Source organism: Chitinophaga terrae (ex Kim and Jung 2007), assembly GCF_900107795.1.
Lineage (GTDB): Bacteria > Bacteroidota > Bacteroidia > Chitinophagales > Chitinophagaceae > Chitinophaga > Chitinophaga terrae.
The window spans coordinates 57,672-105,014 of record NZ_FNRL01000025.1; the positions used below are offsets into that span (position 1 = coordinate 57,672).

A 47,343-nucleotide genomic window follows, 5' to 3' on the forward strand; every position below is an offset into this window, starting at 1 on the left:
GCGCAGGCCCGATGGGCGCGACTGGGACGGCATCATGCACGTAAGTGCCACGCTGCCTCAGAAAGCATTTGTATTGCTGTATAATCCTACAACCCAGGCAATTACAAGAAACATAGATCTGCCGATGTATTATACAGGAGCTGAGAAGGAGATAAAGATCAGGGAGAAAGATGGGCCTTTGAAAAAATACCAGTTGGACCGGCAGTACACCGCACATATTAAAATAACTATACCGGCAGCAGGTTATACCTGGTTGGTAGCAGAATAATTAATCATCATTTTATCAAATCAAATTCATCTATGAAAAAATTGACACTGTTGTTTATGCTATGCCTGTTAGGAGTGATACAGGGAAAGGCGCAGAAAAAGATATTCAATGAAACGGAGGAGCAGAAAGAACAACGTTTAGCGTGGTGGCTGAACGATAGGTTCGGGATGTTTATCCACTGGGGTTTATATTCCATGCCTGCCCGCCATGAATGGATAAAGAACTATGAAAGGATGTCGGACGCTGATTACCAGAAGTATTTTGATCTGTACAATCCAGACCTGTATAATCCAAGAGAATGGGCCCGCCAGGCGAAAGCTGCGGGAATGAAGTATGCGGTGATCACTACCAAGCACCATGAAGGTTTTTGTTTGTTTGATTCAAAATATACTGATTACAAAGCAACCAATACGCCGATAAAAAAAGACCTGATCAAGGAATTCGTGGAAGCATTCAGGGCGGAAGGATTGAAGGTTGGATTCTATTATTCGCTGATCGACTGGCATCATCCTGATTTTACCATTGATCGCGTTCACCCGCAAAGAGTTAGCGATCCTTCCAAATACGCGGAGCTGAATAAAGGACGGGATATGAACAAATACCGCGAATACCTGAAAAACCAGCTTAAAGAACTCCTGACAAACTATGGCAAGATCGATATCCTTTGGACGGACTTCTCTTATCCCGGCGAGTATGGAAAAGGAAAGGACGATTGGAATTCGCTGGAGCTGATCAAAATGATCAGGAAGCTGCAACCAGGAATTTTGATCAACGATCGTCTGGACCTGGGCGAGTATGATGACGGAGGTGATTTTGTTACTCCTGAACAGTATAAAGTAGCTGAATGGCCAACCCGCAATGGTAAAAAGGTACATTGGGAAACCTGCCAGACATTTTCCGGATCCTGGGGGTATCACAGGGACGAAAATACCTGGAAGGATAACAAACAATTGCTGGTATTGCTGATAGAAACAGTAAGTAAAGGCGGCAACCTGCTGCTGAATGTTGGGCCAACCAGCCGTGGATTGTTCGATTACCGGGCTACTCAACGTCTTCACGATATGGGAGAATGGATGCAGGTGAACAGCAGGTCTATTTATGGTTGTACCCAGGCGCCGGAAGATATTAAGACGCCTGATAACAGTTTACTTACCTATAATCCTACTACCAAACGTTTGTATGTGCACCTGCTGGACTATCCATTACAGCGCTTTGAGCTGCCTGGATTAAAAGGCAAAGTAAAATATGCACAATTCCTTCACGATGGAAGTGAAATCAAAATGAAAGATGGCGACAAAGGATCATTAGCCCTGGAGTTACCTGTAATTAAACCTAATGTTGAAATACCGGTGATCGAACTTGTGCTGCAGTAGACCTGTAGACGAATAATTTAGAGATCGAAGCAGGCTTAAAAAGAACATGTACTTTTTAGGCCTGCTTCGATCTTTTTTATAGCCCCTTATTAACTTTTATGGTTTGAGTAAAACTTCCGCCGGAAATTGTTATATTTAGACTACAGTTTGGGACGAGATTAAGTTATAAAGAATAGTTCATTATTATTTAATGTACGGCACGCTAACTCGGAAAAATAATTCTCAGTATCTTACCGGAAGAATATGTTTCGTGAGTATCAACCAGTCATTGAATGTACAAATAGCATATTCCCGTTGTGAGGGATTATGAAGCAAAGAGAGATACAAAAGAGATATCAGGAAAAGGGAAATCAATAATATATAGATTAGTTTAATTTATCGAAAAGAGGTTAATTGCCAACCTTTAAATAATTGATTGATAGGTTATTATTCCGCTGCTGATCAAGCAAGAGCCTAAGAGTAATCACGTTATATAGTGTTTTATTTCTCATGTAAAACACGTTGTTTTGTAACAGTTATTGAAAAACCATATACGTATCCGATTGACTGCTGCGGGTAATTGTTTCAAATTTGTTTCGGGTATGGAAACCGTGTAATCTTTCCATTTATTAATTATCAACCATACCAGCTTCCGGGATTGCAGTTTTCAAAATGGAGGATTTCATATGAATATACATAACCCAAAAAGAAAATTATGAAAAAAGTGCGGCCTTTAAATCCTGTGGGGGTGGCTGACGTGCATGGATTAGGAGTAACAGAATTGCACAGCGAATCATCAGAATTGTTACAACAATTAGCTAAAGATATCTGCAACCTGGTTTTTATGGATATAGAGATACCTGGATTGACAGCGATAGAAGCCGCTAGTATAGTAAAAGCCGCTTACCCGGATATAAATGTGTTATTGCTAACATTAAACGAGAATGAACCGCAGGTGACACAAATTCCCGCTGCAAATAAGGAGTATGTTCCGGAACATGTTCCTCCTGTTACATTATCTGAGTTTATTGCACAGGTATATGAAACAGCGCTACAATCAAATCTTGTAGCTGTTAATAAAGTGCTGGCATTTTTCAGAAAAGAAAAATCTGCAGCCAACCAGGACCCTTACGGTTTATCGCCCAGGGAGAAAGAGATCCTGCGTTGCCTGGTAAATGGCGATACATACAAGCAGATAGCTGATGTCTGTCATATCAGTGTGGGGACTGTACGTTCTCATATCATGAATATATATCGTAAGCTCGATGTAAATTCCCGCTCCAATGCTATAGTCAAGGCAATGAAAGAACAGCTGGTTTGATGTAACCCCGGATTTTTCCCCTTCGCCTATCTATACTGTTGTAGTGTCTTTTCCCTTATTCATGCGACGTCTCCCAGTGCTGTCCTATCATTTGCTTCCATGCGAAAATTTAATTTTTGCTGTAACGCCTGCTGCTTTATATGTATATTAACGCAGCAAAGCCGATATAAAATTCATCGCTGGCTTTGATCATGCTATCGTTATGAAAATGATAAGATCGTGTAGCTGTAACCGTGGATCAGCAATTCTATTTCCAGTGGTCGTGGTCTTCCTATGCCTTACCATCAACAGCAATGCTTCAACGCCCGAAGATTCCCTGCTCAAACTCTGGTACCGGCAACCGGCCACGCAATGGGTAGAAGCGCTGCCCGTGGGAAATGGCCGGATAGGAGCCATGATCTATGGCGGTACTCAACAGGAAGAACTGCAGTTGAACGAAGGCTTCCTGTGGTCGGGTACGCCGCGGGAAGGTAATAATCCTGCTGCCGCTAACATGTTGCCCGGGATACGTCAGTTGCTGTTCAATGAACAATTTAAAGCTGCCGATTCTGTTGCCAGGAAAATGATGGGAACCTACAGCGCCCGCTACCTGACATTGGGCAGCTTATTCATTGCCAATCAATTGTTAGGAACGCCTACCTCTTATAAGCGATCCCTTGATCTCAACAGCGGGATTGCCCGCACTACGTTCACGGTCGATGGAGTAACCTACGAAAGGGAGATATTTTGCAGCTATCCCGACCAACTGCTGGTGATACGGCTAACCGCCAGTAACGGTACTTTGAACTTTTCTACCCGCTTCAATAATGCGATGCCCGGCGCCAGAACTGCTGTAACTAACCAGCACTGGATGTTGAAAGGGCGATGCCCCGAATATGTAGCTGCACGTGCTTCTGAACCCAGGCAGATCACGTACGGCAACAAAGGGATCAAATACGAAGTGCATATCCGGGCCAGCGTTGATAAAGGCAACCTAACTGCTGATACTTCCGGTTTTCATATCAGCAATGCAACAGAAGCCATACTGCTTCTTTCTGTAGGTACCAGCTTCGATAACGGGATGCCGGAGGGCAAAGATGAGCACCTGGCAGCCCTTGGCCCCTTACAGGCGAAGGACGATTACAGCATTTTAAAAACCAGGCACCTGCAGGATTATTCTTCCTTGTTCAACAGGGTAAGCCTGTCGCTGGGCGTCGATGCATCTGCTTTACAACCAACGGACCAACGCCTGAAAGCATATACCTTGGCCGGCGGAAATATTGATCCGCAGCTAACCACGCTTTTATACCAATATGGCAGGTACCTGATGATTGCCGGTTCCCGGAAGGGCGGTCCGGCAATGACACTGCAAGGGCTCTGGAATCGCGAAATGCAGCCGCCATGGGGCTCTAACTACACCATCAATATCAATACAGAAATGAATTATTGGCCTGCGGAATCGGCCAATTTATCTGAATGCGTTACGCCGTTATTCGATCTCCTGACGCGACTGGCAAAGAACGGCCAGGCAACAGCCCGGGTGAATTACGGCGCAAAAGGATGGGTAGCGCATCATAACACAGATATATGGGCCATGACAAATCCCGCGGGCGGGATAGATTTCAATGATCCCAGGGGGAACCCAACCTGGGCGATCTGGCCTATGGGCGGGGCCTGGCTGAGCAGGCATCTGTGGGAACATTATCGTTATACGGGTGATAAGGCGTTGCTTGCCAGCCACTATAAAATACTTAAAGGCGCCTGTGATTTCATGCTTGATTGGTTAATAAAAGACAAAGACGGGTACTTGGTTACAAGCCCTTCTACCAGTCCTGAGAATAATTTCAGGATAAATGGCAAAAAAGAAGGTTCCGTGAGCATTGCCTCAACTATGGATCTTTCCATCATCCGCGACCTGTTCAGCAACACGATGCAGGCAGCGGAGGTATTGAATACCGACGCAGTTTACGTTGCCCGCCTGAAGAAAGTATTGAACAAACTATACCCTTTTCATGCAGGGCGTTATGGGCAGTTGCAGGAATGGTACCAGGACTGGGATGAGGCAGATGATTCACACCGTCATGTTTCCCATCTTTATGGGTTATACCCCGGTACCTTTATAGGACCGAGAACCGACACCGTATTATCGGCTGCGGCTAAACGCAGTTTGCTGTTGAGGGGAGATGGGGGTACTGGTTGGTCTAAAGCCTGGAAAGTGAATTGGTGGGCCAGGCTGGAGGATGGCGACCATGCCTGGAAAATGCTGAACCAGCAGCTTTTCCTGGCCGGAAGCCAGGAGGTTAGCGTGGCCGATCATAGCGGTGGTTCCTATCCGAACCTGATGGATGCGCATCCGCCATTCCAGATCGATGGCAATTTCGGGGTAACTGCCGGGATCACTGAGATGTTGCTGCAAAGCCATAACGATGCGATCAGCCTGTTACCGGCCTTGCCGGGATCGTGGGCTGCGGGCGAAGTAAAAGGGCTGAAAGCCCGGGGCGGATTTGAGGTCGATATCCGATGGAAAGAACATAGGTTAGCTGCCGCAACGATCACCTCTGCATTAGGCGGCAACTGCCGGGTGCGTTCAGCTATTCCATTGTTGATCAATGGAAAACATATCCCGCCAGCGAAAGGAGCAAATAAAAGCCCGTTTTTCAGGTTGCCGGCAACCAGGGCATTTACAAAAATAAAAGATGCCTCCAAACTGCCGGAACTGGGACTGAAGCCCGTTTTTGACTATGATATTCCTACGGCGACAGGGGAGCGGATACGGCTGGAACCAGCTCCCGGTGCGGTTTTATAAAGTTTAAAATTTTTTAATATAAGGGAAGGGGAAATCCGGCCTAAAATGCGTAACTTGGTAAGTAACTATACACTATGTTTAAACTTTAGAGAAATGAGTTGGATGAATGATTTGTATGTTATTTACCAAAAGCTGGATGCCAACAGATGTGAAGAGGTAAAAAACAATATTTTAAAAGCCCAGATTGATGGCTGCGCAGACGGAAAAGCCTACTTCCTCGTACTGCAACAATTGGTTCATATTAAAACAGGTAAGGCGCCTGTTTACGAATTGATCAAAGGTGAAATTGAAAGCTTTATTCACCATAGCCGGGAACAATATCTTAACTAACGTTTGAGTTCTGCGATTAATTTCTGTGCTTTGATATAATTGGGAGCGCCGGGAGGTATTTTTAATAACCATTCCAGGCATTCCTGCTTGCGTCCTTCCTTCAGGTAGCTTAAGGCAAGATAAAAGGCTGCATCAAATTTAAGGTCGTTGCTGGTGTTATATACTACCTGCAGGTCTTTTCGTGCGGGGGCTTGCTGGTCAAGATCTATCAACGCCACACTACGGTAGAACCGTGCATATACGTTACCCGGATTTTTAGCCAGCGACTCATTCAGTAGCACTACTGCCTGTCTGAAATGGCCGTGGTTAAACTGGTAGATGGCAGTTTCGGGTAACCGGAGGCTGTCTACATCGGGTATCTGCATTTCTGTGGATGCAAACTGCCGGTAAATGTTTTTCCTCCAGGGGCTTACGTACAGCATCACTGCAATGGTAGCAGCAATCAACGCAACCAGTATTACATATCTTAAGATCGGGATGCCTGAATTATCTTTCAGGGTATACCAGGCGTTCCTGTGCATGTATAACAGATGTTGCAATTCGTCCCTGTCGGTATCTGGGCAGATCCGCTGGGCCAGCAACTGCCTGATATAGTTAAAGCGTTTAACCTGCTGGCCCAGTAATGGAGAGGTTTGAAGCCTGGCAGTAAATGCCTGCCGCTCAGCTTCTGTCAATTGCCCGTTCAAAAATCTGTCGGCATCCAGCAGATCGGTATCGGAAAGACTGGTAGCTTTCAGCTTGATATCTATGTCCCTGAACAGGCTCCTGTAACAGTCGGTTCTTCTTTCGGGCAGCTCGGTAACAGGAACATTGGTTTCCGCAGCCACATCTTCTTGCAGGCAATTCTCAACCAACGACCATCTCAGTATTTCCTTACATTCGTCAGACAGTGTCAGGTAATGCTGGTAAGCTATTCTCCTTTTCTCTCCCTCCTTCAATACATCTTCCACATCCTGTATATCATCCCGGCTGATGGTTGATAGTTCATCTGCTTCCAGGCCGGGTATGCGTTGTCCCCTGCGCTCCAGCTCCTGTTCCCAGGTTCTTTTGCACAGCAGTTGCAGAAATGGCTCAAAATCTGTGATTTTTAAAGGATGACGACGGGCGAAGTAGTAAATATCCATCAGCGATTCTTCAAAAATATAAGCCGCATCTTTGACAGTTCCGCTTTTCTGAAGAATAGACCGTTTCTCCTTGGAGGCAAACCTATGGTAGATCTGTTCTATTACAGCTGGGTTATGTTGAAGCAATCCCTCAATATATTCCTGGTCGTTATTCATTGGTTCAGGTGACATATAGATCGATTTTGCCTTGTTCGTCTGGAATAAAAATATTAAACCTTCCGCAAGTTGCCTAATTATTTATTCGTTCTCCCATTGCTATTTACAAAGGGAATGCCGTTAAAGTTGAGTATCTTGCTATGATTACCGCCAACGATTTTGTATAGAAAAGAAATATGTATCAACCGGAACCGGGGATAATAGAGCTGATATCTCAGTTTATTGAATCGCCGCACGATCCTGCATTGCGGGAACGGGTAGACGAACTGTGTGCCGCTGATCCGGATATTGCTGCATATACAGAAAGCCGGTTATTGGATTGGTTGCAAAAAGGAAGTGCTGTTGTTGCTGTGCCTACTGCCCCTGTAGCCCCTGTTGCCCAATCTGCCACCGAATCGAAACAAAAACTGGTCTGGGCAGCTGTATTAACAGCTGTCATTGCAGTGGGGCTGGCCATCTATTTTATGCTGCGCACCGGAACGCAGCTGCAGGTCTACAGGAATACCGGCAAACAATGTGTTACAATTCCCCTCATTAAGCCCAATAGCATCACTCTCAATAAAGGCGCTACGGTTGCCTACAATGATAAGCTAAAGGGGGATCCCGCGGTGAAGATGCTGGGAGGTGATATGTATATAGAAGTTGACAGGCCCCGTCCACTCACGATCCAGTTGGATGAGCAGACTGTCATGCTTACTAAAAAAGGTGCTTTTAACATTCACAAAAGTGCTGGCATAATACAGGTAGTGACAATAAAGGGATCAGCAACTGTTATCCAGGACGAGGTCAAGGAATGGCCTCTTAAACCTAAAATGCAGGTAAAACGGCAACCCCATCAGCAGATCATTCAAAGCAGCGTTAAAAGTTTGTCGGCATTGGCCTGGAAAACAGGAGTACTCAACTTTAAGGATATTCCTTTGTCTGAGGTGCTGGATGGTATTAATAGTTATCATAATGTCGATATTATCATACCTCCTTCCGCATCCCGTTTGAACAAAAGAATGATTACAGCAGATTTTACCGGTCTTTCGCTCACCGAGGTGATCAACCACCTGAGAAAAATATTGAAACTGCCCGTTGTGAAGGAGCGGCCTGGCAAGTTCTATATAACTCTTAAATAATGATCTTAAGATAGGTTCAACCCAACGGTAATGCTTTTCAGCAATGCTTTCAGGTGTTTCATTTCCTCTTCGCCTATGATAGCGGCATAGAAATCTGTTACCTCATCTACCACCTCGTAAACGGTGATCATGAATTTCTTTCCTTTATCCGTCAGGAAGATCAGGCTGGCGCGGTTGTCTGTATCATGTTTGCGGCTGCTGATATAATTGCCTGCTTCCAGGTTTTTTACCACTTTACTCATAGCCTGCTTGCTGATACGTGCTTTCCTGGCCAAATCGTTGTTGATAGTGCCGTGCGAATCAATGTTCACCAGCAATACCATATCGCCCAATTTGAAATCATTGTATCCACGTTCGCGGATCTTCTGAAGAATGCGGAGATCAATGTCCTTTTTGAATTGATTGATAAGACGGGCCAGACTATTAGACCTTTCGGCCATATACGCCTCGTACTTTGCGTCAATAGTTGCGCTCATTATGTTTGTAGGTTTAGTATATAAACGGATCCAATGTGACAATCCGATTGCAATGCTACAAAAAAGCTGCGAAATTTTGATGATTTCCTGTGGATGTTTCGCGCAGAGGCGCAAAATTTCACGCAAAGGAACAAAGAAGCAAAGACGCAAAGATTGTTTGATCGAAGCGAATATTAAGAAGCAAAGGAGTAAAGACTACTTTTGGGTAATCTTTACTCCTTTGCTTCCTTATTTAAAAAAACTTTGCGTCTTTGCTTCTTTGTTCCTTTGCGTGAAACTTCGCGCCTCTGCGCGAAAGAGCAGTGTCATTTGTACACGTAATCAGCCATTACGGTATTGGTTCAAATACATTTTCTGCCCGGGTGTAGCATCTCAGTCCGACGATGGTATTGCTTATCCCCACCTTAACTCGTTGTACGGACCTGATACTGGTAGTAGTCAGTCAATCAGAGCCTAAAGCCCCCGCTATACCCATTTCCAATCCCCTCAGCTCTGCCAGCCCGCGTAAACGGCCAATGGCGCTATAACCCGGATTGGTAAATTTATTCAGATCGTCTAACATCTGGTGACCATGATCCGGGCGCATTGGAATAGAAACATTGCGTCGTTTCATCGTCAGTAAAATATTCTTTACTACTGCAAACATGTTCACATCTCCCTCCAGGTGATTGGCTTCATAGAAGTTGCCCTGTGCATCTCTTTCTGTACTTCTCAGGTGCAGGAAATGTATATGGTCGCCCAGGCGTTCGATCATGCCTGGCAGGTCGTTATCCGGCCTAACGCCGTAAGACCCGGTGCAGAAGCACAGGCCATTGGATGTATATGGCGCTGCTACCAGCAACTCCCTCGCATCCTGTTCAGTGCTTACCACTCTTGGCAGCCCGAAAATAGGGAACGGAGGATCGTCCGGATGGATAGCCAGCTTTACGCCTACTTCCTCTGCCACAGGGGCAATCTGTTGCAGGAAGTAAAAGAGGTGCAACTTAAGCTGGGTCGCATCTATTCCTTTATATTTATCCAAAGCTTCCTGGAACTTTTGAAGCGTGAAGCTTTCTTCAGATCCCGGTAATCCCGCAATAATGTTCTTCTGAATAAGCGCTTTTTCTTCTTCAGCCATACCATCAAAGCGTTCTTTCGCCCTGGCTATTTCATCTTCTGTATAATCCTTTTCCGCGTTCGGCCTTTTCAGCATAAACAGGTCAAAGGCTACCAATGCCGCTTTTTCAAAGCGTAAAGCTTTGGAGCCGTCAGCTACCGTATAGGAAAGGTCTGTACGGGTCCAGTCGAGAACCGGCATGAAATTATACGTGACTACACGTATATCACAGGCCGCAAGATTCCTTAAAGTCTGCTGGTAATTTTGAATATATTCCTTGAAACGGCCACGTTGCGTTTTAATGTCTTCGTGTACAGGTACACTTTCCACAACCGACCAGGTAAGGCCTGCCGCTTCTATGATCGCTTTTCTTTTTAATATCTCCTCCTTCGTCCAAACCATTCCATTGGGTACATGGTGTAATGCTGTAACGATGCCTGTTGCGCCGGCCTGTTTAATATCCGACAAGCTAACAGGATCATTAGGGCCGTACCAACGCCATGTCTGTTCCATTCTCAGCATAATGCATATACGTTTAGTAAATCCTGAATTTACGGGTTAGAAACCCCAAAAATATAATCTATTGACACATATACAAACTTTGATTTCAAATTTTAAGGCTGCGGGGCTGTCAGCAGTACGATCATCAGGTCCATTACATTGGTAGTAGTGGGCCCTGTAACCAGTAACCCGCCTGCTTTTGAGAAGAATGTCCAGGCGTCGTGGTTCCGGAGATAATCAACAGCATTTATACCCGCTTCCTGCGCCCTGCTGAACGTAGAGGCATCTACGATAGCCCCTGCTGCATTGGTTGGGCCGTCGCTTCCATCTGTACCTCCGCTGAGGACAATGATGTTAGGATTGTTGCCGGCCAGGATGCCAGCCTTTAACGCTAATTGCTGGTTACGCCCACCTGTTCCATTCCCGGTTACCACTACCGTTGTTTCACCTCCCGCCAGCAAACAGGCGGGCAAAGGCCCTTTATAGGCCTTGGCGGTCTCTATCAGCCATGCGGCAACATCTTCCACGTTTCCTGTAACGGTGTTAGACAGCAGAACAGGATGATAACCCAGGCGAATGGCGCTGGCTTCTGCCGCAGCTAACGCAATGCTATTGGTGCCTGCAAGATAGTTATGCACGTGTGCCAGCTCCTGGCTTCCGGGTTTTGGAGTTTCCGGTATCTTACCTGCTGCCCCGTTTTGCAACCACTGAAGTAAAGCTGCGGGGATTTTGTCGCCCAGCCGGTACCGCCGGATGATCTCCAGGCTTTCGGCGAAGGTAGAAGGATCGGCTACTGTAGGCCCGGAGCCGATTATGCTCAGGTCGTCGCCTACTACATCGCTTAACGCCAACGTACATACGGTGGCAGGAGCCAGCAATCTTGCCAGTTGTCCTCCTTTGACAGCTGAAAGATGCTTCCTTACAATATTCATCTCCCGGATATCGGCCCCACTTTTCAGCAGCACTTCAAAGAGTTGCTGTACTTCTTCCAGCGAACTGCCGGGCGGAACATCGGCAAGCAACGCTGAAGCGCCGCCAGATAACAGGAGGAGCACAATATCGCGGGCGCCGACCTGCTTTGCGATCGCCTGCATTTTAACGGTAGCGGCTACACTGTTCTGATCGGGAACCGGGTGCCCGGCTTCCATTTGTTCCAGGTATTTTAATGGAACGGTGTGGCCGGTCTTGGTAACAATAAATCCTTGTATGGGGAACGAAGGCGTGAGTATTTGTTCTGCTTCCCTGGCCATGGCAGACGATGCCTTGCCTGCGCCTAATATCCATATCCGCGAGCCTGGCAATACCGGGTAGGTTGCTCCGGCAATAACAATACTTTGCCGATCCGGGGAAACAGTGATGTTGTTTTGCATGAGCTGTGCCGGGTGCACAGCTGCTACAGCGTCCAGGAATATCCTCTCTATATCTGAGATCATATTTTCAATGCTGCCTGAGATTACTGGTTTGCTTTACGCTGGCGTTTTTTCTCCATCTTGGCTTCCAGTTGCTCTTTCTTGTTCATTTCCCAATCATTCCATTTTTTAAACTGGGAAGCGGTGAGCACATTTTTAAAACGCTGACTACGTTCAGAATCAAGCGCTTTGAACTGGGTCATTCTTTCTTTTTTGCTGAGAGAAGTATTCTTTGTTACTGCATCCATGCGGCGCACAATATCCAGGTTGATAGCAAATATCTGCTTCTCCTGGTCTTTATTGAGGGCCAGTTTGTGAGCTATTTTGTCTGTGATTTTGTCGGCCCGGCCTTCAACAGTCCATCGTCCTCTCTCCACGGTGCTATCCTTCTGCGCATGGGCAGTTAAAACTAAGGTGCAAAAACAAGTTGCCAGGCAAAGTAATCGGGCAGCTTTAAACTTCATAGTCAGCATGTCAGTGAATTTAAACAAACTTAGGTGTAATCCAGATTCAAATTATCCCTTTTTCGTGTGAATCCAAAAACCTATTTACCATTCATAAAAAAATTGGCTTTTTGTTAAAAACAGCTTCAATGATTTGTTACTTTAGCCTATCAACTAAATCTGGACCCTCTAAATTAGAGACTTACATGAAAAAAGCTTCTGAGAAACCCGTGAAAGCCCTGCTGTCACGGTGTCTGGCCTATGCTATGAACCGGCGCCGCAGTAAACTGTTAGTGTTGGGACTATTAGCCTCGGCTACTTACGCCCAAGCCCAGGAAACCTTCCCCGTCAATGGGATAGCCGATCCGAGGGAAAAATGTTTCGCCTTTACCCATGCTACAATTGTTAAAGACCCGCAAACGGTATTGAACAATGCTACGTTGGTGATCAGGGATGGAAAGATCGTAGATGTTGGCCCTGCCGCCGCTATACCTAAAGATGCTGTGGTATTGGACTGTAAAGGAAAATACATTTACCCGTCGTTCGTTGATGCATTTAGCAGCTACGGACTTGCCGAACCCAAAAAAGGGGCTTCCGCATGGAATGCGCCCCCTCAGTTCCTATCCAACACGAAAGGGGCATATGGCTGGAACCAGGCCATTAAAAGTGAAGTGAACGCAGTTGATATCTTTGCTGTGGACGACGCTAAAGCTACTCCATTAAGGGAAGCCGGTTTTGGTACTGTACTCACCCAGCAGCAGGATGGTGTTGCCCGTGGTACTGCAGCTTTGGTTACATTGGCCGACGAAAGAGAAAATAAAGTGATCATACGCGAAAGAGCGGCAGCCGGCTACTCTTTCAATAAAGGAAGTTCCACCCAGAACTACCCCAACTCGCTGATGGGAGCTATCGCCCTTTTACGGCAAACATACCTGGATGCACAATGGTATAAGAACCAGGGCAGTAAAGAAGGGGTAAACCTGAGCCTGCAGGCATGGAATAATAACCAGCAGCTTCCCCAGATCTTTGAGGTAAGCGACAAGTGGGATGCACTGAGAGCAGATAAGATAGGAGATGAATTTGGTGTTCAGTACATCATTAAAGCAGGCGGCAACGAATACCAGCGTATTAACGAGATGGCAGCTACAAAAGCAACCTTCATCCTGCCGCTTAACTTCCCCGGCGCCCTGGATGTGGAAGATCCTAACGATGCCCGGTTAGTTTCCCTGGCCAGTATGAAGCATTGGGAAATGGCGCCATCACAACCAGCGGTCTTTGAAAAAGCCAATATTCCTTTTTGCCTTACCGCCGCAGAATTGTCAGATACCCGGCAGTTCCTGGCCAACGTACGCAAGGCTATCGAATACGGACTGTCTCCCGCCAAAGCGTTGGAAGCGTTAACTAAAACGCCGGCTACCCTCATTAAATCCTACGACCAGGTAGGAAGTCTGGACGCCGGTAAACTGGCTAACTTCCTCATTACATCCGGACCCATCTTCGAAGAAAAAACTATCCTGTATCAAAACTGGGTACAAGGTCATAAATACACGATAAAGGCTGATGGATGGAACGACGTTCGGGGGCAATACACCGTTTCGGTAACGCCTGGCGCAACATTCAATGTTGAAGTAAAAGGTAGTCCTGCCTCGCCTTCCATTGCCGTGATACAGGCAGATACCCTGGCAGGAAAGATAGACATTGATGGCAAACTGGTTACCCTTTCCCTGCCCCTGGCAAAAAATGCCAAAAGCAATCTGCGTCTTAGCGGGATGTTGGGAACCGGCGATTGGACAGGAACCGGCGTTGATACCAGCGGCAACCCTGTTAAATGGACCGCTAAATTCGTGAAAACATTACCTGAAAAGGCAGAAAACAAAAAATCAGCGACCCCGGTTTTAGGTGCGTTGTATTATCCATTCAATGGTTATGGTTGGGAGAAATTGCCTCAGCAACAGGATCTCCTTATCAAAAACGCTACGGTATGGACTAACGAAAAAGACGGCATACTGCAGCAAACGGATGTATTGATCCGCAACGGCAAGATCGCACAGATAGGTAAAAATTTATCCGGCGGCAATGCCAGGGTAATTGACGGAACAGGCAAACATTTGTCTGCCGGGATAATCGACGAACACTCGCATATTGCCATCAGTGCGGGTGTAAATGAGTCGTCGCAATCTGTAACTGCCGAAGTAAGGATTGCAGATGTAATAAATCCAGATGATGTTAATATTTACAGGCAGCTCAGCGGCGGCGTTACAGCGTCGCATCTGTTGCACGGAAGCGCTAACGCGATCGGCGGACAATCGCAATTGATCAAATTGCGTTGGGGACAATCGGCCGAAGGCCTGAAAGTTACCAACTGGGATCCGTTTATCAAATTCGCGCTGGGGGAAAATGTGAAGCAATCCAACTGGGGCGACCGCAATACTGTTCGCTTCCCTCAAACCAGGATGGGAGTGGAGCAGGTGTATGTAGATGCGTTCACACGGGCCAGGGAATACGAGAAGAAAGGTCCTAACAGGCGCAGAGACCTGGAATTGGATGCGTTAAGTGAAATACTGAACCACAAGCGGTTCATCACCTGTCACTCTTATGTACAGAGTGAAATTAACATGTTAATGCATGTAGCAGACAGTTTCCATTTCAGGGTAAATACATTTACACATATACTAGAAGGGTATAAGGTAGCTGATAAGATGAAAGCGCATGGCGCAGGCGCCGGTACGTTTGCCGACTGGTGGGCATACAAAATGGAGGTACAGGATGCAATTCCTTACAATGCGGCGATCATGCAAAAAGTGGGGGTGGTTACAGCTATCAACTCTGATGATGCGGAGATGGCCCGCCGTTTAAACCAGGAAGCAGCTAAAACAGTGAAATATGGAGGTTTGAGCGAGGAGGATGCGTTGAAGCTGGTGACCTTGAATCCAGCCAGGTTGCTGCATGTGGATAACCGCATGGGTAGTATTAAAGTAGGTAAGGATGCAGATGTGGTGTTATGGACAGATAACCCATTGAGCATTTACGCCAAAGCCGCAGTGACCATTGTGGACGGGATCGTGGAGTTTGACAGGGAAACCGACCTGCAGTTACGCAGCCGCATTGCCAGCGAACGTAACCGCCTGATCCAGCTGATGCTGGCGGAAAAGAAGAAAGGTTCGCCGGTTAAAAAGGCAACCTATGTGCCGGATGAGATCTACCATTGCGAAGATCTCCAGGGAGGCCATCAGCAGGGAATAGTTTATTAACCAAAGTATTTGCAAAGCTTAGCGCTATGAAAAAGAAATTTATAATGTTCGGCCTGGCCATGTGGTTGCATTCAGCCTATGCACAGGAAACTATATCACCGGCAGGTCCTCAGCAGAAGCCTGTCTTTTTGACCAATGCTGTTATTCACGTAGGTAACGGCCAGGTTATAGAAAAAGGTACAATCACTTTTGATAAAGGAAAGATCACTGCTGTTGGAACTTCTGTTGCTGCGGCGCCGGCTGATGCAACGGTGGTTGATCTGAAAGGACAGCATGTATATCCAGGAATTATCGTTCCGGATTCTGACCTGGGATTGATAGAATTTGAAAGTGTAAGGGCCACCATAGATGTTCGGGAAGTAGGGGAGATAAATCCTTCCGTGAGATCATTGATCGCTTACAACACTGATTCCAAAGTGATCAACACGCTTCGTTCCAATGGTATTTTACTTGCTCAGGTAACGCCCCAAGGCGGCATTATCAGCGGTACTTCTTCGGTTGTACAGTTAGACGCCTGGAACTGGGAGGATGCCGCCTACAAAGTAGATAACGGCCTGCATTTCTTTATTCCCCGCCAGAATACAGGCGGGCGGAGGGGGCCCAATGGAGGCGATGCACCAAAAACAGCGCTCGACCAGGTAGAGGGAGTACGTGCGTTTTTCCGGGAGGCTAAAGCATACCTCCAGGAAGCTAAGCATACTGCCACCAACCTGAAATTCGAGGCTATGCGCCCTCTCTTTAAAAAGGAGCAGAAACTATTCGTGCACTGCGACCTGGTAAAAGAAATGCTGGTAGCTATTGATTTCGCAAAGGAATTCGACCTGGATGTAACCATTGTGGGGGGAGCAGATTCCTGGCAAATCGCCGACCTGCTGAAACAATCCAACATTTCTGTGATCCTTACTCAACCTCATAGTCTACCCATCATGCAGGACGATGATGTTGATCAGCCATACAAAACAGCGGCGCAGTTGCAAAAGGCAGGTGTACTTTTCTGTTTGAGCAATGAAGGTTTCTGGCAGCAAAGGAACCTTGGCTTTGAAGCTGGTACCGCCGCAGCTTATGGACTTACAAAGGAAGAAGCTTTATCTGCCGTTACCATTAACGCTGCCAAGATCCTGGGTATAGACAAAATGACCGGTACGCTGGAAGTAGGTAAGGATGCGAATATAGCTGTCAGTACGGGAGATATGTTGGATATGAAATCCAGCGTTATTACCCAGGCATTTATCCAGGGCCGGGAAATCAACCTGGATAATAAACAGAAACAACTTTCAGAAAAGTATATAAAGAAGTATGGATTGCAATAATGGGTGAATAAGTATATAAGGATAAGGTTGTATCGGAAGATGCAACCTTATTCATTTTTTAAAACTAAACGAGGTTACCCGCCAAGGTAACCTCGTTTAGTAATTATGCCTCTTCAATAGAAGCAATATTGGATTATACCGTTTTTACCAGGTAATAATTAGTCTTGCCTTTCTGTACCAGAAGATATTTACCATTCAGGAGATCCACTGATGATATCACCTGGTCAATGCCTGTAGCTTTTTTCTTGTTAATGCTCACACCTCCGCCCTGAACGGTTTTACGGGCTTCTCCTTTGCTGGGGAAGATACCTGATTCGGCTAAGAGACTAACGATATCTTTCCCTGCCTGCAGGTCGGCAGCCGCTATTTCGTGTTGAGGCACCCCGTTCATCACATCCAGCAACTGATCTTCTGATAGGGAAGCCAGTACTTCTGCCGTGTTGTTATTGAAAAGGATGGAAGAGGCTTTTACCGCGAATTCATAATTCTCCCGTCCGTGTATAAACGTAGTTACTTCTTCGGCCAGCCTTTTCTGAAGTATCCTTAAGTGCGGGGCTTCTTTATGTTGTGCGATCAGGCTATCGATCTCCTCTTTGCCAAGGAAAGTAAAGATCTTGATATAGCTTTCGGCATCCGCATCGCTGGTGTTGAACCAGAATTGGTAGAACATATAAGGGGATGTACGTTTAGCGTCGAGCCAAACGGTGCCCTGTTCAGTTTTACCGAATTTTGTTCCATCAGCTTTTTTGATCAGCGGGCAGGTAAATGCGAAGGCTTCGCCACCAGCTTTACGACGGATCAGCTCTGTTCCGGTAACAATGTTACCCCATTGGTCGGAACCGCCCATCTGCAGTTTACAGTTCTTAGTTGTATAAAGATGATAGAAGTCGTAGCCCTGGATTAACTGGTAGGTAAACTCAGTAAATGACATTCCGTTATCTCCTTCCAGCCTTTTCTTCACCGAGTCTTTTGCCATCATGTAGTTAACAGTGATGTGTTTGCCGGTGTCTCTGATAAAGTCCAGGAAGGAAATATGCTGAAACCAGTCGAAGTTATTTACCATTTCGGCTGCATTGGGCTTTGCCGGGTCGAAGTCCAGGAAGCTTTCCAATTGCGCGCGGATACCGGCTACGTTTTTAGCCAGGGTATCGAGGTCTAACATTTTTCTTTCTTCTGCCTTAAACGATGGATCGCCTACCATCCCGGTAGCGCCACCCACTAATGCTAGGGGTTTATGCCCTGCCTTTTGCAGGTGCACCAGCAACAGGATAGGCACCAGGCTACCTATATGCAGCGATTCAGCAGTCGGATCAAAACCAATGTAAGCACTGGTCATTTCCTTTTGTAATTGCTCTTCCGTGCCAGGCATCATATCCTGAAGCATACCCCGCCAACGCAGTTCTTCTATCAGATTCATGATTTTTTATTCAATTTTTGCAAACCTACAAAAATAAACAGGAATAACTGATTTTATGGAAGGCTTCGTCATATATTAGAATATCTATGTACATTTACGACGGAAACCCATTGTTTATTATTGTTTTGTTCACCCCAGAAACTGCGTTTATGAAAAGGCTTCTGTTCTTGCTGTTAACCGCATGTTGTGTTTTCCCTTTACAAGCCCAGAAATGTAGCGGCTACTACTACCTGCGGAACAATGCCGAAATTGAAATGACCATTTATGATGCTAGAGACAATGCGAGCGGGAAAACTGTGTATAAAATTACCAGTGTCCGGAGCGCCGGCGACAGTACTATCTCCGATTTTACCAATACCTATTACGACGAAAATGAACAGGCTCTCACAACCGGGCAAGGGCATTTTAGCTGTTATGGCGCCGGTGTCATTGTGGATATGAAAATGAGTATCCCTACTCTAAAGCAGTTTAAGGAAGTTCAGATGGAGGCGCGTTCGAACAAGGCCTACCTCGATTATCCCGCCGATATGCAGGTAGGGCAGGAGCTCAAAGCCGGGCGGTATGAAATGGTAGGGAAAATGGATGGTATGGACGTTGGCGTCAGCTACAGCGTGAACAACCGGAGAGTATCAGGTAAGGAGAAGATTACAACGCCGGCCGGTACCTGGAATTGCTATAGGATTGTTTATGATATAGATTTTGAGATGAGGATGATGGGAACGGGAATTCCTATACAATTCAGTGCAGTAGAATGGTTTGCGCCTGGATTCGGTACTGTTAAATCTGTTTCCATGAAAGATGGGAAGCTGGTAGGAGGAACAGAGATAACGTCAGTAAAAAACTAAAAAGAGCGAAATTTCTTCGCTCTTTTTAATTGTGTTATTTTGCCAGTAACTTACTCAGGCTATCTTTCCAGTATGGGATCTGGATGCCGAAAGTAGTCTTGATCTTTTCTTTATTCAGTACACTGTAAGCAGGTCTTTTAGCTGCTGTTTTATACTTATCTGACGTTACGGGAGTTATGGTAGTGGTAGCCCCTGTGAGTTCTTTGATCGTAACGGCAAAGTCGTACCAGCTTGTAACCCCTTCGTTGCTGTAATGGTAGATGCCTCCTATTTCGGTATCAGGATTTGCAAACCTGAATGTAAGTATATCCAGTATTGCTTTTGCCAGATCGCCTGCATAGGTAGGAGTACCTGTCTGATCAAATACGACAGTCAATTCTTGTCTTTCCTGCATTAATTCTTTCATTCTCTTTACGAAATTCATAGCAAATTCAGAATATAACCAGGATGTCCGGATAACGATGGTAGAAGGGTTGTAGCCGAGTGCGGCAGCTTCCCCTCTGACTTTGGATGCGCCGTAGATAGACTCAGGATCGGTATCGTCCTGTTCTGAATACGGAACATTTTGTTTACCGCTGAAAACATAATCAGTGGAAATATGCACCAGTTGGGCATTATAGCGGGCGCAAACTTCGGCCAGCGACAAAACAGCCTGGAAGTTGAGCAAAAATGCTTTGTCCTCATCCGATTCTGCTTTGTCAACCGCTGTGTAAGCTGCACAATTTATACAGGCATCAATCTGTTGACCTGCAAAATATGCATCCAGAGCCGCGGCATCCGTAATATCCAGGTCTTCATAATCGGTAAATAGAAGATTGAATTCTGGATAGTTGCCAGCTAATTGTTTGAGTGACTGTCCAAGTTGTCCATTCGCCCCGGTAACAAGAATATTCTTCATAGTTTAGATCAGCTGTTAAATACAAAATTATGGTTAATGTCTGCCAGTTTGGGAAGTACCAGGTCTTTTTCTGATACAATGGCATCTTTCAGATCTATTCCCCAGTTAATTTCCAGGGCAGGATCATTGTAGATAATACCGCCTTCGCTGGCTTTATGATAGAAGTTATCACATTTATACATCACTTCTGCAGTTTCACTGATTACGGCGTAACCATGCGCAAAACCTTTAGGAACCAGCAACTGCAGTTTGTTCTCTGCACTTAACTCTATGGCAAAAGATTTTCCATAGGTTGGAGATCCTTTACGGATATCAACAACGGCGTCAATGATCCGGCCTTCCAGTACCCGAACAAGTTTGGTTTGTGCATAAGGCTCCAGTTGGTAATGCAAGCCTCTTAAAACCCCGTAGGTAGATCTTGCCTGGTTGTCCTGAACAAAATTGTATTCGATTCCGGCTTCTCTGAAAGTGTTGGCATTGTAACTCTCGAAAAAGTAACCTCTGTGATCGCCGAATACTTTCGGTTCGTAGACAAGCAGACCAGGTATTCCTGTTTGCTGAAAAGGCATGAATTATCTGCTTTGATATTGTTCGTTGTAATATTGTTGATAAGCTCCGCTGGTGACGTGATTCAGCCACTCTTCATTCTGCAGGTACCAATCCACAGTCTTTTCCAATCCTTCTTCAAACTGGAGGGACGGAGACCAACCCAATTCTTTGTTCAACTTGGTCGCATCAATCGCGTAACGCAGATCGTGTCCGGCCCTGTCTTTCACAAAGGTGATCAATTGTGCAGAGGTGCCAGGAGCACGGTTCAGCTTTTTATCCATTATTTGGCAAAGGAGCTGAATCAAATCAATGTTCTTCCACTCGTTAAAGCCACCAATGTTGTACTTCTCGCCAATCTTACCGTTATGGAAAATAGTGTCTATCGCCCTGGCATGATCTTCTACAAACAACCAGTCTCTCACATTTTCGCCTTTTCCATAAACCGGAACCGGTTTGTTGTTTTTGATATTGTGGATTGCCAAAGGAATCAGCTTTTCAGGAAAATGGTGCGAACCGTAGTTGTTAGAACAGTTCGACAAGATTACCGGCATATGATAAGTATGATGGTAGGCCATTACGAAGTGGTCTGAACTTGCTTTGGAAGCCGAATATGGAGACCTTGGATCATAAGCTGTAGTTTCAACAAAGAAACCCTCCTCTCCTAATGAACCATACACTTCATCGGTAGAAACATGGTAGAATAATTTTCCTTCCATTTCTCCCTGCCAGTGCTTTTTTGCATTATTCAGCAATACGGCTGTACCCAGGACATTTGTTTTGATGAAAGCCAATGGGTCCATGATAGACCTGTCTACATGGCTTTCAGCAGCGAGGTGGATCACGCCGTCAAATTTATATTTAGTGAAAAGGTTATCTACAGTTTCATCATCTGTAATATCTCCTTTTTCAAATACGTAATTAGGCTTATCTTGAATATCTGTGAGATTTTCCAGATTTCCGGCGTATGTGAGAGCATCCAGATTTACGATATCGTAAGATGGATATTTATTAACAAATAATCTTACGACGTGTGACCCGATGAAGCCTGCGCCTCCTGTTATCAAGAGCTTTCTTTTCATTAAAAAAAATAAATTTAGCTGTTGCTTAATAATGCTTTTTTAAAATATTCGTATGTGATCTTCAAGCCTTCCTGGCGGCTTACTTTAGGCTCCCAACCCAACAATGTACGTGCTTTGGTAATATCCGGCTGCCGTTGTTTAGGATCATCTTTTGGCAGCGGATGATATACGATCTTCTGCTTAGTTCCTGTCAATGCAATGATTTCCTCTGCAAACTGGTTTAATGTTATTTCCTGCGGATTGCCAATGTTAACCGGCAGGTGATAGTCTGATAAGAGCAGGCGGTAGATGCCTTCTACCAGGTCGTCTACATAACAGAACGAACGGGTTTGAAGTCCGTCGCCAAACACCGTCAGATCCTGGCCGTTTAATGCCTGGCTCATGAACGCAGGTAATGCCCTTCCATCGTTGAGCCGCATTCTTGGCCCATAGGTGTTGAAGATGCGCACAATGCGGGTTTCCACTCCATGGAAATTGTGATAAGCCATGGTAATAGATTCCAGGAATCGTTTTGCTTCGTCATATACGCCTCTTGGGCCAACAGGGTTCACATTGCCCCAATATTCTTCTGTTTGCGGATGAACAGTAGGATCACCATAGACCTCTGAAGTAGAAGCTACCAGTATCCTTGCTTTTTTCTCTTTTGCCAGACCTAACAGGTTATGCGTACCTAATGAACCAACCTTTAAGGTTTGTATAGGCATTTTAAGATAATCTATCGGGCTCGCAGGGGAAGCAAAGTTCAGGATGTAATCCAGCTTGCCGGGTACATGCACAAACTTCGTTACATCATGATTGTAATATTCGAAGTTTGGAAGAGGGAAAAGGTGTTCAATATTCTTGATATTGCCGGTCAGGAGGTTATCCATGGCAATAACATGAAAACCCTCTTTTATAAATCTGTCGCAGAGGTGGGAGCCTAAGAACCCGGCGCCCCCTGCTATCAATACTCTTTTTTGTTCCATAAGTGTACCTGAGTTTAGAGGGTTGAAGGAGTACGTCCTACACTTTCGTAATGATATCCTAACTCTTTCATCCTGCCAGTTTCAAAAAGGTTACGTCCATCAAAGATCGCTTTGTTCTTTAATGCTGCTGAGATCTTATTGAAATCCGGCGTTCTGAATACACTCCATTCTGTTGCTATAATTAATGCATCTGCGTTTTCAAGGCAGGTATACTGATGTTCTGCATAAGTGATCTTGTCGCCCACTACCTGCCGAACATTTTTCATTGCCTCGGGGTCGAATGCGCTTACAGTTGCCCCTTCTTCCAATAAAGCATTGATAATATACAAAGCAGGCGCTTCGCGGATATCGTCGGTATTCGGCTTGAACGCCAGCCCCCATAATGCAAAGTGTTTGCCTTTAAGATTGTTGTTGAAGTATGCTTTGATCTTTGGCAATAAGAAGAGTTTCTGTGTTTCATTAACTTCCATTACTGCGTTCAGTATTTTGAAGTTATAATTCACGTCTTCCGATGATTTTACCAATGCCTGCACATCCTTAGGAAAACAACTTCCTCCGTAACCGATTCCAGGAAACAGGAACCTTTTTCCTATGCGTTCATCGCTTCCTATACCCCTGCGTACCATGTCAACATCAGCACCGAGTTTTTCACAGAGGATTGCTATTTCATTCATGAAAGATATCTTGGTAGCTAAAAATGAGTTGGCTGCATATTTGGTCAACTCCGCGGATTTCTCATCCATAAATAAGATAGGATTACCTTGCCTTACAAACGGAGCGTATAAATCTCCCATTACTTTACGAGCTCTCTCTGACTGAGTACCAATTACAACCCTGTCAGGTTTCATGAAATCATCTACAGCTACACCTTCTCTTAAAAATTCGGGGTTGGAAACAACATCAAAAGGAGCTTTACAATTTTTAGCAATTGCGGCAGTCACTTTTTCTGCAGTACCTACAGGTACAGTACTTTTATCGACAATCACTTTGTAATCGGTCATTATTTTTCCCAGGTGATCTGCCACATTCAAAACATAAGACAGATCTGCGGCGCCGTCTGCTCCAGGAGGAGTCGGCAGGGCAAGAAAAATAACCTCCGCGTCTTTAATACCTTCTTCTAAGCTTGTTGTAAAAAACAAGCGATCTTCTTTCAGGTTCCTTTCAAAGAGCTTTTCTAATCCTGGTTCGTAGATAGTTATCTGACCCTCAGATAGTTTTTTTACTTTGTTGACATCAATGTCTACACAGGTCACTTCATTACCTGTTTCTGCGAAACATGTACCGGTTACGAGTCCTACGTAACCAGTACCTACTACTGTAATTTTCATGCAGGGGTGTTTAAGAAAGTTTTAACTGATTGGATAATATAGTCCAGTTGCTCCTGGTCCATTTCAGTGTGTATCGGTAAGGAAATCACCCGGTGGGTGAGATGATCGGTTACTGGTAAATTAAACTCAGCTCCTCCAAAATCGGCAAACATTTTCTGACGGTGCGCTGGAACTGGATAGTAAATCATTGCAGGAATACCTTTAGATGCAAGGAATTCCTGTAGTTTGTTTCTGTCGGCGCCTTCCAGCTGCAGTGTATACTGGTGAAAAACGTGATACCCGTTTTCTGCACGGTATGGGGTAATGATCGCCGGCACATCTGCAAAACCTGCATCATAAGCATCTGCCACAGCCCTTCGTGCTTCAATATATTGATCCAATAAAGGCAATTTAATCCTTAAAACCGCAGCCTGTACAGAGTCTAACCTGGAGTTGCAACCTACCACGTCGTGGTAGTACCTGGCCGACTGGCCATGGTTGGCCACCATACGCAATTTAGCTGCTATTTCGTCGTCATTGGTAAAAATAGCGCCTCCATCTCCGTAGCAGCCTAAGTTTTTGGACGGGAAGAAAGAAGTGCAGCCAATATGACCGATTGTTCCTGCCTTCTTACGGGAACCGTCCGCAAAGGTATAGTCTGCCCCAATCGCCTGTGCATTGTCCTCGATTACGTATAAGTTATGTCTGGCGGCTAAGGCCATTAAAGGCTCCATATCGGCTACCTGCCCATAAAGATGTACAGGTACAATCGCCTTGGTTTTAGATGTGATAGCTTTTTCTACCGCCGAAATATCCAGGCAGTAGGTTTTTGGATCAATATCTACAAATACCGGTTTTAAACGTAATAATGCAATCACTTCCGCAGTAGCAATGAAAGTGAAAGACGGGGTGATGATTTCATCCCCTGGTTCCAGGCCTAAGGCCATCATGGCAATTTGTAAAGCGTCAGTACCATTCGCGCAAGGTATCACATGCTTTACTCCCAGGTACGTCTGTAATTCTGCTGAAAATTGCTGAACTGCACTACCATTAATGAATGCAGTACTGTTTAGAACTTCCTCGATGGCTGCATCTACCTGGGGTTTTATCTTATTGTACTGGCGTTTCAAATCTACCATCTGAATAGGAACCATATGACCGTATATTTTTATTTTGTTTAAAGTGTGCAAATTTACAAATTTTGAGATTGGTAAGGGAGTATCTTTGCCGGCAACACGAAATTCAGGTAAAAGTACGTAACTGTATGATAGCAACCGGGATATATAATATAGGGCTCAGGCTGTATAGGATGGGAGTGGGCCTGGCAGCCTTAATGGGCAAAGCTAAAGCCCGGAAATGGCTGGATGGCAGGAAAGACTGGCAAAGCAAGCTTAAGTCCGCTAACCTCGGCAACGAGGGTACTATTTGGGTACACGCCGCATCCCTGGGCGAATTTGAGCAGGGCCGCCCCGTTATTGAGGCGCTCAGGACAACTTATCCTGCCAATAAAATTTTGTTAACTTTTTTCTCGCCATCCGGTTATGAGGTCAGAAAAAACTACCAGGGTGCTGATTACGTGTGCTATTTGCCGTTGGATACCGCCGGAAATGCCCGGGAATTTATTGAAATTGTCAACCCCGCCCTCGTATTGTTTATAAAATATGAGTTCTGGTATCACTACCTGACAACCCTCCATAAAAAGCAGATCCCCACCTTATTGATCTCGGGTATCTTCAGACCCGGACAGATCTTTTTTAAAGGTCATGGAGCAATGTTCCGCCGCCTGTTGGAACAGCTTACCCGGATATTTGTACAAAACAGGGCTTCTCTTGCCTTGCTGGAGGAAATTGGCATCCGGCAGGTATCGATTAGCGGCGATACCCGTTTCGACCGGGTAGCGGCATTATTGAAGGAAGGAAGCGAAATCCCTGAAATAGCCCGGCTCCAGGACCGGAAACTGGTCGTAGCCGGCAGCACCTGGCCGGAAGATGAGCAACTGCTGGGCAAATGGTGGGAGGAACATCGCCCTGCCAATACTACTTTAATACTGGCGCCCCATGAGATCCACAATGAGCACCTAACGGCTATTGAAGCGATTTTCCCCAAAAGCATCCGCTTTTCGGCTTACCGGCAGCAAGCGGGTATCGTTCCCGAGGTACTGATCATAGATAATATAGGTATGCTGACCACCCTTTATAAATATGCTTACCTGGCATATGTAGGTGGAGGATTTGGGAAAGACGGTATTCATAATATCCTGGAACCGGCTGTTTACAGCAAGCCGGTAATAATAGGACCGGTTTACGACAAGTACTTCGAGGCAGTAGAACTGGTGGCGGCAGGAGGGGCCTGTGTAGCCGGGAATTCAAGTGCGCTGACGGCTGTAATGGAGCAATTATTCAATGACCCCGGGTTTTATGGCCGCACAGCAGGAATTGCAGGGCAGTATATCCTGGAAAATGTAGGGGCAACCGCTAAAGTAATGGCCTATATTCAGGAAAAACGTTTCCTGAGTAAAGAATAAAACTGTTGTACTAATTTATTATCCTCCTGCCAGCCCTGGATGATCATGATCTCCCGCTGGATCCAGTGATCCGCTTCCTGGAAGCTGCCAAATTCATTGATGGTTTTAATAGAACGTTCGTAAAGATCCTTGTCTCCATTGAACAACACATCAATAAACTGGTATTTGTCGTTGATCCCGATCGCCTGGCGCAGATCGTTGACGGGCATTCCTCCCAGTTTCTGCGCTACTTCTACCTGTTGTTGTTTCAGGCGGTCGTTCAGCGATACCGCTGGTTGTGCGCCTGCTTCTTTTTTAGGTGCAGGGGCGGGTGGCGTATAGGATTCGAAAAGAGAAGTTTGTTTTTGCAGCGCTTCTGTTGATACCTGTTTTATAGGCTCAGGTATATTTGCTGCCGGCTGGGCCGTTTTTTCGATGTGCCCTTCCGACTTCCTGGCAGCCAAATGGTTAACAGATAAAGGTACTTCATCACGAAACCTGGAATTGATATCCTCTACCTCGTATTTCTTAGCTGCAGTATTGATATCTGTAACTTCCGTTGCAGCAACTGGATTTTCGCCAGCCGGAGCAGCATGGTTGTTCGGAACTTCATCTGGCGTAGCATTATTCGCAGCAGCTGCTATAACCGGTTTTTCCTCAACGGGAGCTGTATTGTTGATAACTTCCGCAGGAGGAGCAGGCGTATTGGCCACGTTAATTGGCGGTAATGTTGTAGTTTGCGCCTCTGTTTCATGGGAAACTGCAACTGGTTGTTGAACGGGAAGTATCACCGCAACATTGCTGTTTTTGCCAAGTTGCTCAACATGCTGACGGGTACGAACATGCAAGATTTCTGCCTGCAACAACTGTACATAATAGGATATTGTTGCCAGATCAGCGCCGGAATTTTTTAATTCCAGTAGTTTATCAATTAATGCATTAATTTTTTCCATGCCTTAATTGTTAAGGTGAGAGGTAGGAATTATTTTATTTTTATAAAAATAGAGTATTTCAATTAATTAATAATCAAATTACTACAATATGTTTATTGAACCTTCTCTGGCAGGAGGGAGAAGAGGGTGGATTGAAGTGATCTGTGGTTCTATGTTTTCGGGGAAAACAGAAGAACTGATCCGTCGTCTGAAAAGGGCCAGGATCGCCAATCTTAAAGTAGAGATCTTCAAACCCGCCATGGACGTGAGATATGATGAAACCAGCATCATTTCTCACGATGAAAACAAGATTATATCAACGCCTATTGAGAATTCCCAACAGATACTTTTGCTTGCCCAGGAAGTTGATGTGGTGGGGATAGATGAAGCACAGTTTTTCGACGACGAATTGCCTAACGTATGTGACCAGCTGGCATTGGCGGGCGTAAGAGTGATTGTTGCCGGCCTGGATATGGACTATACCGGCAAGCCTTTCGGACAGATGCCGTTTCTGCTGGCCAAAGCCGATTATATCACCAAACTGCATGCTATTTGTGTGGTATGCGGCAATATTGCAAATTATTCTTTCCGCAAATCGCCTGCCAAAGAAACCTTTTTACTGGGCGAAAAAGACCTTTACGAACCCCGGTGCAGGCACTGCTACTACACGCATCCGTGAGGGGTTTCACGCAAAGGGGCAAAGAGGGCGTAAGAGGCATAAGGATTTTTTAAGAAAATAAGGAAGCAAAGAAAAAGAAGTTTATTAAGGAAATTAAGAAAGCAAAGAGGAGATAATTTATGTTATATAATGTAATTATCTCCTCTTTGCTTTCTTATTCTTCGCTTCGGGCAAAAAATCCTTTGCTTCCTTATTTTCTTAAAAAATCCTTATGCCTCTTACGCCCTCTTTGCTCCTTTGCGTGAAACATCAAGCTTTTTTTACTTTGAAGGTGAATTTCTTCTGGGTTAGGTAGCTGAATATTACAACCAGCACGGTAGTGAATATTTTACTGATAGTAGGATAAAAGTGGAGGTGTTCCACAAATATCTTCATAAATACATAGTTCAGCATAATGCAGATGGCTACCATCACAAAATACCTGAACAATTGTACGCGGCCCCTGATATTGGATTCAGAGAATACGACATATTTGCTGAGAAGGAAACCGGTAGGGAATGTTACCGCCATAGACATGAACAGGGCGCCTATATGCGCACCCATATCAAATAACCCGAAATGAAGGGGCTGATGACGAAGCACGAAATTGTAACAAATAAAGTACAGGAATATATCCAATGCAGTATTTCCCCCTCCGCAGGCAAGATAGCGGAAAGTCTGAAATGGCATTACCTTAGAAAAAGGCGGATACAGGTAGCCCAGGACTTGTAAAATAATGTTACGTATAATCATGAAAAATTGGCGCAAATTTAAGGGTTTTCCTCGTCCGGGAAAATGCTTTAACGAAAGTTAACAACTATTATGGTTATCTTAACAAATTCCTTCTTTTCCAGTTAGATTCACTCTTTTGCTCTTCCTTCTTCGCTGTTTGTAAAGATAGATGCTGTTGCTGCCACACGTATGCAGCCAGAATTGCAGCTAGTTGCTCTTCCCGCGGATCGTTCTCCTGTAAGGATTGCGGCGTAAAAAATTTGCTGATGAAGTTGGTATCAAAATTACCTTCGATAAAGGCAGGTTGTTGCAATGCCCAATGTCCGAATGGCAGGGTGGTCTTAATTCCTTTTACGGCGTATTCTTCAATTGCACGGATGAGCCTGTGCCTGGCTTCTTCCCGGTTACTGCCCCATGCGATCAGTTTGGCGATCATCGGGTCATAAAAGATCGGGATATCCATACCTTGTTCATATCCATCATCTACCCTCACACCATAGCCCTGCGGACGAATATAGGTTTCAAGTTTCCCCGTATCGGGGAGGAAGTTGTTTAACGGATCTTCTGCACAGATACGCAGTTCAATGGCATGACCATTTATTTTCAAGTCGTCCTGTGTGAAGGAGAGTTTTTCGCCCCTTGCTATTTTTATCTGTTCTTTTACCAGGTCCAGGCCCGTGATCAGCTCTGTTACCGGGTGCTCTACCTGCAAACGGGTGTTCATTTCCAGGAAATAGAAGTTGAGAGATTCATCTACCAGGAACTCTACAGTTCCCGCTCCGTAATAGTTGCAGGCTTTTGCAACGTCTACGGCGCATTGGCCCATAGCCGCCCTGATAGCGGGGGTAAGGCAGGAAGAAGGCGCTTCTTCTATTAATTTCTGGTGACGGCGCTGTATGGAGCATTCCCTTTCGAACAAATAAACACAGTTGCCGTGCTGGTCGCCCAGGATCTGGATCTCTATATGTTTGGGAGAGCCTACGTATTTTTCAATGAACACCGCATCGTCTCCAAATGCGCTGAGGGCTTCACTTTTGGCGAGCCTGATCTGTTCTTCCAGTTCGGATGGGTCGTTAACGATACGCATCCCCTTACCGCCGCCGCCTGCTGAGGCTTTGATGAGTATGGGAAACCCGGTTTTCTTAACAACTTCCCTGGCTTCTTCCAGGCTTTTGAGAGGCGTTTCGGTACCTGGCACCATTGGCACCCCAAATTTCTGGGCTGCCTGTTTAGCTGCCAGTTTGCTACCCATTACCTCGATAGAAGAGGCAGAAGGGCCTATGAAAGTAAGGCCTGCAGCTGTTACCTGTGCTGCAAACCGGGCGTTTTCACTTAAGAATCCATAGCCGGGATGGATGGCATCAGCTCCTGTTTCCTTGGCTACGGCTATAATTTTTTCTGCGACCAAATAAGATTGGTTGGATGGAGCAGGTCCTATGCATACGGCTTCGTCGGCAAACAGAACAAATGGCATGGTACGATCGGCTTCAGAATAGACAGCTACGGTTTTAATCCCCATTTCCCTCGCTGAACGCATGATGCGTAACGCAATTTCACCCCTATTGGCAACCAGAATTTTATTCATCGACAGTAATTTATATAGATCGGCTAATATACTTAGATTTATGGATTTAGATGCTATATCTCTAAATCCTGACTATCTTTGCGGCACTACATGAAGAAGAATAGCGCCATACATCAGGTTATTACCCTTGTAAAAAAGGATCTTACGCTTGAATTGCGGCAGCAATACGCCTTTTATGGGGTATTACTGTATATAGTTTCCACTGTATTTGTGATCAATCTAATGATGGGAAAGCCGGACGATAAACTCTGGAACGCCCTGTTCTGGGTGATCCAGCTGTTCGTAGCGGTAAACGCAGTGGCGAAAAGCTTTATGCAGGAGAGCCGGGGACGGTTGCTTTATTTTTATTCATTGGTTCATCCGAGGGTGTTTATTATGGCTAAACTCATTTATAATATCATCCTGATGGTGTTAATGAGCCTGATTGCCATGTTATGCAGCATTGCATTCCTTGGGAATCCTATTGCCAATACAGGGTACTTCATAGGAATGGTGTTAATGGGCGGAATAAGTTTATCTCTTCTCTTTACCATGCTGGCTGCAATTGCAGCCCAGGCTAATCATAACGCCGCGCTCATGGCGGTGATGGGGTTCCCGTTAATTCTCCCTATCCTGATGTTGCTGGCCAATATATCAGTATCTGCATTCCTTACGGTTTATCAGCCGGGGTTGCCGAAGATGTTTTTCCTCCTGGGAGGTATGGATATATTGGTAGTGGCGTTAACGTTAATCCTTTTCCCTTTCCTGTGGAAAGATTAACGAAATGTCAAACAAAAAGCTAACTTCTGTAAACGAAATTTAACGGGTATTTGGAGATGTTGCAATAAACTTAAAATCGCCTAAAATCTTTGTACTTAAGGGGAAAACCTGTAGGTTTGCCCCCGGAATATAGCTATAAAAAATGGCCAGACATTGGTGGAAAGCATTAGCGATACTGCTTCTTTTATATGTAATTATCGCCGGGTTTACTGTTAAAATACCTATAATAGGAACCAACGGACAATCTTCGCGTGGATTGTTCTTTCACGTACCGATGTGGATATGTATGTATACAATGTTTACCATATCCCTCGTTTACTCCCTTCTTTTCCTTGGCAAATATGATCTTAAAAAAGATGTAATGGCGTCCAGTGCTGCAAGCGTTGGCGCTTTTTTTGGCGTTTTAGGATTTGCTACCGGATCACTCTGGGCTACTTATACTTGGGGCGGAACGTTGACAGACGATCCTAAACAGATGTGTACTGCCATTGCTATCCTTATTTATTTAGCATACCTGGTACTGCGGATGTCTATCCAGGATATGGATAAACGTGCCAGGATTTCGGCAGTGTTCAACATATTTGCCTATGCTTTACTGATCCCGCTGACTTACATCATTCCCCGCATGGTGGATTCTCTTCACCCGGGAAGCGCTACTACGCCCGGTTTTGCTTCTAAAGACACCGATGGAACTATGAAACTGGTATTGTATCCCGCCTTTATCGGATGGACATTATTAGGCGTATGGATCTTTACACTGGTAGTTCGCTACAGAAAATTGCAACTCAAAAAAATAATCCAATGATCAATAAAGCGTTTTCATTTTGCCTGACAGTAGTACTGTTAATGATCTCAGTACTGGCTAACGCCCAGCAGCAAAATACAGAGAGCGGACCGGTAAACGAGTTTTTCCGCAGCAACGATAAAATATACGTAGTAGTAGGAGTACTGGTGATCATCTTCATCGGGATCGTAGCTTTCCTGATCCGCCTCGATAGAAAGATCAGCAGGCTGGAAAAAGGTGACAAATAAGCTTATAACCATACAGCATATACATTCTAATCATTTTACCAAAACAATAATTTATGTCGCAAGAACAGCATTATAGCTTTTTCCAAAGTGTGGAAAGAAGTTTCGACAAAGCAGCTGGGTTCACAAAATGGGACAAAGGTATATTGGAGCAGATCAAAGCCTGCAACGCTGTATACCAGATTAAATTCCCCGTGAGAATTGGCGATACTGTACAAGTAATTGAAGCATACCGTGTTCAACACTCTCACCACAAGTTGCCTTGTAAAGGAGGGATCCGTTTCAGCGATGAAGTGAACCAGGATGAAGTGATGGCGCTGGCGGCTCTGATGACCTACAAATGCGCTATCGTAAACGTACCATTTGGCGGAGCTAAAGGCGGTATCAGGATCAACCCTCGCAACTATACTCCATTCCAGCTGGAAGCCATTACCCGCCGTTATACCGCGGAACTGGTGAAAAAGAACTTCATAGGTCCGGGCACCGACGTACCGGCTCCTGACTACGGAACAGGTGAAAGAGAAATGAGCTGGATCCTGGATACCTACATGAGCCTGCGCCCGGGAGAGATCGACGGATACGGTTGTGTAACGGGTAAACCGGTTTCACAAGGCGGTGTTCGCGGTCGTACCGAAGCTACCGGCCTGGGAGTATTCTACGGGCTGCGCGAACTTTGCAATATTAAGGAAGATATGGACCGTATCGGTCTTACTACCGGTATCGAAGGAAAAAGAGTAGTGGTACAAGGTATGGGTAACGTAGGTTATCATGCCGCTAAATACTTCCACGAAGCAGGTGCAAAAGTGATCTGCCTGATCGAATGGGATGGCGCTATCTTCAATGAAAATGGTCTGAACCCTGATGAAGTGCTGATGCATAAAAAAGCTACCGGTTCTATTATTAACTTCCCTGGCGCTACCAACCTGAATAAAAATACCGACGGCCTGGAACTGGATTGCGAAATCCTCATTCCTGCAGCCCTGGAAAACGTGATCGATAAACATAACGCCCCTAATGTTAAAGCCAAGATCATTGGCGAAGCGGCAAACGGTCCGTTAACTCCGGAAGCAGACGAAATCCTGAACAAAAAAGGCGTTATTATAGTGCCTGACATGTTCCTGAACGCCGGCGGTGTGACCGTTTCTTACTTCGAATGGCTGAAAAACCTTAGCCATGTGCGTTATGGCCGCCTGGGCAAGCGCTTCGATGAAAATATGAACATCCACATCCTTCAGACAATTGAAGATCTTACAGGCAAGAAAGTATCAGATAAAGAAAGGAAGTTCATCGCGCATGGCGCAGATGAAGTGGACCTGGTATATTCCGGCCTGGAAGAAACAATGCATGCTGCTTTGCACGAAGTGCGCGACGCTATGATCGCTAACCCGCAGATCCATGATATGCGTACTGCCGCTTACGTAGTAGCTATCAACAAAGTGGGCGCCGCTTACGAGCAACTGGGTATCTTCCCTTGATGACACTCGCGGGCTCGTGTTTGGGCACGCAGAGAAGCTGAGGAGGCAAAGAGACATAAGGATTGAAGCGGATATTTTAAGAATTGTAACAAGTTTCTTAATCAATAGAAACCAATTATAATTCTTAAAATATCCGCTTCAGTCCTTATATCTCTTAACTAAATTCCTTCGCTTCAGTCCTTATATCTCTTAACTAAATTCCTTCGCTTCGGTCCTTATATCTCTTAACTAAATCCCAGTTCTTATGCCTCTTAACAAAATAACCTTATGTCCCTTTGCCCCCTTATGCCACTCCGCGTGAAACTACCCCGGGTAAACAGGCAATTTATGAAGAAACCGCCAGTTACCCGCTTCACAGCTACCGCAGAAAGTGTGACTGCCATTAGTAATTACCAGGTAAGCAGAAGGCATCACCATATTATACTGCACCACCTGCTGTAAGGTTTTTTCTGTTAACGGAACATTCATCTCTTTACACTCTATCAGCATCCAGGGACGCATTTCCCGGTTAAAGACCACGATATCAAACCGCTTTTTCACTTCTCCAATATAGATCTCTCTTTCTATACCAATTAACGACGACGGATAGGATAATACCTTAACGAGATAGTTAATAAAATTCTGCCTCACCCACTCTTCAGGGGTAAGCGTAATATAGCGTTTACGCAAGCGGTCGAAAATCAGCTCCTTGTTGCCTTCTTTTAAAATTTTGAAGTCTGGAGGCGGAAAAGTGATAGCAATCAAAGTAAACCCGGATTAAAAGACGAAGATAATCACATTGTCTTAATATGGGGGATAGGAAGAAAAACCTTATATTTGCCTGTCAAAAGGCTATGAAGACAAAAGCAGAAATTGTAGCTAATTGGTTACCCCGCTACACAGGAGAAAAGCTCGAAAATTTTGGTTCCCACATTCTCCTCACTAATTTCAGCAATTACGTTACCATGTTTGCCGAATGGAACAAGGTTCCTATCGTAGGCCAGGGAAGACCCATGCAATGTGCAACGGCTGAAGACATCACCATCATTAATTTTGGTATGGGCAGCCCCGGCGCCGCCACAGTAATGGACCTCCTGTCGGCCATTTCCCCTAAAGCAGTATTATTCCTTGGTAAATGCGGAGGTTTGAAGAAGAAGAACAATATTGGTGACCTGATCCTTCCTATTGCCGCAATCAGGGGAGAAGGTACCAGTAACGACTATTTCCCGCCGGAAGTTCCCGCATTACCGGCATTCGCTTTACAGAAAGCGATTTCTACTACCATCCGCGATTACGGGCAGGATTACTGGACAGGTACCTGTTATTCTACCAACCGCAGGGTTTGGGAGCATGATTCTGAATTTAAGGATTACCTGGCTAAAATCAGGGCCATGGCGGTAGATATGGAAACGGCAACCATCTTTTCTGTTGGCTTTTTCAATAAGATCCCTACCGGCGCATTGTTGCTGGTTTCTGATCAGCCAATGATCCCGGAAGGCGTGAAAACAGAAGACAGTGATAAAAAGGTCACTTCCAAGTACGTTGAACGTCACCTGCAGATCGGGATCGATTCATTACGCAAACTGATTGAAAGCCACCAGACCGTTAAGCACCTGCGTTTTTAGAAATGTTGTAACTTCCGGGTATGCTTACAAAGCGGGTAGAGATCCAGGACCTGGAAGTTGGTTTCCAAACCAGTCAGACATATACAACGGCAGTTAATAAAATTTCCTTTTCTATAGGAAAAGGAGAAGTAGTGGGCGTAGTTGGCGAATCCGGTTCCGGTAAATCGGTGACCGCACTTTCGCTGATGCGCTTAATAGAAATACCCGGCGTAAAAACCGCAGGGAAACTGTTGTTTGAACCCACAGATCATACTGTTGTTAACCTGTTGCAGCTCTCCGACGCCACGATGCGCACCTACCGGGGAAAAGAGATCAGCATGGTGTTCCAGGAGCCTATGACGGCATTAAACCCGCTCCAGACCTGCGGCAGGCAGGTGGCGGAAGTGATCAGGCAACATAAGGATGTTAGCCTGCAGGCAGCGGAAGAAGAGGTATTAAAGCTCTTCGAAAGAGTAAAGCTGCCTGATCCTCCTGCTATTTTCAAACGTTATCCACACGAAATATCCGGCGGCCAGAAGCAGCGGGTTATGATCGCTATGGCCATAGCTGTTCGCCCGTCTTTGCTGATAGCCGATGAACCTACAACAGCGCTGGACGTAACTGTTCAGAAAACCGTACTAGACCTCCTGAAGGAGCTGCAATCCCAGTTGCAGATGAGCGTATTGTTCATCACGCACGACCTGGGCGTAGTGTCCGAGATTGCCGACAGGGTAGTAGTGATGTATAAAGGAAATATTGTGGAAGAAGGGCCTGTCAGGGAGGTGCTGCATCATCCCAGGCATCCGTATACCAGGGGGCTGCTGGCTTGCCGGCCACCGTTAGACAGGAAGCTGTACCGTTTGCCGGTAACGGCTGATTTTATGACCGTTGACTCACAGGGGGGCATACACGAAAAGCCCAATGCGATCAACGAGTTGATCGACAAACTAACTATACCGGCCACTGAACTGAATGATCGCAGGAAACAACTGGCGGAAGCGCGGCCTGTGCTGGAGGTAGAAGGATTGCAGACCTGGTTTCCTGCGGAAAAGTCTTTTACCGGTCAGGTAAAACGCTGGATGAAAGCTGTGGATGGCGTGAGCTTCCGGGTGGCGCCGGGCGAAACTATGGGATTGGTGGGCGAATCGGGATGCGGTAAAACTACGTTGGGAAGATCAATTCTCCGGTTGGTAGAACCAACAGGGGGATCGGTTGTTTATAAAGGGCAGGATATACGAAGTTTGTCGGCAACCGGAATGCGGCATCTCAGGAAAGAGATGCAGTTAATTTTCCAGGACCCTTATGCATCCCTGAATCCACGGATCACTGTTGGCGCAGCCATACTGGAACCTATGCAGGTGCATGGACTTCATGGAACGGCGAAACAGCAGCAGGAGCGGGTGGAAATGTTGTTGGAGAAGGTGAGCCTGCCTGCGGCTTTCTATCATCGTTACCCACACGAGTTGTCGGGAGGGCAGCGGCAACGGATAGTGATAGCCAGGGCGCTGGCTGTATCGCCATCTTTTATTGTGTGCGACGAATCGGTTGCCGCCCTGGATGTAAGCGTACAGGCGCAGGTGCTGAACCTGTTGATCGGCCTGAGAGCGGAATTCGGGTTTACAAGTATTTTTATTTCACATGATCTGTCGGTAGTTCGTTTGCTCAGCGATAGGATGATGGTGATGCAACGGGGGAAAATAGTGGAAGCCGGATGGGCTGAAGAGGTGTATAATTCTCCCCAAACTCCTTATACCCAACAGCTGATATCAGCCATTCCGAAAATTATTTAATATATAAGTTGTTAATTGATATTCTTTTTATATCATATTTTGATGGTATGAATATTAATTGGTAATTTTGCAAGCTCTAAAAAATTTCTTATTCATACCGTAATATGAAACTATCACAGTTCAAATTCGATCTTCCTTTAAATCTGATCGCGCAGCACCCTTCTAAGACAAGAGATGAATCCCGCCTGATGGTGGTAAATCGCAGTACTGGAAAAATAGAACACAAGTTGTTTAAAGACATCCTGGGTTATTTCAATGACAAGGACGTTATGATTGTGAACAACACCAAAGTGTTCCCAGCAAGGTTGTATGGCCGTAAAGAGAAAACAGGAGCAAAAATTGAGGTTTTCCTGCTGCGTGAGTTGAACAAACAAAACCGCCTATGGGATGTTATTGTTGACCCTGCCCGTAAAATCCGCGTGGGTAACAAGTTGTATTTTGGAGATGATGAAACATTAGTAGCTGAAGTTATTGATAATACTACCTCCAGGGGGCGTACTATCCGTTTCCTGTTCGAAGGTAACGACGATGAGTTCAAAGTAGTGTTGGATCAGTTAGGTGAAACACCGTTGCCTAAATACATCAAACGCAAACCAGAAGAAGAGGACAAAGAGCGTTACCAGACCGTTTATGCGAAGTATGAAGGCGCTGTAGCGGCTCCGACTGCCGGTTTACACTTTAGCCGTGAACTGATCAAGAGGCTGGAAATTAAAGGTGTAAGATTTGCAGAAGTAACCCTGCACACTGGTTTGGGTACTTTCCGTCCTATCGAAGTAGAAGACCTGAGCAAACACAAAATGGATGCTGAGTACTTCCACATCGATGAGCATGCGGTTAAGATCGTAAACAAAGCAAAAGAAGAAAACCGTCGTATCTGCGCTATCGGAACCACTTCCGTAAGAGCGGTTGAATCTTCGGTTACTGCGCAGAACCACCTGAAAGCAGCAGAAGGTTGGACAAACATGTTCATCCATCCTCCTTATGATTTTGCCATTCCAAATGCCCTGGTAACTAACTTCCACCTGCCAAAAACCAGTTTGTTGATCATGACCTGCGCTTTTGCCGGTTATGACCTGGTAATGGAAGCATACCAACAGGCGATCAAGGAAAAATATCGTTTCTTCAGCTATGGCGATGCCATGCTGATCATCTGATAACAATATTTTAGTTGTTTGAATACGGATTTGAGGGCTGAATTATCTACCCGCAAATCCGTATTTTTTTTAGTTATGAACTATAGAAAAGTAGCCATCATTGTAGCCGGAGGGGCTGGTACCCGTATGCAGAGCGCAACGCCCAAACAGTTCCTGGAGCTGGCAGGCAAACCTGTTTTGCTGCATACAGTTGAAGCGTTTGCCGCCGCATACGATGATATGGAAATTGTACTGGTGGTTCCGGAGGCGCACTTTGCCTACGTGGATACCTTGCTGAAACCAGCTCCCGCCGTTTCGAGGATCACTGTGCTGGGCGGGGGAGAAACCCGCTTTCATTCTGTCAGGAACGGGTTGCAGAAAGCCGAAAACGCTGTAGTATTTGTGCACGATGGCGTAAGGCCCCTGGTTTCCCCATCGTTGATCCGTTCCTGTTATGAAGCTGCATTGGCTCACGGAAGTGCGATTCCCGTTGTAGAAATGAAAGACAGTATCCGTGAAGTGAATGGCGGGATGAATAAAGCTGTGAACCGCGATCATTATAAGATCATTCAAACCCCGCAAACCTTCTTGTCTGAAATCCTTTTACCTGCATTTGAACTGCCCTACGATCCATTATTTACTGATGAAGCAACAGTTGTTGAGCGATTAGGACACCGCGTTCACCTGGTACCGGGTGAAGAGTCGAATATTAAGATCACAAAACCGCTGGATTTAACTATAGCTGCAGCCTTGTTGAAGGAAAGAGGTCAGTAACGGCTAAGCCCCAACTGCCGTGCTTTTGCCGTATCGCTAAACAGTATAAGCGCGGTAACCATCCGGCCTGTCAGCGTATCGCAATTGTGTGAATTAACGATTGCCTGGGAAACGGTGTCGCTGTATATTTCTGCACTTTCGTACCTGACCTGGTTGGCATCCAGCCATTTGCGGATAGTGAAAGAATGGGTGGTATCGGCATTGCCCCAGGGGTTATTACATAATTTCTCTAACCTGGTCATAGGGATGCTGGTAACTTCGGGGTCGTTTGAACAGGAGCTAAGAAAGATTGCTGTTGTTAACAGGTAAAAGAGATACTTCATTGTTTAAGCAGGTTTTCTCTTTAACGGGTTAACAACAGCTTAAGTTACATTGCCGCTTACTTGGCTGCAGCGGTTTCTGCAAGTCCTTTATTGATCTTGGCAAGGATCTGGTGAGCAACGTCCATAGCCTGCAAACCATCTATTGCATTTACAGCAACGGGTTTATTTTGGAGGATGCTGTCTCGGAACAACTCCAGTTCCATACGTATCGCGTTGGTTTGTTTAACTTCCGGATTATCTATAGCAATGGTCTTTTTGCCACTGTTGGTTTCAATATCCAGCGTAAACAGACCTTCGTCTGTTGGCGTTTTCAGTTTAATGATCTCTGTTTTCTTATCCAGGAAATCGATGCCGATATAGGCGTCTTTCTGGAACAGTCGCATTTTACGCATCTTCTTAAGGGATATGCGGCTGGAAGTCAGGTTGGCAACGCATCCGTTATGGAATTCGATACGTACGTTGGCAATATCCGGTGTATCGCTCATTACGGCCACCCCGCTGGCGGAAATCCGGTTAATGGTTGATTTAACAATGCTGAGAACAATGTCTATATCATGGATCATGAGATCCAGGATCACGCTCACGTCCGTACCCCGGGGATTGAATTCAGCAAGGCGATGCACTTCAATGAACATGGGTTTCAGATCATATCCCTGCAATGCAAGATAGGCCGGGTTGAAACGTTCTATATGTCCTACCTGGAACTTGATATTTGCTTCATCTACCAGTTTTACAAGGGTTTTAGCCTCGTCCATGGTGTTGGTCATAGGCTTTTCGACGAAGATATGTTTGCCGTTCCTGATGGCTAATTCACAGAGTTTGAAGTGCTGGGTGGTAGGAGTCACGATATCCACAGCGTCAATAGCCTGGATAAGCGACTCTTCAGATGAAAACCGGGGGATGTTATATTGAGCAATACTTGCAGCATTAGCGTCACTTGGATCAAAGAAGCCAACTACTTCTACATCTTTCATGGTAGCCAGCTGGGAGAGGTGTATTTTACCTAAATGTCCTACGCCGAAGAGTCCTATTTTGAGCATACGTGTATAAATAATTATCTGCGAAAGTAAAACAGAAATACGGATTTTGGTCTACATATTTAAGTATTTGCTTATTTAAGTATGCATATATTTTCCTATCTGAAAATATTATAACATACCGTCTTCGGCGAGGCTGAGATATCCTGTTTCACCAACAATGATATGATCAATGAGGAAAATATCGAACAGGAGGCCCAGCTCCTTGATCTTACGGGTAATGGAGATATCTGCCTGGCTGGGCCTGAGATTGCCGGATGGATGGTTATGACATAATATAAGTTTGGTAGCATTCCGGGCGATTGCTTCTTTGAAGAGCAGCCGCGAATCTACAACGGTGGCCGTCATTCCTCCGCTGCTGATGCATTTGTAGCCTAATACCTTGTTAGCATTGTTGAGGAACATGACATAGAAGGTTTCATAAGCCTGATCAGCGAGTAAAGGTTTGAAAAAGAGGGCTGCGCCGGCGCCATCGGTAATAACCGTTTTTTTATGAATATTGCCGGCCTGCCGGCGCCTTGCCAGCTCCATGGCTGCCAGCACAGTAATAGCCTTTGCTAAACCAATACCGCGTAAAGTGCTTAGTTGCCTGGGTTCAATCTTTCCAAGCTCTGAAAGATTGTTATGGGCCAGGTGAAGGATCTCTTTTGCAAGGTCCACAGCTGATTTGCTTTTGTGCCCTGTTTGAATAAGAATAGCCAGTAATTCTGCATCGCTTAAAGAAGCAGGACCATTACTAAGCAGTTTTTCTCTGGGCTGATCTTTTTCAGACCAATCTGAAATCGGGAGGTAGGTTGGGTTCGCGTTAACAAACATAACAACATCATTAATCAACCAAATATCCTTAAATTTCTTAAATTTAGTTCCAATTCTATACGACATTTTTTATCAACCAATAAGTTTAGTATCTATCTGATTATTTATAATTAATACATAAATAATATTGGTCATGTCTTTTTAATTTTAAAAAAATCGGGCTGGTACACCCAAAAATCATAGTTTTGCAACCTCTTTTCCACTAGTATCTAGTATGCAACCTTCAGTAAAAATTTTTACAGGCAACAGTAATCCGGCGTTAGCTGAGAAGATTGCCAAAAAGTACGGCAAAGGGCTTCAGGGAGGCCTTGGCAAAGTTAGAATCCAAAAGTTCAGTGACGGTGAAATTCAACCAGTATTCCTTGAAAGTATCCGTGGCGACTATGTTTTCCTGATCCAGGGAACCAGTGCGCCATCAGATAATTTATTGGAGTTGTTGTTAATGATTGACGCTGCCAAAAGGGCATCCGCCGGTTATATCACGGCTGTGATCCCTTATTTCGGCTATGCGCGTCAGGATAGAAAAGACAAACCCCGTGTGGCTATTGGCTCTAAACTGGTAGCGAACCTGCTGACCTCGGCGGGGGCTAACAGGGTGATAACCATGGATTTACATGCCCCTCAGATCCAGGGTTTCTTTGATATCCCCGTGGATCACCTGGATAGTTCCGCTATTTTTATTCCTTATATAGAGAATTTAAAGCTGGAAAACCTTACCTTTGCGTCCCCTGATGTTGGTAGTACCAACCGGGTAAGGGAAGTAGCTTCTTACTTTAACGCCGAAATGGTAATCTGCGACAAACACCGTAAACGTGCCAACGAGATTGCTTCAATGGTAGTGATCGGAGATGTAACTAACCGGGACATAGTGCTCATTGACGATATCTGCGATACTGCAGGAACACTTTCCAAAGCAGCTAACCTGCTGAAGGAAAAAGGAGCCAGAAGTGTAAGAGCTTTTTGTACGCACCCTGTATTCAGCGGCAATGCTTACGAGAACATCGAAAAATCAGTACTGGAAGAAATGGTGGTATGCGACACCATTCCATTGAAACCAGGAGCTCCTTCAAAAATAAAAGTGATCTCAGTAGCAGAACTGTTTGCAGTAGCTATCCGCAACATGCATGAAAACAAGTCGATCACCAACTTGTTCATTCACAGTCAAAGACGTCAGGACTAATCATCGTATTCTTAATTATCAATATAAATTGTTTAACAAATGAAAACAATAACAATCGAAGGACAACTCAGGAGCGAATTCGGTAAAAAAGCCACCCGCCAACTTCGTTCTGAGGATAAAGTGCCTTGTGTTATTTACGGGGGTGCAGAAACCGTAAATTTTTCAGCTCCTTCAAAATCATTTAAAGCTTTGGTGTACACTGCTGATTTCCAGTTAGCTGAAATCAAATTGGGCAGCAAAAGCTATAAATGCGTATTGAAAGACATGCAATTCGACGTAGTAACAGATGAACTGACACACGTTGACTTCCTGGAACTGGTAGAAGACAAAACTGTAAACGTTACGCTGCCTATCAAACTGGTTGGCCAATCTGCAGGTGTTAAAGCCGGTGGTAAACTGGTTAGCAAAATGAAAGCACTGAAAGTAAAAGCGCTGCCTAAAAACCTGGTTGAAAACATCGAAGTAAACATCGAAAACCTGGAACTGAATGGCAACATCCGTGTTGAAGACGTGAAAATCGAAGGTATCGAAATCACTAACTCTCCACGTATTCCTATCGCTTCAGTTGTTATGACTCGTCAGCTGCGTCAGGAAGAAGCATCTGCTGAAAAAGACGCTAAGAAGAAATAAATTTTTAGAAATATTTTTCCAGAAAGCCTCTCTATTTTTAGAGGGGCTTTTTAATTTTGACAATATCGCAGTCCATTGCGATTATTGCATTTTAATAATCTGAACAGCATGAAATACCTTATAGCCGGCCTGGGTAATATTGGAGAAGAATACAAACATACCCGTCATAATATCGGTTTTGACGTAGTAGATGCTTTCGCTGCCCGGCATAATGCGGTGTTTCAAAACGACAGGCTGGCCGATGTAGCCGAATGCAAATGGAAGGGTAAAACCTTTATCCTTATCAAGCCTACTACCTATATGAACCTGAGCGGAAGGGCCGTTAAATACTGGCTCGATAAAGAAAAGATCCCCCTGGAGAACCTCCTGGTGATCCTGGACGACCTGGCCCTGCCCCTCGATGTAATACGTTTAAGACCGGGTGGTAGCGATGCAGGTCACAATGGTCTTAAAAGCATACAGGAGTCGCTGGGCTCCAACCAATACCCACGACTCAGGTTTGGTGTTGGCAATCAATACCCGAAAGGGCGACAGGTAGAATTTGTGCTGGGGAAATGGAAAAACACTGAAGAACCTGTTGTACAGGAAAAAATTGAAAAAAGTGCAGATATCATTGAAAGCTTTGCTTCCATCGGTATCGCCAGAACAATGAATGAATATAACAAACTTACCTTTCCATTAGGTAAGTAAATTGTTGTCTTTTTTTCAACTTAAAATCAAACGCATTATGAAGATTATTTGCGTAGGAAGGAACTATGCCGATCATGCAAAAGAACTGAAGAATGAAGTACCTACCGAACCTGTACTGTTCATGAAACCAAAAAATGCGCTGTTGCAAAATGGTCATCCTTTTTATTACCCTGAATTTACCAGTAATTTGCACTATGAGTGCGAATTGGTGCTTAAAATAAGCAAGAATGGTAAACATATCCAGGAGAAATTCGCCGATAAATATTATGACCAGATCTCGGTTGGGATCGACTTTACCGCCCGCGACCTGCAGGATAAACAAAAAGCCAAAGGTCTTCCCTGGGAAATTGCAAAAGCATTTGATAACTCAGCCATCGTAGGGAAATTTATTCCAATCACCCCCGAAATGGATAAGAAAGACATCGACTTCTGCCTGTATAAGAACAAAACTATTGCCCAGGCAGGAAACACAAAAGATCTGCTATTCTCTTTTGACTTCCTCGTTGCCTATATCTCAAAATTCTTTACCCTGAACATTGGTGACCTGATCTTTACCGGCACTCCAGCCGGGGTAGGACCAGCCGAAATTGGCGATAGTTTCGAAGCCTTTATAGAAGATGACAGCCTGCTGGAATTCAGCGTGAAATAACAATACTAGTAAAGCAGCAAAGCATTGCTTTGCTGCTTTACCTGTTTAGCTTCTTAAGGTATATTGTTGTAAATCGTGTCCAGTATCCGGGTTAACTCAATGTAGTCGGCCTCTGTTAAATGTTTCCAGCCAACCTTGCGCATTTCATATACCAGCGCTTTTACATCCTTGTACTTTTCCACACCCGCAGGAGTTAACTGCAGGTATACTTTTCTCCGGTCCAACGAATCTACTTCCCTGATAACCAACCCTTTCTTTACCAGTAGTTCTATAATCCTGGAAATGGTAGTAATATCTTTAGAGGTATTACGGGCCAGCTCGTTATGGGTGGTTTTTTTATGCTTGTATAGGTTCTCTATCAATAACCATTGATCCACTGTAATGTCCTTCTGTTGGGCATCGAACGTCTTTTGCCAGTAGTTGCGAAGTTTTTTTAGCGTAGCATCCAGCTTAAAAAAAGATGGATTACTGACGAAAGTATCAGTCATATTAATTAATTTGCATTAGCAACTGTTGCTATGGCAACTATTGTTTTTAATCACCATCATCACCAAAACAGTCTTATTGTGTTTAAAGATAACACAAGCGTTTCAACTTTAAAAACGCTGACCACGAGCAAAGCTGGTGATAGTAAAGAGTTGGCCGAGTTATTAACAGCCTGGAAACTGATGTGTGACGCCCGGTATATGGCTGAAACCTATGAAGCCAATCGCGCTATCTGCCGCTATGTACATTCCACCTCCCGTGGGCATGAAGCTATTCAGATAGCCACAGGCCTGCAGTTAAAGCCTTACGACTTTATCTCGCCCTATTATCGGGACGACGCCATGTTACTGGCAATGGGATTCTCGCCCTATGAGCTGATGTTACAATTGCTGGCTAAAGGTCCCGACCCGTTTTCAGGAGGTCGCTCTTATTATAGTCATCCCAACAACCGGGATGGCAATCGCCCCCAGATTCCCCACCAGAGCAGCGCTACAGGCATGCAGGCCATTCCTGCCACCGGTATGGCGCAGGGAGTGCAATACCTGGAAAAAGTTCATTCGCCTTTGCTGAAAACCGGCCCCGCCGGCGAATCGCCTGTGGTAGTATGCGTATTTGGAGATGCTAGTGTAACGGAAGGAGAAGTAAGCGAAGCATTCCAGTTTGCTGTATTGAAACAATTACCCATAATTTACCTGGTAGAAGATAATAACTGGGGGATTTCAGCCACCGCCCCGGAAGTAAGGGCTATGGACGCTTACGAATACGCAGCAGGGTTTAAAGGCCTTGAACGCATGCGTGTTGACGGAAGTGATTTCAACGCCAGTTATGCCGCTATGGAAACGGCTATTGGTTATGTAAGGCAGGAGAGGAAGCCCATTCTTGTTCAGGCATGCGTACCGCTGCTGGGCCATCATACTTCCGGTGTCAGGAAAGAATGGTACAGGGCCGCCGACGATCTGGCGAACGACCAATTGAATGATCCGTTGCCGAAACTAAGGCAGCTGTTGTGCAAACATGGAGTTGCTGAAAAGACGCTGGACGAAATAGATCGCCAGGCGGCAACTGACATACAGCTGGCGTTTGAAAAAGCGGTAGCAGCGCCAGATCCCTCACCTGGAACATTTGCTGATCATGTTTTTGCCGTTACCCCGGTAACCGAGGAAACAGGACAGCGTTCGCCAGCCGGCAAACAGAGATCGGTAATGGTAGATGCTGCATTGCATGCAATAGAGGAAATATTGCAGCAATATCCTGAGGCTATTTTTTTCGGGCAGGATGTAGGCAAGCGCCTGGGCGGCGTGTTCAGGGAGGCAGCGACATTGGGCGAAAAATTCGGAGAACATCGTGTATACAATACCGCTATACAGGAAGCATATATCATTGGCGCCACAGCAGGACTTTCGGCTGTGGGAATAAAGCCTATCGTAGAAATCCAGTTTGGGGATTACATCTACCCGGGGATCAACCAATTGGTTTGCGAGGTTGCCAAGTCCTGCTACCTGAGCAATGGAAAGTTCCCTGTGCAGGCCCTGATCCGCGTTCCGGTTGGAGCATACGGTGGCGGAGGGCCTTACCATTCGGGAAGTATAGAGTCTACCTTGTTAAGCATAAAAGGGATTAAGGTAGTATATCCTTCCACTGCAGCTGATATGAAGGGATTGATGAAAGCGGCGTTCCTGGATCCCAACCCGGTTGTAATGCTGGAGCACAAAGGACTTTACTGGAGCAAGGTGCCTGGTACATTGGAGGCGATGACAATAGAACCGGCCGCCGATTATATATTACCTTTAGGAAAGGGAAACATTGTACAGTCAGCGCAGCCCCGTGACATAGAAATGGGTAATACAGCCTGCATCATTACTTATGGAATGGGAGTGTATTGGGCGAAGGCTGCGGCAAAAAACTTTCCGGGGATGGTAACAATAGTGGATCTTCGGACCCTGTACCCGCTGGACGAAGCACTGATCTACAGCCAGGTGAAGTTGCATGGCAAATGCCTGGTAATAACAGAAGAGCAATTGAATGCCTCATTTGCAGAAGCTTTGGCGGGCAAGATACAACGCAATTGTTTTCAATTCCTGGATGCGCCGGTGGCTACAATTGGGGCAGCGGACCTGCCGGCCGTACCGCTGAACACCGGACTGGAAGCAATGATGCTGCCGGGGGTGGAGAAAGTGATCAAAGAAATTAACACACTGTTGTCATACTAATAAAAAAGCTGCCTCTACGAAGTAGAGACAGCTTTTTATGTGTGCCAGGCATGTGTTATATCTCTAGGGTGCAAGTCCCGAATGCGCTTTGTAGTAGGAAGCATTAGCCAATAGCAAGGGTGTCCACTGTAAAGTGGAATCTGAAGGAAGCTGGCGGCAAACATCCGGGCCGACGAACAGAAACTGTATACAAGGCGGGGTTACAAGGGTGATGTTGCATAAGAAACAAAAACCCGATACTACACAGATTGTAACAACGTAAATGCAGCGGCTACATGGATGGAAAGCGATAACACTTACCCTGGGAGGCCCTGTTTTTTTTTTACAGGGAGTCAGCCGAGGTCATAGTAGGCAGGGAAACGAGCC

At 45.4% G+C, this 47,343-nt stretch carries 44 protein-coding genes (1 of these 44 cut by a window edge); 24 read left to right on the top strand and 20 right to left on the bottom strand.

From position 1 onward, the window contains the following. From BLV62_RS21870 to BLV62_RS21890, 5 genes are all read left to right on the top strand, one after another. Positions 1-268, top strand: partial view of an alpha-galactosidase gene (locus BLV62_RS21870; protein WP_139170344.1) — the final stretch only. Its footprint begins 1,880 nt before the window's first position; the window shows 268 of its 2,148 coding nt (coding positions 1,881-2,148); its start codon lies beyond the left edge, outside the window; the stop codon is at positions 266-268. A gap of 32 nt (positions 269-300) precedes the next feature. Next, entirely contained in the window at positions 301-1,641 is a 1,341-nt protein-coding gene (locus BLV62_RS21875; protein WP_089764304.1) for an alpha-L-fucosidase, read from the top strand. 694 nt (positions 1,642-2,335) lie between these two features. Continuing rightward, on the top strand, positions 2,336-2,941 hold the full coding sequence (locus BLV62_RS21880; RefSeq protein WP_089764305.1) for a response regulator transcription factor: 606 nt from the start codon (positions 2,336-2,338) through the stop codon (positions 2,939-2,941). 256 nt (positions 2,942-3,197) lie between these two features. After that, positions 3,198-5,726, top strand: coding sequence for a glycoside hydrolase family 95 protein (locus tag BLV62_RS21885; RefSeq protein WP_168927944.1), 2,529 nt, complete (start codon positions 3,198-3,200; stop codon positions 5,724-5,726). A 93-nt stretch (positions 5,727-5,819) separates the two neighbouring features. Beyond that, positions 5,820-6,056: a hypothetical protein gene (locus BLV62_RS21890; protein ID WP_139170345.1), complete on the top strand. Its 237-nt coding sequence runs from the start codon at positions 5,820-5,822 to the stop codon at positions 6,054-6,056. On the opposite strand, the gene BLV62_RS21895 is transcribed toward BLV62_RS21890, so the two are convergent. Next, the gene (locus BLV62_RS21895; protein ID WP_089764310.1) at positions 6,053-7,351 is read right to left on the bottom strand and encodes a tetratricopeptide repeat protein; all 1,299 of its coding nucleotides are present in this window, start codon (positions 7,349-7,351) and stop codon (positions 6,053-6,055) included. The genes BLV62_RS21890 and BLV62_RS21895 overlap by 4 nt on opposite strands. Positions 7,352-7,512: 161 nt before the next feature. Here BLV62_RS21895 and BLV62_RS21900 point away from each other — a divergent pair, with 161 nt between their 5' ends. After that, the gene (locus BLV62_RS21900) at positions 7,513-8,457 is read left to right on the top strand and encodes a FecR family protein (protein ID WP_089764311.1); all 945 of its coding nucleotides are present in this window, start codon (positions 7,513-7,515) and stop codon (positions 8,455-8,457) included. 5 nt (positions 8,458-8,462) lie between these two features. Here BLV62_RS21900 and BLV62_RS21905 read toward each other — a convergent pair whose 3' ends face one another. From BLV62_RS21905 to BLV62_RS21925, 4 genes are all read right to left on the bottom strand, one after another. Beyond that, positions 8,463-8,933: a MarR family winged helix-turn-helix transcriptional regulator gene (locus BLV62_RS21905; RefSeq protein ID WP_089764313.1), complete on the bottom strand. Its 471-nt coding sequence runs from the start codon at positions 8,931-8,933 to the stop codon at positions 8,463-8,465. Positions 8,934-9,375: 442 nt separating this feature from the next. After that, on the bottom strand, positions 9,376-10,551 hold the full coding sequence (gene uxuA / locus BLV62_RS21915; protein ID WP_089764317.1) for a mannonate dehydratase: 1,176 nt from the start codon (positions 10,549-10,551) through the stop codon (positions 9,376-9,378). Positions 10,552-10,643: 92 nt separating this feature from the next. Beyond that, entirely contained in the window at positions 10,644-11,963 is a 1,320-nt protein-coding gene (locus BLV62_RS21920) for a glycerate kinase type-2 family protein (protein ID WP_089764318.1), read from the bottom strand. A 20-nt stretch (positions 11,964-11,983) separates the two neighbouring features. After that, positions 11,984-12,412 carry a hypothetical protein gene (locus BLV62_RS21925; RefSeq protein WP_089764320.1) on the bottom strand — a complete coding sequence of 143 codons (429 nt, stop codon included), beginning with the start codon at positions 12,410-12,412 and terminating at the stop codon, positions 11,984-11,986. A 176-nt stretch (positions 12,413-12,588) separates the two neighbouring features. Here BLV62_RS21925 and BLV62_RS21930 point away from each other — a divergent pair, with 176 nt between their 5' ends. Both BLV62_RS21930 and BLV62_RS21935 read left to right on the top strand, forming a co-directional pair. After that, positions 12,589-15,633 carry an amidohydrolase family protein gene (locus BLV62_RS21930; RefSeq protein WP_225889674.1) on the top strand — a complete coding sequence of 1,015 codons (3,045 nt, stop codon included), beginning with the start codon at positions 12,589-12,591 and terminating at the stop codon, positions 15,631-15,633. Positions 15,634-15,659: 26 nt separating this feature from the next. Beyond that, positions 15,660-16,943, top strand: coding sequence for an amidohydrolase family protein (locus BLV62_RS21935; RefSeq protein WP_089764321.1), 1,284 nt, complete (start codon positions 15,660-15,662; stop codon positions 16,941-16,943). Positions 16,944-17,076: 133 nt separating this feature from the next. Here BLV62_RS21935 and tyrS read toward each other — a convergent pair whose 3' ends face one another. Then, the gene (gene tyrS, locus BLV62_RS21940) at positions 17,077-18,360 is read right to left on the bottom strand and encodes a tyrosine--tRNA ligase (protein WP_089764323.1); all 1,284 of its coding nucleotides are present in this window, start codon (positions 18,358-18,360) and stop codon (positions 17,077-17,079) included. Between the two features lie 149 nt (positions 18,361-18,509). On the opposite strand from tyrS, the gene BLV62_RS21945 reads away from it, so the two are divergent. Next, positions 18,510-19,205, top strand: a complete 696-nt coding sequence (locus BLV62_RS21945; RefSeq protein ID WP_139170346.1) for a TapB family protein — start codon at positions 18,510-18,512, stop codon at positions 19,203-19,205. Between the two features lie 34 nt (positions 19,206-19,239). On the opposite strand, the gene rfbD is transcribed toward BLV62_RS21945, so the two are convergent. The 6 genes from rfbD to BLV62_RS21975 are packed head-to-tail and all read right to left on the bottom strand — an operon-like array spanning position 19,240 to position 25,157. Continuing rightward, entirely contained in the window at positions 19,240-20,103 is an 864-nt protein-coding gene (gene rfbD / locus BLV62_RS21950) for a dTDP-4-dehydrorhamnose reductase (protein ID WP_089764327.1), read from the bottom strand. 8 nt (positions 20,104-20,111) lie between these two features. Beyond that, positions 20,112-20,672, bottom strand: coding sequence for a dTDP-4-dehydrorhamnose 3,5-epimerase (rfbC, locus tag BLV62_RS21955; protein ID WP_089764329.1), 561 nt, complete (start codon positions 20,670-20,672; stop codon positions 20,112-20,114). 3 nt (positions 20,673-20,675) lie between these two features. Beyond that, entirely contained in the window at positions 20,676-21,731 is a 1,056-nt protein-coding gene (gene rfbB, locus BLV62_RS21960; RefSeq protein WP_089764330.1) for a dTDP-glucose 4,6-dehydratase, read from the bottom strand. A gap of 14 nt (positions 21,732-21,745) precedes the next feature. Then, the gene (locus BLV62_RS21965) at positions 21,746-22,696 is read right to left on the bottom strand and encodes a UDP-glucuronic acid decarboxylase family protein (protein ID WP_089764332.1); all 951 of its coding nucleotides are present in this window, start codon (positions 22,694-22,696) and stop codon (positions 21,746-21,748) included. A gap of 14 nt (positions 22,697-22,710) precedes the next feature. Beyond that, a complete protein-coding gene (locus BLV62_RS21970; protein ID WP_089764334.1) occupies positions 22,711-24,024 on the bottom strand; it encodes a UDP-glucose dehydrogenase family protein in 1,314 nt (437 codons plus the stop codon). Further along, positions 24,021-25,157 (bottom strand): DegT/DnrJ/EryC1/StrS family aminotransferase, encoded by a 1,137-nt coding sequence (locus BLV62_RS21975; RefSeq protein ID WP_089764336.1) that lies wholly within the window; start codon positions 25,155-25,157, stop codon positions 24,021-24,023. The genes BLV62_RS21970 and BLV62_RS21975 overlap by 4 nt, the downstream gene beginning before the upstream one ends. A gap of 47 nt (positions 25,158-25,204) precedes the next feature. Here BLV62_RS21975 and BLV62_RS21980 point away from each other — a divergent pair, with 47 nt between their 5' ends. Next, positions 25,205-26,527, top strand: a complete 1,323-nt coding sequence (locus tag BLV62_RS21980) for a 3-deoxy-D-manno-octulosonic acid transferase (RefSeq protein WP_225889673.1) — start codon at positions 25,205-25,207, stop codon at positions 26,525-26,527. On the opposite strand, the gene BLV62_RS21985 is transcribed toward BLV62_RS21980, so the two are convergent. Further along, complete coding sequence (locus BLV62_RS21985; RefSeq protein ID WP_089764338.1) at positions 26,497-27,459, bottom strand: hypothetical protein; 963 nt, start codon at positions 27,457-27,459, stop codon at positions 26,497-26,499. The two genes, BLV62_RS21980 and BLV62_RS21985, sit on opposite strands and share 31 nt — an antisense overlap. 88 nt (positions 27,460-27,547) lie before the next feature. On the opposite strand from BLV62_RS21985, the gene BLV62_RS21990 reads away from it, so the two are divergent. Continuing rightward, on the top strand, positions 27,548-28,117 hold the full coding sequence (locus BLV62_RS21990; RefSeq protein ID WP_089764340.1) for a thymidine kinase: 570 nt from the start codon (positions 27,548-27,550) through the stop codon (positions 28,115-28,117). Positions 28,118-28,366: 249 nt separating this feature from the next. On the opposite strand, the gene BLV62_RS21995 is transcribed toward BLV62_RS21990, so the two are convergent. Both BLV62_RS21995 and accC read right to left on the bottom strand, forming a co-directional pair. After that, entirely contained in the window at positions 28,367-28,849 is a 483-nt protein-coding gene (locus BLV62_RS21995; protein WP_225889672.1) for a GtrA family protein, read from the bottom strand. Positions 28,850-28,922: 73 nt separating this feature from the next. Beyond that, on the bottom strand, positions 28,923-30,413 hold the full coding sequence (accC, locus tag BLV62_RS22000; RefSeq protein ID WP_089764341.1) for an acetyl-CoA carboxylase biotin carboxylase subunit: 1,491 nt from the start codon (positions 30,411-30,413) through the stop codon (positions 28,923-28,925). A 90-nt stretch (positions 30,414-30,503) separates the two neighbouring features. Between accC and BLV62_RS22005 the strand changes: the two genes are divergently transcribed. The 4 genes from BLV62_RS22005 (at position 30,504) to BLV62_RS22020 (ending at position 33,676) form a co-directional block, all read left to right on the top strand. Beyond that, a complete protein-coding gene (locus tag BLV62_RS22005) occupies positions 30,504-31,172 on the top strand; it encodes a heme exporter protein CcmB (protein ID WP_089764343.1) in 669 nt (222 codons plus the stop codon). A gap of 142 nt (positions 31,173-31,314) precedes the next feature. Further along, a complete protein-coding gene (ccsA, locus tag BLV62_RS22010) occupies positions 31,315-31,977 on the top strand; it encodes a cytochrome c biogenesis protein CcsA (RefSeq protein ID WP_089764344.1) in 663 nt (220 codons plus the stop codon). Further along, positions 31,974-32,204, top strand: coding sequence for a CcmD family protein (locus BLV62_RS22015; RefSeq protein WP_089764346.1), 231 nt, complete (start codon positions 31,974-31,976; stop codon positions 32,202-32,204). The genes ccsA and BLV62_RS22015 overlap by 4 nt, the downstream gene beginning before the upstream one ends. 53 nt (positions 32,205-32,257) lie before the next feature. Then, positions 32,258-33,676: a Glu/Leu/Phe/Val family dehydrogenase gene (locus BLV62_RS22020; protein WP_089764348.1), complete on the top strand. Its 1,419-nt coding sequence runs from the start codon at positions 32,258-32,260 to the stop codon at positions 33,674-33,676. Between the two features lie 303 nt (positions 33,677-33,979). On the opposite strand, the gene BLV62_RS22025 is transcribed toward BLV62_RS22020, so the two are convergent. Further along, positions 33,980-34,420, bottom strand: a complete 441-nt coding sequence (locus BLV62_RS22025) for a type I restriction enzyme HsdR N-terminal domain-containing protein (RefSeq protein ID WP_089764350.1) — start codon at positions 34,418-34,420, stop codon at positions 33,980-33,982. Between the two features lie 89 nt (positions 34,421-34,509). Between BLV62_RS22025 and BLV62_RS22030 the strand changes: the two genes are divergently transcribed. The 4 genes from BLV62_RS22030 to BLV62_RS22045 all read left to right on the top strand — a co-directional run bounded on the left by BLV62_RS22030 (position 34,510) and on the right by BLV62_RS22045 (position 38,956). Next, complete coding sequence (locus BLV62_RS22030; protein WP_089764380.1) at positions 34,510-35,280, top strand: AMP nucleosidase; 771 nt, start codon at positions 34,510-34,512, stop codon at positions 35,278-35,280. A 20-nt stretch (positions 35,281-35,300) separates the two neighbouring features. Continuing rightward, positions 35,301-37,049 carry an ABC transporter ATP-binding protein gene (locus BLV62_RS22035; protein WP_089764352.1) on the top strand — a complete coding sequence of 583 codons (1,749 nt, stop codon included), beginning with the start codon at positions 35,301-35,303 and terminating at the stop codon, positions 37,047-37,049. A gap of 104 nt (positions 37,050-37,153) precedes the next feature. After that, a complete protein-coding gene (queA, locus tag BLV62_RS22040) occupies positions 37,154-38,203 on the top strand; it encodes a tRNA preQ1(34) S-adenosylmethionine ribosyltransferase-isomerase QueA (protein WP_089764354.1) in 1,050 nt (349 codons plus the stop codon). Positions 38,204-38,278: 75 nt separating this feature from the next. Then, a complete protein-coding gene (locus BLV62_RS22045; RefSeq protein ID WP_089764381.1) occupies positions 38,279-38,956 on the top strand; it encodes a 2-C-methyl-D-erythritol 4-phosphate cytidylyltransferase in 678 nt (225 codons plus the stop codon). Here BLV62_RS22045 and BLV62_RS22050 read toward each other — a convergent pair. From BLV62_RS22050 to radC, 3 genes are all read right to left on the bottom strand, one after another. Then, positions 38,950-39,279, bottom strand: a complete 330-nt coding sequence (locus tag BLV62_RS22050) for a hypothetical protein (RefSeq protein ID WP_089764356.1) — start codon at positions 39,277-39,279, stop codon at positions 38,950-38,952. The genes BLV62_RS22045 and BLV62_RS22050 overlap by 7 nt on opposite strands. Before the next feature lie 56 nt (positions 39,280-39,335). Next, positions 39,336-40,319 carry a Gfo/Idh/MocA family protein gene (locus tag BLV62_RS22055; protein WP_089764358.1) on the bottom strand — a complete coding sequence of 328 codons (984 nt, stop codon included), beginning with the start codon at positions 40,317-40,319 and terminating at the stop codon, positions 39,336-39,338. 108 nt (positions 40,320-40,427) lie between these two features. Next, a complete protein-coding gene (gene radC / locus BLV62_RS22060; RefSeq protein WP_089764360.1) occupies positions 40,428-41,132 on the bottom strand; it encodes a RadC family protein in 705 nt (234 codons plus the stop codon). A 214-nt stretch (positions 41,133-41,346) separates the two neighbouring features. On the opposite strand from radC, the gene BLV62_RS22065 reads away from it, so the two are divergent. The 4 genes from BLV62_RS22065 to BLV62_RS22080 all read left to right on the top strand — a co-directional run bounded on the left by BLV62_RS22065 (position 41,347) and on the right by BLV62_RS22080 (position 44,281). Then, positions 41,347-42,312: a ribose-phosphate pyrophosphokinase gene (locus tag BLV62_RS22065; protein WP_089764362.1), complete on the top strand. Its 966-nt coding sequence runs from the start codon at positions 41,347-41,349 to the stop codon at positions 42,310-42,312. A gap of 39 nt (positions 42,313-42,351) precedes the next feature. Next, positions 42,352-42,942, top strand: a complete 591-nt coding sequence (locus tag BLV62_RS22070; protein ID WP_089764364.1) for a 50S ribosomal protein L25 — start codon at positions 42,352-42,354, stop codon at positions 42,940-42,942. A gap of 108 nt (positions 42,943-43,050) precedes the next feature. Beyond that, a complete protein-coding gene (gene pth, locus BLV62_RS22075; protein ID WP_089764366.1) occupies positions 43,051-43,632 on the top strand; it encodes an aminoacyl-tRNA hydrolase in 582 nt (193 codons plus the stop codon). 37 nt (positions 43,633-43,669) lie between these two features. Next, positions 43,670-44,281, top strand: coding sequence for a fumarylacetoacetate hydrolase family protein (locus tag BLV62_RS22080; RefSeq protein WP_089764368.1), 612 nt, complete (start codon positions 43,670-43,672; stop codon positions 44,279-44,281). 53 nt (positions 44,282-44,334) lie between these two features. Here the strand turns inward: BLV62_RS22080 and BLV62_RS22085 are convergent, their stop codons facing one another. Then, positions 44,335-44,769, bottom strand: a complete 435-nt coding sequence (locus BLV62_RS22085) for a MarR family winged helix-turn-helix transcriptional regulator (protein WP_089764370.1) — start codon at positions 44,767-44,769, stop codon at positions 44,335-44,337. 78 nt (positions 44,770-44,847) lie between these two features. Here BLV62_RS22085 and BLV62_RS22090 point away from each other — a divergent pair, with 78 nt between their 5' ends. Next, positions 44,848-46,977, top strand: coding sequence for an alpha-ketoacid dehydrogenase subunit alpha/beta (locus BLV62_RS22090; protein ID WP_225889670.1), 2,130 nt, complete (start codon positions 44,848-44,850; stop codon positions 46,975-46,977). Positions 46,978-47,343: the final 366 nt, after the last annotated feature.

Bases quoted from the DNA above. Each gene is read 5' to 3' on its own strand.
- BLV62_RS21875 (WP_089764304.1), top strand. From the start codon at position 301: ATGAAAAAATTGACACTGTTGTTTATGCTATGCCTGTTAGGAGTGATA.
- BLV62_RS21880 (WP_089764305.1), top strand. From the start codon at position 2,336: ATGAAAAAAGTGCGGCCTTTAAATCCTGTGGGGGTGGCTGACGTGCAT.
- BLV62_RS21890 (WP_139170345.1), top strand. From the start codon at position 5,820: ATGAGTTGGATGAATGATTTGTATGTTATTTACCAAAAGCTGGATGCC.
- BLV62_RS21895 (WP_089764310.1), bottom strand. From the start codon at position 7,351: ATGTCACCTGAACCAATGAATAACGACCAGGAATATATTGAGGGATTG.
- BLV62_RS21900 (WP_089764311.1), top strand. From the start codon at position 7,513: ATGTATCAACCGGAACCGGGGATAATAGAGCTGATATCTCAGTTTATT.
- BLV62_RS21905 (WP_089764313.1), bottom strand. From the start codon at position 8,933: ATGAGCGCAACTATTGACGCAAAGTACGAGGCGTATATGGCCGAAAGG.
- uxuA (WP_089764317.1), bottom strand. From the start codon at position 10,551: ATGCTGAGAATGGAACAGACATGGCGTTGGTACGGCCCTAATGATCCT.
- BLV62_RS21920 (WP_089764318.1), bottom strand. From the start codon at position 11,963: ATGATCTCAGATATAGAGAGGATATTCCTGGACGCTGTAGCAGCTGTG.
- BLV62_RS21925 (WP_089764320.1), bottom strand. From the start codon at position 12,412: ATGCTGACTATGAAGTTTAAAGCTGCCCGATTACTTTGCCTGGCAACT.
- BLV62_RS21930 (WP_225889674.1), top strand. From the start codon at position 12,589: ATGAAAAAAGCTTCTGAGAAACCCGTGAAAGCCCTGCTGTCACGGTGT.
- BLV62_RS21935 (WP_089764321.1), top strand. From the start codon at position 15,660: ATGAAAAAGAAATTTATAATGTTCGGCCTGGCCATGTGGTTGCATTCA.
- tyrS (WP_089764323.1), bottom strand. From the start codon at position 18,360: ATGAATCTGATAGAAGAACTGCGTTGGCGGGGTATGCTTCAGGATATG.
- BLV62_RS21945 (WP_139170346.1), top strand. From the start codon at position 18,510: ATGAAAAGGCTTCTGTTCTTGCTGTTAACCGCATGTTGTGTTTTCCCT.
- rfbD (WP_089764327.1), bottom strand. From the start codon at position 20,103: ATGAAGAATATTCTTGTTACCGGGGCGAATGGACAACTTGGACAGTCA.
- rfbC (WP_089764329.1), bottom strand. From the start codon at position 20,672: ATGCCTTTTCAGCAAACAGGAATACCTGGTCTGCTTGTCTACGAACCG.
- rfbB (WP_089764330.1), bottom strand. From the start codon at position 21,731: ATGAAAAGAAAGCTCTTGATAACAGGAGGCGCAGGCTTCATCGGGTCA.
- BLV62_RS21965 (WP_089764332.1), bottom strand. From the start codon at position 22,696: ATGGAACAAAAAAGAGTATTGATAGCAGGGGGCGCCGGGTTCTTAGGC.
- BLV62_RS21970 (WP_089764334.1), bottom strand. From the start codon at position 24,024: ATGAAAATTACAGTAGTAGGTACTGGTTACGTAGGACTCGTAACCGGT.
- BLV62_RS21975 (WP_089764336.1), bottom strand. From the start codon at position 25,157: ATGGTTCCTATTCAGATGGTAGATTTGAAACGCCAGTACAATAAGATA.
- BLV62_RS21985 (WP_089764338.1), bottom strand. From the start codon at position 27,459: ATGGAAAAAATTAATGCATTAATTGATAAACTACTGGAATTAAAAAAT.
- BLV62_RS21990 (WP_089764340.1), top strand. From the start codon at position 27,548: ATGTTTATTGAACCTTCTCTGGCAGGAGGGAGAAGAGGGTGGATTGAA.
- BLV62_RS21995 (WP_225889672.1), bottom strand. From the start codon at position 28,849: ATGATTATACGTAACATTATTTTACAAGTCCTGGGCTACCTGTATCCG.
- accC (WP_089764341.1), bottom strand. From the start codon at position 30,413: ATGAATAAAATTCTGGTTGCCAATAGGGGTGAAATTGCGTTACGCATC.
- BLV62_RS22005 (WP_089764343.1), top strand. From the start codon at position 30,504: ATGAAGAAGAATAGCGCCATACATCAGGTTATTACCCTTGTAAAAAAG.
- ccsA (WP_089764344.1), top strand. From the start codon at position 31,315: ATGGCCAGACATTGGTGGAAAGCATTAGCGATACTGCTTCTTTTATAT.
- BLV62_RS22015 (WP_089764346.1), top strand. From the start codon at position 31,974: ATGATCAATAAAGCGTTTTCATTTTGCCTGACAGTAGTACTGTTAATG.
- BLV62_RS22020 (WP_089764348.1), top strand. From the start codon at position 32,258: ATGTCGCAAGAACAGCATTATAGCTTTTTCCAAAGTGTGGAAAGAAGT.
- BLV62_RS22030 (WP_089764380.1), top strand. From the start codon at position 34,510: ATGAAGACAAAAGCAGAAATTGTAGCTAATTGGTTACCCCGCTACACA.
- BLV62_RS22035 (WP_089764352.1), top strand. From the start codon at position 35,301: ATGCTTACAAAGCGGGTAGAGATCCAGGACCTGGAAGTTGGTTTCCAA.
- queA (WP_089764354.1), top strand. From the start codon at position 37,154: ATGAAACTATCACAGTTCAAATTCGATCTTCCTTTAAATCTGATCGCG.
- BLV62_RS22045 (WP_089764381.1), top strand. From the start codon at position 38,279: ATGAACTATAGAAAAGTAGCCATCATTGTAGCCGGAGGGGCTGGTACC.
- BLV62_RS22050 (WP_089764356.1), bottom strand. From the start codon at position 39,279: ATGAAGTATCTCTTTTACCTGTTAACAACAGCAATCTTTCTTAGCTCC.
- BLV62_RS22055 (WP_089764358.1), bottom strand. From the start codon at position 40,319: ATGCTCAAAATAGGACTCTTCGGCGTAGGACATTTAGGTAAAATACAC.
- radC (WP_089764360.1), bottom strand. From the start codon at position 41,132: ATGTTTGTTAACGCGAACCCAACCTACCTCCCGATTTCAGATTGGTCT.
- BLV62_RS22065 (WP_089764362.1), top strand. From the start codon at position 41,347: ATGCAACCTTCAGTAAAAATTTTTACAGGCAACAGTAATCCGGCGTTA.
- BLV62_RS22070 (WP_089764364.1), top strand. From the start codon at position 42,352: ATGAAAACAATAACAATCGAAGGACAACTCAGGAGCGAATTCGGTAAA.
- pth (WP_089764366.1), top strand. From the start codon at position 43,051: ATGAAATACCTTATAGCCGGCCTGGGTAATATTGGAGAAGAATACAAA.
- BLV62_RS22080 (WP_089764368.1), top strand. From the start codon at position 43,670: ATGAAGATTATTTGCGTAGGAAGGAACTATGCCGATCATGCAAAAGAA.
- BLV62_RS22085 (WP_089764370.1), bottom strand. From the start codon at position 44,769: ATGACTGATACTTTCGTCAGTAATCCATCTTTTTTTAAGCTGGATGCT.